Origin of the sequence: Chryseobacterium pennipullorum, from assembly GCF_003384725.1 — a bacterium.
GTDB classification, from domain to species: Bacteria; Bacteroidota; Bacteroidia; order Flavobacteriales; family Weeksellaceae; genus Chryseobacterium; species Chryseobacterium pennipullorum.
Genome location: NZ_QNVV01000017.1, coordinates 1 through 57671, shown reverse-complemented (window position 1 = coordinate 57671; position 57671 = coordinate 1). Strand labels below are relative to the sequence as shown.

Below are 57671 nucleotides of genomic sequence, written 5' to 3'. Positions count from 1 at the left end.
GATTTAAAAATTAATCATTTTCTATATTTTAATAAGTATTTTTTGTATAATTTACTCATGTCAAATAAATGGCAATGTTTGCATTCTGAAGCATGCCTGTAAACCAATATAAAAAGGACAATGCCGATCACTTATTTACCTCCGGACGGAGGCATGTTATATACAGAAACAGATATGTCTCAGTTTTTTCCTGAGCCGTTAAATGCAATGACTGCTGTATTTTTTTTAGCCTTAGCCATTTTTTGGACCATTAAAATGAAAGGTAATTTTAAAGAATACCCCTTTTTAACCTATTGCCTGGTTTTGTTATATATTGGTGCCATAGGGGGAACCATTTATCATTCATTCAGACAATGGCCGGTATTTATTATGATGGATTGGTTACCCATCATGCTGCTGTGCTTGTCTGCCGGATTTTATTTTATAGCGAAGAGCACCAAATGGTATTATGCTGTTGTAATGGTTCTCATCTATATACTGCTAATGTTTGCCTTGAGAAACTGGATTTTGATAGATAACCCCTCTCTTTTTATCAATCTAAACTATGCCGTTATGGCTTCATTTGTAGTTTTCTCAGTATTGAGTTATTTAATCTATACCCAATGGAAAGCTGGCAAATGGGTAGGCTTTGCTGTATTGTCGTTTATTTTTGCACTTACGTTCCGTATCGCTGACAAGTGGGAATGGTGGAGTGTCGGAACCCACTTTTTATGGCATACTTTCGGGGCAGTAGCCACATTTTGCATGTTTAATTATATCAATCTTACGCAGAATATAACTAGAAAAACATGAGAGCCTGTTTACATTTTATGTGTTAAGGTGGATACAGGTTTATTCACCTTTTGGTTCCTTTTAAAATCATCTGACCCTGATTTAATGAGTTTCCCACAGATGCAACAAATTTCACGGATTTTTGTAGAATTTTTCTCTCGCAGATTTTGCACATGACGTTGATTTTTTATAAAGCGGCTAAACCTTATAGGTTTTTAATTGCATACATTTTAAAACCTATAAGGTTTGATCTGAAAATTCCTAAAAGATCTCAGAATTCTTATGGATAAAAATTGGCTCACCAGCATAGATGTATAATGTTACAAGATATTTGGAAAGTTATTGGTTCGACTATGATCGTGACAGTTAGGAAGGCTATTATTCAGGAATCTCGTACGAAGATGATATTTGACCGTTTGTAAGTAAAAATAAAACTGTTGCTAATGTCATATCGAGGAAATGACGGTTTAAGGAATAATTCAAAGGTTCTCTTTTTATCGCAATAGCCTTTATATTTTTTTAATAATTTAGTAAAATCATAAAATGCTTTTTAGGTTAGCGTAAGACGTGAGTTTTAGCTTCCTAATCCGCCACTATTGCCACTACTTTGTCCTATAGTTAATATAGTCATTTTTCCAAATACGGAGAAAAAGTTAAATAGGAAATAGAAACAAACATATCAATTAACTGGAATAGAACTAAAATATAAAATAGTCTTAAAAAAACGATAAAATACTAAATAAACTAATGGACAAAATACAACTGTATGAATTTTTTTTTCAAAAAAGTAATTCCTATTATTTGGAGCAATTAAAATACTATGAACAAGGAAAAAAGTTTAGGTTTAGTTATTCAGCTTTAATATTTGGTATCTTATGGTTTCTATATCGAAAAATGTATCTGGAATTTTTTATTATTTTCTTTGTTTATTATTTGGAAACAATTTTTGAAAATTTAGTTCTAACAAAACTTATTGGAATTGAGCAAACAAAATTTGTGAATTTTTCGGTTACTATTGTTCTTTTAATACTTTTAGGAATTATTGGAAATAATTTATATATCAAAAAAGCGAAAAGAACTCTAAGAAATGCTGAACAAAAATATTCCGAAATCGAAAAACAAAAAGAATATATCATTAAAAAAGGGGGAACGAGCTATATTTATGTAACAATTTTACTTGCTTTACTTATTCTTGCAATATTCTTTAATTAAAAAAATCTGGTAACAAGAATTTTAGTCAGGCTGACTATGTTAAAAGAGAGATATGGCAGAGGAAAAAAGTAGGGAATTCATTTTTTATAAAGGGGCTAAACCTTATAGGTTTTTAATTGCATACATTTTAAAACCTATAAGGTTTGATCGGATAATTTCCAAAAGATCCCACAATTCTTATGGAAAAAAAAATCTGCTCAATCTGCAGCATCTGCGAGAATGATAGAAATGCTAGATTTTTAAGATTTCTTATACACAAAATATAGAAAGTAAATAACTTAAGTATTCAAAAAGCTTTTATCTCTTTTATGTTTTGTATCTCTTTTATATTTTAATAGAAAATTAAACAGCTTTTTTGTGAAATTAACAGTTTAATTCTTTTTCAGTTGAAAGAAAGATGATTTACTTATATTTGCCCTGCAAAGCAAATTCTAATGTTTAAAAAAGTAATTACTGTATTTACCCTTAGCTTTTATACAGGTTTTTGTTCGGCCCAGCAGGTTCGGCCTTCCAAGTCATCTGAAATTTATCGCGAACTCAAAACACTTAAGCAGCTGCCTAAAGTTTTATACCTTGCCGCTCATCCCGATGATGAAAATACGGGATTGCTTTCGTGGCTCATCAACGACCAGAATGTAGAAACAGGCTATTTGTCTTTAACCAGAGGCGATGGCGGTCAGAATTTATTAGGCACAGAGCAAGGTGCTGCATTGGGTTTAATCAGAACGCATGAGCTTTTAGAGGCAAGAAAGTTAGACGGCGCCCAACAGTTTTTTACCCGGGCAATTGATTTCGGGTTCTCTAAAAATACGACCGATACTTTTAAACAATGGGATGAAGAAAGCATTATCGCTGATGCGGTTTGGGTCATCCGCAAATTCCGTCCTGATGTGATCATTTGTCGTTTTCCTCCAACTGCTGCTGCAGGCCATGGACAACATGCCGCTTCAGCTGTGGTTGCAGAAAAAGCTTTTAAGCTGGCAGGTGATAAAACAGCTTTTCCAGATCAACTAAAATATGTTAATGTATGGCAGCCAAAACGCGTATTGTGGAATACTTTCCGCTTTGGTTCGGTCAATACGACAGCTGAAAATCAACTCAAAGTTACCGTTGGGCAATATGATGCGCAACTGGGAATGGGCTATGGTGAGCTGGCAGGGTTAAGCAGAAGTTTACATAAAAGCCAGGGCGCAGGAACACAGTCTGTAGCCGGGATCAGAACTGAATATTTTTCCCATGTGATCGGTGAACCTGCAAAAACAACACTTTTTGATGGAGTGGTTAAAACCTGGACTTCACAAGGAAACGCTGATATTGATCAATCCCTGGATACAATTATTTCTGCTTTCAATTTCAATAATCCGGACCATAGCTTACCTGCTTTACTTGCTTTGCGAAGAAAGATCATCGCACTAAAAGACGGAAACCTAAAAAGGGATAAACTTAAATCTCTTGATCATATCATCTTAAGCTGTGCCGGATTTATGGGCGAGGTGGTTACCAACCAGGCTGAAGCTGTTGCCGGGGATCATTACAATTTCAGGCTAAATTTGATTTCAAGAGCTGAAAACCCTGTTGTTTTAGAACATGTAAAATGGCTGGATCAGTCAGAAAGTTTAAACAAAAAGTTATCAAAAGATTCTTTAATTACCATAGAGCATAAAATTCATATTCCTGCTGATGCAGGACTCACAGAACCTTACTGGCTGGCAAAACCAGCCACGAACCTGGCAATTTTCTCTGTTCCCAATGATACTTTAATCGGTTTACCGGAAGCAGAATCCCCCCTGAATGTTTTACTTGGCTTAAAAATCGGCTCAGAAAATTTTGAGGTTCAGCTTCCTTTATCTTTCAAGAAATTAGACCCGGTGCGTGGTGATGTCGTAGAAGCCTTGCGCATTGTTCCTGCATTGGAACTGAAATTTGCACAGCCTCTCTATATGGTTAAAGAAAATGAAGATGTACATCTGAGCTTACATGTTAAGGTGAATGCTAACAAACCATACCGCAACGGGAGGTTAAACCTGATGTATAATGGAGAAAGGTTAGGCGGGACTGATATCAATTCGATCAATGGGAAAGATTTTACGGTTAATTACGTGATTCCAAAAACTAAACTTGCCACCATAAAATCATCCCGTTTGCCATTGGAAGCGAATGTTGTTGCAGATGGCGTTACTTACAATAAAAAACAAGTATTAATTCAGTATCCGCATTTGCCCACCTTGCAATATTTTGCACCTGCAACGGTAACCGTAATGAAAGGAGATATCCAGGCGAGGGTTAAAAAAGTTGGGTATATAGAAGGTGCGGGTGATTTCATTCCCGAGTTCCTGCGCATTGCAGGTATTCAGGTAGAGGTATTGAAGGACGAAGATTTTTACGGCAATGTAAATGAATCGGGTAGCCAAAACAAGTTATCGCAATATGACGCCATTGTATTGGGTGTTCGTGCCAATAACACAGAGAAAAAGCTAGGCCGCTGGATGCCTTTTTTATGGTCTTATGTAAAGTCTGGCGGGAATTTGGTGATGCAGTATAATACCAACCAGGATACAACCGTTGACCAATTGGGAATGTATAATTTCAGCATTGCCAACAAGCGGGTCACCGAAGAAAATGCTGCAGTTAAGTTTTTAAATCCAAATCATAAAGTACTGAACTTTCCGAATAAAATTACTGTAGATGATTTTAAAGGCTGGGTACAGGAGCGTGGCGCTTATTTCCCTGCTCAATGGGATGCCGCGTATGAACCGCTTTTTGAAATGCACGATACAGGTGAAGAACCGCTGCAGGGATCAACTTTATATGCCCAATACGGGAAGGGTAATTTTATGTATACCCCATTGGCATTTTTCAGACAGCTGCCTGCAGGAAATGTTGGGGCGGCACGTTTATTTTTAAACTTTTTATCTGCACAAAAAACTGATGAGTAAGAAACTTAAAAACTGGAATATCTGGTACCTGCTATTAGCCATTGCATTAGTAGGTCAGATCGTATTTTATTATTGGTTTACTAAATTCTGGGCATGAGTACTATAGATTGGACCGTTTTAATTGTTACCCTTGTTGCAGTGGTTGTTTACGGCGTATTCATCGGTCGTGGTCAAAAAAGCAACGCATCCTACCTGAAAGCAGATAACAAAATGCCCTGGTATATCGTACTTATCGGGATTATGGCTACGCAGGCAAGTGCCATTACATTTCTTTCAGCACCGGGTCAGGCTTATACAGACGGAATGCGTTTCGTTCAGTATTACTTTGGTTTGCCTTTGGCGATGATTGTGATCTGTATCACTTTCATCCCGATTTTTCAGCGCTTAAATGTGTATACCGCCTATGAATATTTAGAAAACCGTTTTGATAAAAAAACAAGGGTGCTCACTTCACTGCTTTTTCTTTTTTCCAGGGGCTTATCGACAGGAATCAGCATTTACGCTCCGAGTATCATCTTATCAAGCGTTTTAAACTGGAATATTTATCTAACTAATGTTTTGACAGGGGGCATTCTGTTGATTTATACTTATGTTGGCGGTGCAAAAGCAATCGCTCACACCCAAAAACTACAGTTTCTCATTATTCTGGGAACAATGGCTTTTGCAGGGTATCTGCTTATTCAGAATATGCCAAATGGAATTGGTTTTAACGATGCTCTTTATCTGGCAGGTAAATCCGGAAAACTTAATGTCATCACCACAGAATTCGACTGGAAAGATAAATACAATATCTGGAGCGGGCTGATTGGCGGTTTTTTTCTGGCCCTTTCTTATTTCGGTACAGACCAGAGTCAGGTCGGGAGGTATATTACAGCGAAAGACAATACCAATGCAAAAATGGGGTTGCTGCTGAACGGATTGGTTAAAATTCCGATGCAGTTTGCTATTCTCCTGATCGGTGCTTTGCTTTTCGCTTTCTTTTCCCTAAAACCGGCTCCGATTTACTTTAACGAACGATCTTATCAATCTTTAAAGGAAGCGCAACCTGCACAGGCCGCGGTTTTTGAAAAAGAGCATCAGGATTTACAGCTCAAATTTAACGCAGAATCAAAAGAAATTTTAAAATTAAAAAATACTCATTCTCCCAAACTTGATAAAACAATTCAGGATTTTAAAAATACACAAACCGAAGTTAAAGCACTTCATGGAAGGGTAGAGGAGGCAATCAATCAGTCAAACTATAATGCCGAGAAAACAGATACCAATTACATTTTCCTGTATTTCGTGAAAAATACGTTGCCTGTGGGGATGATCGGATTACTATTTGCCGTCATTTTTCTGGCCAGCTGGGGTTCAATTTCTGCAGCGCTGAATTCCCTTGCCGCCTGCTCATTAAAAGATGTTCACTTGATATTCAGTAAAGAAACTCCTGATGAGAAAACCGAATTGAAGTACAGCCGGCTGCATACTTTAGCCTGGGGTATTTTCTCAATCGGTGTAGCCATGTTTGCCACTCAAATGGGTTCCCTAATTGAAGCGGTTAATGTATTGGGTTCTCTTTTCTACGGTCCAATATTGGGGATTTTTCTTGTTGCATTTTACTATAAAAAGATCGATGGCAAGAATGTATTTATTGCTGCTATTTTATCAGAAATTACGGTTATTGCCGTTTATCAGCTCGATATCATTTCTTTTCTATGGCTTAACGTGATCGGGGCTGCTGCGGTCATTCTATTTTCTGCGATCGGCTTATTGTTTTATAAGCCAAAAGCAGTAAATTCGTAAACGAATAAACAAAAAACAATCAAATAAACAAAAATATTATGAAAACAATGATTAAATCTGTTACTGTAGTTATGGCTGCAATGATGATTTCAGTGAATGCCTTTGCACAAGAGGCTAAAAAACCTGCGAGTCCTCCGGCTACTGCTACAGGAAAAATTAAAGATGCAACCATTACAATTGCCTATAGCAGCCCATCTGTTAAAGGACGTACCATCTGGGGTGGTTTAGAAGCTTATGATAAAGTTTGGCGGGCAGGTGCCAATGAAGCAACTACTTTTGAAACGGATAAAAATATTACTGTTCAGGGGAAACCATTGCCCGCAGGTAAATACAGCTTTTTCTTAATCCCTAAAGCAAGCGGAACCTGGACTGCGATTTTTAACAAAGAACCAAAACAATGGGGTGCTTATAAATATGAAGAATCTAAAGATGCTCTACGTGTTGACGTTAAAACAAAAGCTTTACCAGCCACACAGGAAAATTTAGTGTACAAAATAAACAGTAATGGATTCACAATGGATTGGGATAAAATCTCAGTTCCTGTAGAGATAAAGTAAATCTAAATATCAGAAATTAGAATCCCGTTTAGTGCGGGATTTTTTTGTTTTGATACAACGAACAGTTAAGGGATTTATTTAAAATAAATTTTAATAGGACGAACAGAAGAATTACCCAGCGACAAATAAGGACGGACGCTATATGTTGATTGAATTTGATGTGTTTTTAAAATCAGCCTTTTATCAAAATAATACACTATTTAACATAATATAAATTATAGGATTTGTATTGTAGCATTTCAAGAAGGGTTCTAATCGTTGAGAATCCCATATTCTTTACCTTTTGCATGCAAATATTCTTTAACGGTTTCTAAGAACTCTTCTTTAATCATAAATCTATTCAGAACCTTCTATACTTTATTTTCCTCGATGAGTCCGTGTAGTTCTTCGTAAACATCTGTATCTTTCTTAAACAGTTGGAAAAACAATTTGTGAAAAAATATTGTCCGTACAGCAATTCATCGTCAAAAAAATAACGCACCAATTTTTTATGAAAACTTCTCGATGATCTGTTGTCTGCAAAATCTTGCCACATGACAGTTTTTATGATGACAAAACCGGCTACCTTTATCTTAACCAAAAAATAAAATAATATGAAACCAAAAATGATTTGGGCCAACTTAGCGGTAGCCGACCTTGAACGTACACAGAAATTTTATACAGAGCTGGGATTTAAGCCCAACAATCCGCACAGCTCCAACGAACTGGTAAGTTTTTTTGTAGGCGAAAAAGATTTTGTCATACATTTCTTTCTTAAAAATATCATTGAAAGGAATATGAAAAGCATACCATTCGGAGATTCTCAAAGTTCTAACGAAATAATCTTTACCCTTTCTGCAGAAAATAAAGAACAGGTAAACGAATGGTCTGAAGAGGTAAAAAATGCCGGCGGTACGATTGTTTCAGAACCTGAAAGTTTTGGAGAAAATTATTATGGTTTTGTGTTCGCAGATCCCGATGGACACAAGTTTAATGTATTTTTCATGTAGATTTGGAGAATATTTTTTCTATAATTATGGGTTCAACGGATACATATACCGAGACGTATTTTAGCCCATAAATCTCCTCTATTTTGAGTCAGATAGCATAGTTACTGAAATAATAATAGTACGGTTTTTCAGGGTGTTTTATCGCTTTCATTTTATTGATAATAACTTAGAATAAATGGGCAAATATGCAGGAAATTCCTACTTCAGGAAGCTTGTGAGGAAGATATTATTCTATTTTGGCCAATACATCTAAAAAATAAATGTTCCATCACTTGAAATTTTACAATAAAATCAAAAAATATAGGTTATTAATTAACTATTAAATCCTAATATTAAAGATTTCACACAGTATTTTCAAAATTAATATTCCCTTAATGTAATGTGGACTTCAAAGAAATAGATTTGCCTTGTAACGTTAATACAATCAATGGAAATATCAACAGTTCTGAAAACATTTGTAGCTTATCTCAAAAGACCCGCTCTCTATCCTGAACTGGGCAGAAAAATTATTAAAAATACGGTAAGCAGAAAAAGTCCTTTTAAAGGTAAAGCAAAAACAAATTCCTGGGCCGCATCAATTGCGGTGTCTCAAAAAGAAGCGGTTTCCAGACTTTTTTCTATAGATACGGACCATTTCCGGGAGACCTATGCTGACATCCTGGAAACAGCCCATGCAAAAGAAAAAGAATGCCCAATCACAATGGGTGGGCCTGGAGCACTGGAGCTTATTTATTATGCATGTGAATTTACCAAAGCACAAAACGTTATTGAAACAGGAGTAGCTTATGGATGGTCTTCTTTGGCAATATTGCTTTCACTTCAAAAAAGAAATGGGACCCTCTATAGCTCAGACATGCCTTATCTTGCCCAGGACGGTGATCAGTACGTAGGATATGTAGTTCCTGAAGACCTTAAAAAATATTGGAAGTTATTCCGTTTTGCAGACAGAGAATCTTTGCCTAAGATTTTTAAAGAAATTCCTTCTTTTGATGTTTTCCATTATGATTCCGACAAAAGTTACCACGGAAGAATGTGGGCTTATCATGAAATTTATAAAAGATTGAAACCCGGTGCAGTCTTTATTAGTGATGATATTGGTGACAATTCTGCTTATCAGGATTTCTGTGACCAAATAAATATTAAGACTTATGTGGTAGATTATAGTGGAAAATATATCGGTGTTTTTATAAAATAAATAATCTCACTGACTAAGCATATAATCATAAAGCTTTGTATTTAATCTCTCGCTGATTGAGCAGATCAAGCAGATCTTTTAATTTCCTATATCTGCGCAATCCGTATAATCTGCGAGAAAATCTTATCCATAGCCTTCATCAGGCAAGATCACTTGCTCTCCCCTGGCTTCCTAAGTAAGTTGTAATCATAAAGCTTTGTGTTTAATAAACAATCTCTCGCTGATTGAGCAAAATCAAGCAGATCTTTTAATTTCCTATATCTGCGCAATCCGCATAATCTGCGAGAAAATCTTATCCATAGCCTTCATCAGGCAAGATCACTTGCTCTCCCCTGGCTTCCTAAGTAAGTTGTGATCATAAAGCTTTGTATTTAATAAACAATCTCTCGCTGATTGAGCAAGATCAAGCAGATTCCTATTATCTCTGTAAAATTTTAAAAAATTACAAAAACACTTGCGTAGCTAAATAACTACACATATATTTGTAGTCAAATAACTACATAATGAATTTACGAAGAGATGTTTTTCAGGCAATAGCAGATCCTACAAGACGATCTATATTGATGTTGGTGGCGGCACAGTCGATGACGGCGGGAGCTATTGCTTCCAATTTCGATACGGCAAGGCCTACCGTTTCTAAGCATCTCCAGATTCTTACCGAATGCGAACTGCTAAGATCTGAGCAAAACGGCCGCGAGATAATCTATCACCTAAATCCCAATAAAATGAAAGAAATAGCCGATTTTATCGAACCGTTCCGCAAAATGTGGGATGAGAAATTCAATAGGCTGGAAAGCGTAATGAAAGCCTATCAGAATGCCGACAAAGATGTAAGATCATAGGTATCAAATACTATAACCCTAAAACCCTCAAACTCAAAATATGGAACTTAAAACAAAAATTCACGCTGAAGACGGCAAGCAGGAAATATTGATCACCAGAGAATTTGACCTTCCTGTAGAGCTCCTTTTCAAAGCATATACCGAAGCAGAACTTTTCGAACAATGGATGGGAACGAAAGTGACCAAATTTGAAAATAAGCAACATGGTGGTTACCGTTTTGAAACCACAAATCCCCAGGGGGATGTGGTATTCAGTGCCAATGGAACCATACATGATATTGTTCAGAATGAGAAAATTATAAGGACCTTCCAGATGGAAAACACTCCTTTTCCTGTTCAAATGGAGTTTTTAGAATTTGAAAAACTAACGGATGCCACCAGTAAGATCACCATTCAAACCATCTATAAATCTGTGGATTTCAGAGACCAGCACCTGAAAATGCCATTTGCCCAGGGAATGAATATGGCGCATAACCGACTCCAGGAAACGGTTCAAAAGTTGAAAAGTGAAAGTTGAAAGTGAAAATCTGCATAAACATGATCTTTTATTTGTTTCTCGCAGATTTAGCCGATGACGCAGATCGTTTTCTATTTAAAATAAATTTGCTTAATCCGCTAAATCTTCGAGAGTTAAAAAAAATAAAAGTCAAAATAATTACTTGAACTACAACTTCGAATCTTGTAATCTTCAATCTCTAAAACCCTCGAACCCCATAACCCAAAACACCATGAATTCAAAAGTTGATTTTTTCTTTGATAAAGCCGGATCATGGCAAAAAGAATTTGAAAAGTTAAGAGCCATTGCTCTAAGCACTGAGCTTGTAGAAGACCTAAAATGGGGGTGCCCCTGTTATACCTACCATGGGAAAAATATTTTCCTGATTCATGGATTTAAAGACTATTGTGCTCTCCTCTTTTTTAAAGGCGCTTTGATGAAAGATCCGGAACATATTTTAATCCAACAATCTGAAAATGTGCAGGCCGCACGACAGATCCGTTTTACTGACCTGGATCAGATCAATGATCTCGAAGAGGATATCAGAACATATATGTTTGAAGCTGTTGAAATTGAAGAATCGGGCGCTAAAGTAGAAATGAAAAAAACTAAAGAGTTTGAAATGGCTGAGGAGTTTCAGCGTCAACTGGACCAGGATCCGGCATTGAAACACGCTTTTGAAGCTTTAACTCCCGGAAGACAAAGAGCCTATCTCCTCCACTTTTCCTCTGCCAAACAATCCAAAACCCGCGAAGCCCGCATTGAAAAATGCATTCCTCAAATTATGGACGGAATAGGATTAAACGACTAACCTTTAAAAAAAAACAATCATGAATACACCACAACAATCAACAAAAAGAATAAAGATCATTTATTGGGTATTTACCCTATGGATGGCCCTCGGAATGATTTCTACGGCCATTGTTCAACTGATGAAAAATAAAGACGAACTGGCCAATTTCACCCATCTTGGCTACCCTGCCTATCTGATGACCATCATAGGCATATGGAAAATCCTGGGAGTCATCGTTATATTGATTCCAAAACGTCTGCTGTTGAAAGAATGGGCGTATGCAGGTTTCTTTTTTGTTATGTCAGGGGCAGTGATCTCCCATCTTATTGTCGGTGATCCCGCAGCAAGAACTTTCCCTGCGGTTCTGCTGTTGGTTTTAGTTATTATTTCCTGGTATTTCAGACCTTCTGAAAGAAAAATTTCTACAATCAGCCAATAATTAATAATTTTATACCTACACCCTCATTAAAAATTGGATATGAACAAAAAGAAACTGACCCCGGAACAAAACGAATCGCTTTTAAAAATATTAAAAACACGTTTTGAAAAAAATATGCATCGTCATAAAGACCTGAAATGGGAAAAAATCCAGAAAAAGCTGGAAGCCAGCCCGGAAAAGCTCTGGTCACTGAACGAAATGGAAGAAACAGAAGGCGAACCAGATGTTATTGATCATCATCCCAAAACAGACGAATACATTTTCGCTGACTGTTCGCCAGAGAGCCCAAAACGAAGAAGCCTCTGCTACGATTATCCTGCCTGGGAATCCCGTAAGGCCAATAAACCGGAAAGCAATGCCATAGATAAAGCCGCCGAAATGGGCATTGAACTCCTCACTGAAGAACAGTACCGCAAGCTTCAACAGCTTGGAAAATTTGATCAGAAAACATCAAGTTGGATCAAAACACCTCCTGAAATAAGAGAATTGGGCGGTGCAGTATTCTGTGACAGACGCTACAACACCGTTTTCTATTATCATAATGGCGCTGACTCCTATTACGCTGCAAGAGGATTTAGGGGAAGTTTAAGAGTTTGAGTGCATGAGCGTTAAAATAGGTCTGAGAAAAAATAAAATCTTTGTTTTTAAGAGCTATAAAGTACTTCCGATACGCAATGTAAAAAACTAAAATAACTTTAGTGCTGAAAAAGCTATGCCCTTTTTTAGAAAAAAATAATGTCTCAAATTCAATCTGTAGCCATATAGTTTTCTTCAGGCTAAATTATTTTCTTCTAAAAAACATATTTTCATAAAAAAAATCTTATTTGTCAACAATATCCTTTCATATATAAATAGTATTATTAATTTAGCATTATCGAAATTTGATTTTAACAATTAAGGATATGAAAAAATTAATCTTATTGAGTGCTGTCTCAGCTTTTTTAATCAATTGTAATAAGAAAACTGAAACTGCGGCTCCAGTAGTTACAGCGGATACCCTTGCTGTAGAAGAGCCGGTAATCGATACTCTGGGTCCTAAGTCTTTCTGTTATATAGGAGTAACAGGGAAAGACAGTGTTTTTGCCTCTATTGATGATAACCTGGGAACCATCACGGGAAAATTGTCATATAAAAACAGTGAAAAAGACAGCTCAACAGGAGATGTTACAGGTTTTAAATCCGGTGATACCCTGAAACTGACCTATGAATTTGCATCAGAAGGCAGAAAAAGTAAAAGGGATATTTATTTCCTTCAGAAAGACAATATGCTAACGGAAGGGATTGGTGATCATAAAGAAGAAGACGGACTGTCTAAGTATGCTGACGAGAAAAAAATCAGCTATAAGGACGGCCAGAAACTCAATACGGCAGATTGTAAAACTGTTTCCAAAGCGCTGAAATAAAACAGCATTAATGATAAATGAAACAGCCCAAATGGGCTGTTTTTTTTATGACAGTTCACGTTCTGTAATCTCGATAAAACGGTTGACTGCTTCATCATCAGTATTCCATGAAGTGATCAGGCGGATTGCCGAATACTCAGCATCTATTTTTTTCCAGACATAAAACTCAAAATACTCAGACAAAACATCAATAAGAGCATTGCTTATGATGGGAAATATCTGATTGGTATAGGTATCTGAAAGGAACTGTACTCCTCTTCCCTGCAATGCTTTTTTGATTTTCATCGCCTGCTGGTTGGCATGTCTGGCGAGGTCAAAATACAGTTGATCCTTCATCAGTTCCAGAAACTGTATCCCTAACAGCCTGCCCTTGGCCAGCAGAGCTCCTTTCTGCTTGATATTAAAAGCAAAATCTTCCTGAATATCTGTATTGTTGATAACAATAGCCTCCCCTATCAAAGCGCCGTTTTTCGTGCCTCCAAGGTAGAATATATCGGTAAATAATGCGATCTTTTCCAGAGAAAGATCACTGATCTCAGAAGTTAGTCCATGTCCCAATCTTGCCCCATCCATAAAAAGGTAAAGGCGGTTTTGCCTGCAAAAATCTGAAAGTTCTTCCAGTTCTTTAGCCTGGTATATCGTTCCCAACTCTGTAGAATTGGATATATACACAAGTTTGGGCATTACCTGATGGGGAACATTCTGATGGTTTTCCAGGATGGGAATAATATTGGAAGGCCTTAGCTTTCCGTCTGGAGTTTCTATGCTCAACACCTTATGGCCGGTAGCCTCAATTGCACCTGTTTCGTTGTTCAGGATGTGCCCTGTAGAAGCTGAAATGACACATTGATAAGGTTTTAAAACAGAAGAGATGACGATAAGATTGGCCTGTGTTCCTCCTGAAACAAAATAGATATCAGAATCTGCCTTCTGGATCTTTTCTTTAATGAGTTCCTTTGCCTGTAAAGAATAAATGTCTTCACCATAGCCCGTCTGCTGTTCTGAATTGGTTTGTAAAAGCGCCTGTAAAATATTCGGATGGCATCCTTCAGAATAATCGTTTTTGAATGAAAATTTCATAGAGTAAAATTAAAAAATAGAAACAAGATTACCCCTGAAAAATTAAAATATTTCTGGAACACGGGTTGCGCATTAAAAATATCCTCTACTTTAAAACATCGTTCGGTTGGCCCACCTGATAATCACCGTTAGGTTTCAAATAGATTCTGTATTTTTTCCTGCAGTTTTTTTCGGCCGGCTCAATATAATAAGCTTTGCCGTTTTCCAGATACGAACCGCTGAGTTTTCCTGAGGCAATCGTTAAGGTAATCAGTTTTGTGCCGTCTTCTGATTTACCTTTAAAACTGTATATTTTTGCTTTTCTGAGCGCATCACTGGTTTTGTCCACGGTGATATATTTTGTTTCTCTGCCGTTAATATCATACAAATTAAAAACAACTTCTTTTTTATCATTCATTTCCAGGCTATTTTCCCTGATGAATTTTTTAGGATTAAAATTGAAGATGTACTGCTGTGACTGTCCCTGCAATGCTTGACAGAAAAAAGCAAAAAAAAGAATTAATGAAATGTTTCTCATCGTGTAAAGTTTTTATAAAATTGCCTTTCTGATTTGTTAATAAAAAAAGGGCTATATAAATATAACCCTTTTCTCCATGATTTTTCTTTACTTATTTTTTGATCACTTTTGATTGATTGATTACTGTTTTGTTATTCAATAACTTCAGCATATACACTCCTGTTTTAAATCGGGAGAAATTGATCTCTGAATTATTCATAATATTAGAATCCATTAATCTTCCCGAAGCATCATATATTTCATAATGGGTAATTTTCTCATCGCTGTAAACACGCAGATAGTCTTTTACCGGATTTGGAACCAATCCGATCTGCTTTTTAGCTGTTTCAGTTACTGCCAAAGCTTCCGTAATGGTCAGATTCGTATTATTTCTGCTCAGCTGATGGCAGGTTTTATTCTGGATAAGCTCACTGATTGATTTATTGATCAGACTGCTCGCTGTTCCTGTAAATGAAATTCCGTGTATCGTATACGTTCCCACCGCCAAGGCGGTGAAATTGGCTGTTGTGCTTTCAGCAACAATCTTGTTACTTACCGTGTTCACTGCGATGTACGTATAGCTTAATCCCACTGGCGTATCAACGATATTATATAGTCTTCCCGGTCCGTCATTGCTTAGCGTTACACTTGATCCTACAGGGGTGTTGCTTAGATTTTTTGCAGTGACAAGATATTCTACTCCTTTTTCAAGATATACAGAAAGCGAACGGTAATAGCTGAATCCGGTTCCCGTTCCACTGTATATCGCATTGGAAGAAACAAAATTGGCCGTGTTGATCTGGCTTCCTTTAAATACGGTAATCGCGACACCGGAAGGTGAAGGATAGCTGAGCGTATAGGTTCCTGTCTCTGTCGCTTTCACTTTATAAGGAAGCAGGTTGGTACTGGCAGAAATCAGGTACGGAGCCGTGCTGGTCTGATTGTTTATATACAAAGGATTGGCCGTCATGTTGGCCGCATCAAAAGTAAGCACTTTCGAATTATACGTATCGCTTGAAGACGTTTGTGGCTGTAAATTAAGATTGGTCTGAGGACTTCCTTGTGCAGCGGTTACCGATTTCGGGTTTTCCACCATTACAGAAGGAAAAGCAGTACATGTAGAATTGATAATAAAATTGGTATTCGAAACGTCAAAAAACTCTGCATAATCATTGATTACTGCGCTCACTTTTATTCTGGCCTTATCCGTGTAGGCAAGGAAAGGAATCGTTACTGTTGTGGAACCATTGTTGGGAACCCCAGATGCAAGTACGTAAGGGAATGTATCACCACCATCTGTGGAAAGAAGAATATTGACTGTATTTTTAAGAACGTTGGTTTGATTCACATCCCAGGTCACATTCATATTGCTGTCGGTATTGACGCTGATCGCAGAGTTAGGATAAGTAACCGCCAAAGGCCCCTGATCCGTAACGGTTACCAAAACCTGATCAGAATCTGCTCCACCGGCTACAGCACTGTTATCTCTCACTGTAAACCTCATTTTCATTGTTCTTGCTACCAGAGGCAGTCCTTCTGCTGCATTGGTAGGCGGAGTATTCTGGTTTTCCAGGACAAACCTCATTTTCGGAAAATACCGTTCCGTAGTACTTGTGCTTTGCTCAGATCTGAATAGCGGTGCTGTTGTACTGTTCACTGCAGAATATCCTCCGGTTCCGTTGATTGTGCTTCCAAATGCACCCTTATCATTACTCGTGGCTACGTCTACCTGATCCCAGGTATAGGAAAGCTGTGTATCTTCTGCATCACTTCCTATACCTTTCAATTTAAAAGGCGTATTCTTAGGAATGCTGATAGCAGTATTCCCTGCATTGGCTACAGGCGGAGTATTCGCTACATCAACAGCATTGAAACAGGTTGAGTATAAGGTTAATGTATTCAGAATCTGGTCTATACTTTTGGCGTGGAAATAATTAAGCCCGTTATTTCCTGAATTGGTCTGGTCATTTGGAGTTGTACAGTTGTTTCCGTATGCCATAATCGTAGATCCTGCACCAGGTTCTACTGCAGAATCACCGTTCCAGCCTACGGTACAGAAGGTAGGACTTCCGGCAGACCCGCCTACCGCATTATAGGTATGCCATGCCCCAAACTGGTGCCCCATTTCATGAACAATCAGATTGGCTGTTAATGATTTAGGCATCGAAAGAGTCCACTGGCTCCAGGCTCTCGCTTTAAAAGAAGAGTTACATGGCTGAGGACCTGCCTGGCCCTGAGCGCTTCCCCCGGTACCCGGCATAATATTAAAGGTGTGGCCGATATCATAATCTGCATAGGGAAGAGTGCCGTTACTATTCATTGTATTAAATCCTGCCTGGGAGTTGGCAGCAGATGCAAAGGATGCGCTTACCGTAAAAGGATCAGTAGCTCCGTCTGTAAAAAGCAATGTTTTGTTGACTGTTTTATCAATAAGCTCAAACGAGATAGATAATTCAGATTCATAGATCTGATTGATAAGATTCATCATCGCTACCAGCTCAGCCAATGCGGCATCCTGGTTTCCGAAAGCTGTGGTAAACTCACCGGTCGTTGCAACAGCCATCCTGAAGGTTTTCATCTTATTTCCGTAAGGAAAACCGGTTACAGATTTCTGGACGTTCAGACCTTTACCGATAGCTTCCAGGCTTTTTCTGAACTCAGTTTCATCAGTTCCGCACTGGAAATTTTCTCCAAACATTTCAGAAGAATTATAAATCCGGTATTCTCCTGGTTTGGTTTTATAAGGTTCGATGATAAAATAGCCGGTTCCGGATTTTATAATGGCTGTGATTTTATCGCCTGCCAGCGTCAGCTTAAGTTTAGATTGGCGGTCTTTTGAATAGCCGTCAAAAGTGACAATGTCATTGAGACGGGTATGAAGAAGATTATTCTCAGATAGAATAAATTCCTGTCTGCTTCCGTCAATGAGAGGTAAAACAAGAGATTGATTTTCAATTTTTCCGGATTTTTTTCTCTTTCCGTCTATGTTTTTCCTGAAATGATCAACATCCAGTCTGAAAGTGGTTCCTGGAAGATGATCTGCGCGGAGATCATTCGTGTTAGAAATCTGTGCATTCATAAGAACAGAGGCACAAACTGATAGAAATGTAATTTTCAAATTCATTGTTTTTGTTTTTCTTAAAGATAACTAATAAATCAATATAAAAATTAACAATCCTTTGTAGAATAAATAAAATGATAATAAAATTCCATAAAATTGACAAATATCTATACTGTTATTGGAAATCTGATAAGAATACTGTAAGTGTAAAAGAGCGATAAGAGTGATGGATTTTGGTTTAAAGAATACATGTTTCAATAAAATTTGTTAGATTTGTACTGAAAATCATCTAACATTTTGAAAGCAACACTAACAGAAGAAAATTACCTGAAAGCTTTGTTTCATTTAGTTGACAATGAAGGAAAAGTGACGATTAATGAACTCAGCAAGTTTCTCAATGTAAAAATGCCGAGCGTCAATAATATGATGAAGAAATTTGCAGAAAAGAAATGGGTGGTCTATGAAACCTACAAACCTCTGCTGGTTACCGAAAGCGGAAGGCGCGAAGCTGCGCTGGTCGTTCGCAAACATAGACTTACCGAAATGTTTCTGGTAAAAAAAATGAATTTCGGATGGGAAAACGTTCATGAGATTGCTGAGCAGCTTGAGCATGTTCACTCGCAGATATTCTTTGATAAGATGGATGAGATCCTGGATTATCCCAAATTTGACCCGCATGGAGAACCTATTCCTGATAAAGACGGCAATATTATCGCCCAGAATCTTCATAAGCTAAGCAGCTGTGAGCCTGGTGAAAATGTTACTTTTGCCTCGGTCACCCTCTCTGATGATGCTTTTTTAAGCTATCTCAATGACCGGAAGCTTCTTCTTAATACCAAAGTAAAGGTAATGAAGATTGAAAACTTCGATAAGTCAATGACAATAGAAATTGATGGTACAACAGAGATTCTCAGTAAAAAAGCAACGGAGAAAATATTGGTTAAGAAATAAAAATGCCGGTGATTCAGTGGAGATCACCGTTTTTTTATCTTAAAGCTGGGGGCTAGGAAAATAGAAAAAAATATTTCGTTTCTCCCGACTTTTATACCTGATGCATGCATCTCGAATTTAGCATTTATAAGCTGAATGCAAATAAAAACCGTTAAAAAACGGTTAAACTGTTATCCATAAAATGTTTCACCCGTTAATTTTATTTACGTTTGCAAAACATTCTATAGACTTTGTCTTTTCCGACAAATACAACATTTAATTATTACTTTAAAATTATGAAAAAAAGCATTCCGTTTTTTATTGTTTCAATGCTGCTAAGTCCTTTTGCCAATGCTCAGGTGAGAGATTTTGTCATTGAGCCGCAGATTAAGCCCAATTTTTATATTTACAAAACTTTTGGCGTATTTGGCGGTAAAGAATACTCTACCAATGCGGTGTATCTGGTGACCAAAAAAGGAGTGGTATTGTTTGACGTTCCATGGCAGAAAACCCAATATCAGAGTCTTATGGATACGATCCAAAAACGTCATCACCTTCCAGTGATTGCCGTGTTTGCTACCCACTCACACGAAGACAGAGCCGGAGATTTAAGCTTTTATAATAACAAAGGAATTAAAACCTACGCCACTGAGAAAACCAATGAACTTTTAAAGAAAGAAGGAAAAGCTACTTCTACAGAGATTATAAAAACAGGCAAGCCTTATCGTATTGGTGGAGAAGAATTTGTAGTAGATTTCCTTGGAGAAGGCCATACGGCTGATAATGTAGTGGTATGGTTTCCAAAGTATAAAATACTGGACGGAGGATGCCTCGTAAAAAGTAAATCGGCAATTGATCTTGGGTATACCGGAGAAGCCAACGTTGCCCAATGGCCGCAAACGATGAATAAGCTGAAAACCAAATATGCAGAGGCCACACTTGTGATTCCCGGTCATGACGAATGGAAAGGTGGCGGACATGTAGAGCATACTTTGGACCTTTTAAGCAAAAATAAAAAATAAGATTGAAAGCTCTTCTGACTTTTATATTTATGATAAAAAATCCCGAATGTTACATTCGGGATTGCTTTTATTATAAGGGTATTTTAATCTAGAACACTCCAACCTCTCTTCGGGTTGCTGTTGTTGGAAACCTCCTGTTCATTAACAATGATGTTTTCTTTTCTCTGACCGATGTAATCAAGCTCACTCAGTTTGGCAAAAATAGTTTCTAAACTTCTCAGCATCTGCTGGATGTAAAGCAATGGTTCGCCACAGTTGTGATGGTCATAATTTGTTTCAGCCACTATTGACAACTGATTTAGTAAGGTATGCGGTGCAATCTCACTCCACTCAAGGCTATAATTAAGCATTTCTTCCAGTTCGGCAGGAACCAAAAGCTGTGTGGAATTGTATAAATGAAGGGCCAGTCTTGCAAAAGATTCAATTAAAAATACAGGGGGTTGCCATGGGGTAATATTTCTGAACTGGAAATACATATCTCCAAAAGTATTCACCATTGTGCTGCATAAGAACTTTACGTTTTGTGCCAGTGCCGTATTCTGATTTTTATGGGAAGCTTTCTGAATGATCTTAAACGCATACTGCTGCAGATTTCCGATCGATTTTGCAAAACTACTGTAATAATCTACTAAAGCCGGATGACTTTGTACAGAGGTACATGGTGGGATAAAATTGGAATCTACCTGTGCAATATTGGCCTTTAGATCTACTTTTCCAATGATCAGGTAGTTTCCTCCGGAATAGCTGCTGTTCAGTGATGTTACAGGAAGCAACTCAATATGGTGGTTCGGCTGTGCGCTGGGATGGCGGGGCGGGATTTCCTCCGGATCGATATCTCCAAACGGCACTTTATCAAACGGATTTACAGATATTAAAATATAATACTCTCCATCTGCTTGCTCTTCATTCATTGATTTTGCCAGCGATTTCACACTGATTCTTCTGTCTGTAAGTTCAATACGGTATCCGGCCATTGTCACGGCACTGCATCTCTTGATCACCAGCTGTACGTCATTGGTTGCTGTATTGTGAACATCAAAAATGGTACGGTCTGTAAATTCAGTAGAGATCGGCAAAAGCCCATAGTTATATGTGGTAATCCCAATTGAATTGGAATCTCTGATGGTATCAATTAAGAAATTATCCTGATCATTAAGGTGTCTCTGGGAAACTTTCATCCCGTCCACCCAATTGATTGCAAAGTGTTTAATAGGCTGTATCATGTGTACTACTTTTTAATTTTTTTGTGATTATAATTTTCTGGCAACTCCCTCTTCTTCATGCTGAATTACCCTCTTACAGATGACCACTTCATTTTCAGAAATTCGGTTCGTCGTAATATCCTGGTCGAAATCAATATATTTACGGAAGCTGAAAAACGATTTTTTGGTATAAAAGATCCAGTAATACGGTTCATTCACTTCATCCGAAAGGTGAATGACAGATCCCGGATTTTTGTGATTATAATCATCCACAACCCTGTAGAACCAGTCTCCAAATGTAACTCCAGTGGGAAGAGTTTTTGCTTTAATTCTGAACCGGTTGGCATCTTCCAGTTTTTTGCTCAGCTCCACATTCAGGACCATCAGGCGGTCAAAATCTGCGCCTTCAAAGTCAGGAAGCTTCTGTTCAGGAGAATATCTCCATGTCTTGTAAATATCAAAAGGAATGCTGATAAGCTGGATATAACAGTAATAAAATACCATCGGAACCAAAAAGATCAGCATGCTTGTCGCCGCCATTACGGAATATCCTGCACCTTTGCTCATCCAGTTGAAAAGTAACGTAAACAGGTATCCTCCCAACGCCATACAGGTCAAAGAAAGTATCGATTCAAACAGAATATTCATGGCCAGAGAGTCAATATGCTTTTTGAAATATTTATGCATTAAATTGACGTGGATAATCCCGAAAATAAGGTAAAAAACTGATGCAATAAGGTACCAGTATGGATTAAAAAGATTTCCGGCAAACCCAAAAACTCCAGGAAGAGCCAGACATAAACTGCACAGAAGGACATAGATAATAATGACTTTAATTTTTATCGCAGGTTTATTTCTCCTGATTATACCCAGTATAACCATCATAATAATTGCGATTAAAGGCATTAAGATATACCTTAAAAAAATACCTTTTACTGAAGAAATTTCCATTTGTTTCTTTTCGAATTTATACTTTGTTGGTAATTGTAAATATAATAAAATAATTTAGAGGAATGTAGAGTAACCGAGGCGGCTGGCATTTCTTTCATCATCCTCCAGGCTGAAAGAGTACTCTACCTTTTCCGTAACAAAATTTTCTTCTATGTCTACCGTCACCGGAAGAAAATAGTCGTACAATGCCTGAAGCACATTCCTGAAAGGACTTCCCGGGATGTATCGCTTCATATCTCCATACGGAATAGGACCGATATTCACCACCCAGTTCCGCTGTCCGTCCATATGTCTTCCACTGGGAATATAGGTAACTCCCAACCGGGAATTTCCCAACAGCATAGAATCATCGTTTTCCTCAAGTCCATCGATGATATTGGGAGAGAAAGTGACCTCTACAGGTACCTGCAGAAAAGCGGTCATGCATCTTTCAAACCATTTTTTATTTCCTCTGATTTGGTGAAAAAACGGTAAAATATGCATAAAAATATAGGCATTCTGCTGATCAAGCATTTTTATCAGTGGCCAAAGCTCACTCACAGTGTCCAGTAGTGCATCCGTGTTGCTTGTGATATCAAATTCAGACTCTTTGAGAAGAGCACTGATTTCAGTGAAAAATACTTCCAGCTCAAAAGGGCGGAAAAACTTCCGGGCATCATCCTCTACCCTCTTCTGCTTCCTGATTTCCCTTACTACCGTATCTACATTTTTTCTGGATGCTCCAAGAGACGGTGGATGAAACAGCCCTTCCGGGAGATAATCATAAATACCTTCCCTGTAACTTTCTATGGTAAATACTTCTTCGTCAAATCCCAGGTAACTGCTTGATATGCTTTTGATATCCTTCAGATAAGCACGATCGTTCACCCCTACCCGTTCAATGAAGATATTACTTACCGCGCGGTGGTATTTCAATAGATTGACAGCCACAGCTTCAGCCTTAAAGTCTGTCTGCAGCTTATTGTAATGCATGTCTACAATATTATTCTCATACATAGTGTTTCCTCTGATTATGACTTGTAAAGATAATATATCTCATAGGGTAGAAAAAATATTTTACCCACAATTTGATCCTAAAAATACTAATTTATTGATATTAAAAGGAAAAACATTTCTTAAATTCCGTAAAAATACGGTAAGATACAGGCTTAATTACTCGTGAAAACATAAAATTCACACTTCAGAATCAAACAGTTAAACTCCCTCCACGGAATTCTCAATTTATCATTCTCACCTGCGTCAAAATGCGCACAGCTGAATATTTTCCATCCCCATATTAAATATTATTAACGTCATTCATCGAATAAATCCATGATAAGTAATGCTTGTTCGGAAAGCAGGCCGTATCTTTGCAGACTGAAAATTATTAATTAAAATGAAAAGTATTTATTCTAAAATTCTGATTTTAGCATTCATTTCCTCTTCACTTTATTCTTATGCATGGGGATTGACGGGGCATAGAGTTATTGCAGAAATTGCAGAGAACCACCTTTCCCGAAAAGCAAGAAGGGAGATAAAGAAAATGATGGGGCATGAACGTCTTGCGTACTGGGCCAACTGGCCGGATTTTATCAAATCTGATACAACCGGAGTCTGGAAGCAGGCCTCCTCATGGCATTATGTAAATATTGATCCACAAGCCGATTTCAAGACTTTTGGACAAAATCTGAAAATGCAGGCAGGACCAAGCTTATATACGCAAGTAAATACCCTGTCCAGCCAGATTAAAGATAAAAACACTTCCGAAAAAGACAGAAAAATTGCATTGATTTTTCTTGTTCATATCATGGGCGACCTTGCCCAGCCGTTGCATGTAGGCAGAGCGGAAGATCTTGGCGGGAACAAAATCAACGTTACTTATTTCGGGGATAAAACCAATTTACATTCTGTATGGGACGGTAAACTGGTAGATTCTCAAAAATACAGCTATACGGAATATGCCAGCCTTCTGGATATCAAATCTAAGGAAGAAGTAGCACAAATCCAGTCTGGAACGTTGGAAGACTGGCTGTATGACTCTCACAAAATTGCCAATACCATCTATGCGCAGACTCCTGACGGTTCGAGACTTTCATACGACTATCAGTATAAGTTCAATGCCACCATGGAAAGACAGCTTCTTTATGGAGGTCTGAGACTGGCAAAGGTTTTGAATGAGCTTTTTTAGATAAAAGTTGCAGTTTGCAGATACAGAATTGGTATTCATCATAAAACGGGACTTCGGTTTCGTTTTTTTTTGCTCAAAACTTTTTGGATAAATTCATGTTCATCATATTTTGAAATATAACATACAGGAATAAACACTATAATTATCACTTCTACCCTTATAATGCTGCGTTTTATAAAAAAGATTGCAGCACGTGTAACCTTTCTATGTTTCCAAACGTATATTATATAGTAACTCTTTTTTTGAGGATAAAAATAAATGAGACAATTAAAAATCACTAAGCAGGTTACCAACAGGGAAACTGCTTCATTAGACAAGTATTTGCAGGAAATTGGTAAAGTGGAACTGATCACTGCGGACGAAGAAGTAGAATTGGCGCAAAGAATACGTGCTGGCGACAGAGCAGCACTTGAGAAATTAATCAAAGCCAACCTTCGTTTCGTAGTTTCTGTATCCAAGCAGTACCAAAATCAAGGCCTTTCCTTACCCGATTTGATTAATGAAGGTAACCTAGGACTGATGAAAGCGGCAAAAAGGTATGATGAAACTAGAGGTTTCAAATTTATCTCTTATGCAGTATGGTGGATCCGTCAATCAATTTTACAGGCATTGGCTGAGCAGTCAAGAATTGTAAGACTACCATTGAATAAAATTGGTTCCATTAATAAAATCAATAAAGCATACGCTCACCTTGAACAGGAAAATGAAAGACCACCTTCTCCAGAAGAATTGGCTGAAGTTCTTGACATGAGCGAGGAGGATATTAAAGAATCTATGAAAAACTCCGGAAGACACCTGTCCATGGATGCACCTTTGGTAGAAGGTGAAGATTCTAACCTTTATGATGTATTGCGTTCCGGAGAATCTCCAAGTCCAGATAAGGATCTGATGCTTGAATCTCTTCAGATTGAGATCGAAAGAGCATTGAATACTTTGACTCCAAGAGAGGCTGACCTGGTAAGATTATACTTCGGACTGAACGGAAAACACCCAATGACTTTAGAAGAAATTGGTGAGACTTTCGATCTTACAAGAGAGAGAGTTCGTCAGATCAAAGAAAAAGCAATTAAGAGACTAAAACACAATACCAGAAGCAAGATCCTAAAATCTTATTTAGGTAAATAATTTTAGCGCAAACAATTTTTATAGGCGGAGTCTGTTTTCAGGTTCCGCTTTTTTTAGGGTAATACAAGAAGAGTATATATAGAAAAAAATAACATTGATCAACTGAAGGGAGATGATCTTCGAATTTACCACATAAGCATAAAAAAAATTACACAAATGTTTGAGGATCTTTTCGGTGTTTTTTAATCGGCTTTCAACCCAATAAGAACGATGAAAAATAGTTGTATATTCTTTAATCGACCTAGGAATCAGGAGCGTTAAAAAAATTGATCTTGAATCCGTTAAAAAATTTCCAGTGTCTGAGCATGGCCACCCTATTGAGTCGAAGAACCAATGTAGTATCCATGCGAGTTTGGAAATTTTAGGAGGCAAGGTCAATTTTTAGCGGATGATTCCAGTCTTGAATTTTTGTATACTTTTGCTTCAAGGCAAAAGTATAAATAAAAAAAATACTCAGTTTCTACCCACAACTTTTGTACTTGAACCGAGATGATCTTCGAATTTACCACATAAGCATAAAAAAAATTACACAAATGTTTGAGGATCTTTTCGGAGATTTTCTTTAATCGACTTACAGTCAGAACTATGAAAATAAGTTTTGGCTAAAGCCAATGGAGCATCTGTATTTTATGTGAACGGGCTGAAAGCCCGTCCCTATTGATATAGAGAATATCTGTTCATTTATAGTTGTAATGATGTAGACCTCGGAAGTTGGGTTCTGTGCTGTGTGAAACGCCTTTTCGAGCGAAAAACAGGTAGGTTATATAAAAAAACTTAGCAAACCTCGTGTTAAATATGAGGAAAAACGGACATTCAAAAATAGGCAATCAACTATTTTCAATCTGTAACAGTTTTCAGAATTTGCTCAACTAATTAAAATCATATCCTGCCCTCTATTGGGATAAAAATGAAATAGTTAATTTTAGCTGGAAGAATTAAAAAATAATATCTCTTATGAATTATACTACGAAATGGCTTACGGATAAAACACGTGTTGAAGAACTCGTAGATTTTTTTATCGCTCATAAAACAGATTCCTACATCTCTCATAGTGAAATCATGTACGGAAGAGCATTGGATTCCCAACATTGGAATCCTGATCTCAGAGCCGTATTTACGGAGCAGCTTATGAATGATTACGATTATGACAGTACTTCTAAAATTAATATTCAGATTGCAGAAAATGAACATGGAGACATCGTGGGCATGCTCGTTCTTAATGTGATCACCAGCCCCTTTAAAAAATATGCTGTTTTAGAAGATATGCTGCTGGATGCCTCTGTGTGGGGTCAGTCCCTTGGAAGTAAGCTGCTGGAAGGAGTTATACAGGAATCCAAAAACTGGAAGATAAGTTTTATCATGCTGGAAAGTGGCGTCAACAACCATGGGGCACATCATTTTTTCGGTAAATACGGTTTTGAAAAGGTATCCGAAAGTTATATGTTGACTTTATGAAAAAATAATTGAGCCTTTCTCCTATGTTGCAATATCAAATGTAGGAGATCGCCTCAACAGTATCATACAAAAAAAACTGACATGAATACCATTTCAATCATTGGAGCCGGAATTGGAGGACTTACCTTAGGTAATGTTCTTAAGCAGCACAATTATGACTTTACCATTTATGAATCTGCAAGTGAGCTAAAGCCTATGGGAGCCGGCATTATGATGGCTGTGAACGCCATGCAGGTATTTGACCGGCTGGGCCTGAAGGAAGAGATTGAAAATGCAGGAAACAAAATTCACAAGATAACGATCGTTAATGAATCCTTAAAACCGATTTCCAAGACTGAGATCCTTGACCTCGAACATCAATATAACGCCTGTAATGTTGCCATTCACCGGGCGGAGCTCCAAAAAATTCTCGCATCTCATCTACATCCTGAATCGATCCTCCTTGATCATTCTTTACAAAAAATAGAAAAGAAAGGGAACCTTATTTTAGATTTTGAGAACGGACTTCAAAAAGAAAGCGACATTGTCTTTGGCGCAGATGGCATCAAATCCAATATCCGGACCCAGATCCTGAAAACAGGCACAATCAGAAGCACAGGACAGAAATGCTGGCGCGGCCTGGTAGACTTTGACCTGCCTGAACACTATCATTCGGAGGCCCTTGAAATGTGGGGGAAAGGAAAACGTTTCGGCTTTGTAAAGATCTCGGAACAAAGAGTCTATTGGTATGCCTGCATCAATGAGAAAAGTTTTGACACCCATTCTGATCTTACAGCTATTTTTTCTGATTTTAATCCTTTAATCTTAAGAATTATTGAGGCAACTACAAAAGAAAATATCATCTGCAATGAAATTACCGACCTCACTCCTATTCCCAAATGGTATGCGGAAAACGTATGCCTGATTGGAGATGCAGCTCATGCTACAACTCCCAACATGGGACAGGGAGCATGCCAGGCGATCGAAGATGCCTATGTTATTGGCAGGCTGCTGGAAAAGAACAGTGATTTTAACACTGTTTTTGAAGACTTTCAAAGGATCAGAAGAAAAAAGGTGGATTACATCGTGAGTACCAGCCGGACTATTGGAAAGATATCTCAATGGGAATCTGGAAACAGCCTGCGCAATTTTCTGATGGGCTTAATTCCGGAAAGCATGAATCAAAAAATGGCCCGAAAGATTATAGAACTTGACCTGTAATCACTTTTGTATGATACATTTTAAATAATTAACTTTTACACCAATAATCCCAAAACTAAACATATGAAAAAAATCTTTTATGTATTACTTTTAATCATAGGCTTCCAGGCTGCTCAAGCACAGGAAGTTCCGCTACTGGACCGAAGTCTTTTCTTTGGCAACCCCGAAATTTCCGGTGGAAAGCTGAGTCCCGATGGGAAATGGATCTCATTTTTGAAAGAATATGAGGGAATTATGAACATCTGGGTAAAGAGGACCGATGAGCCTTTTGAAAAAGCCCGCCCATTAACAGACAGCAAGCGACCGCTTAATGGATATTTCTGGGCCGAAGACGGAAAATACATTCTGTATGTAAAGGATAAAAACGGAGATGAAAACATGAATATTTTTGCTGTAGATCCTATAGCCAAAGCAGCAAAAGGAGTTCCGGAATCTAGAAACCTGACGCCTCTTAATGAGATTACTGCGCAGATCTATATGGTCAGCAAAAAAGACCCTGATCTTTTAATGATTGGACTTAACAACCGTGATAAAGCATGGCACGATCTGTATTCACTGAAGATTTCTACCGGAGCACTGAAGAAAATTTTCGAAAATACAGACCGGATCACTACCTATAACTTCGACTGGGACGAAAAGCTGAGGGTACTTGCCAAAACAGACAGCAAAGGGACCACACAATTTCTATACAAAGATGGTGACAAGCTCACACCGATCTATGAAACAATGGTAACGGAAGAGGCCTATATACCAAGCTGGAACGAAGATAATTCCAAGTTTTATCTGGTCACCAATAAAGGCGACCTGGATAAGTCTACCCTATTTCTGATGGATCCTAAAACAAAGCAAACAACCAAAGTAGAAAGTGATCCGAAAGGTAAGGTGGATTTCGGAAGACTATTGGTGGACAGAAATACAAGAAAGATTATTTCTACCTCCTATACCGGAGACAAAACTGAAAACTATTGGAAAGACAAAACCTGGGAGTCCAATTACAAATTTCTACAGAGTAAATTTCCGGGAAGAGAAGTTGATTTTTCAAGTTCAACCAACGATTATTCCAAATTCCTGATTTCAGTTTGGGGCGATAAATATGCCTCGGAAGCCTATTTTTTTGATGCCAAAACCAAAGAACTGATCTTCCAATATACTCCAAGAGCCGAGTTAAAAAAAGTTGAAAAGTACCTTGCAGCAATGACCCCCATTACCTACAAAAGCAGTGATGGGCTGGAGATTCCTGCCTACCTTACTTTACCGGTAGGATCAGCTGGAAAGAACGTTCCGGTAGTAGTGCTGGTTCATGGTGGCCCAAAGGGTCCCAGAGATATGTGGGGATATAATTCTACAGTTCAGTTTCTGGCCAACCGGGGTTATGCTGTGCTTCAGCCCAACTTCAGAGCAAGTGGCGGATATGGTAAAAAGTTCCAGAACGGAGGTGACCTTCAATGGGGTAAGCTGATGCAGGACGATATCACCTGGGGCGTAAAATATCTGATTGATCAGGGAGTGGCAGATAAAAATAAGGTAGTCATTATGGGCGGAAGCTATGGCGGATATGCAACGCTGGCAGGAATGGCATTCACACCGGACCTGTATGCCGCAGGAGTAGATATTGTAGGACCTAGTAACCTCTTTACTTTGTTGGATTCCGTTCCTCCTTACTGGGAATCTATTCGCGCTTACCTCTACGGTATGGTAGGAGATCCTAAGACTGAAGAAGGCAAAAAGCTAATGCATGAGGCCAGTCCTTTATTCAGCGTTGACAAGATTAACAAACCGCTGCTCATTATTCAGGGAGCGAATGACCCAAGGGTAAAACAAGCTGAAGCGGATCAGATTGTAATCGCACTTCGCAATAAAGGCAAAAAAGTAAATTATATCCTTGCTGACGACGAGGGCCATGGATTCCGTAAGCCGGTCAATAGTATGGCCATGTATGCTGAAACGGAGAAATTCCTTGCAGAAGTAATCGGTGGCAGATACCAGAAAGAGATGCCGGAAAACGTTGCCAAACGTTTGAAAGAAATGACGGTTGACATCAAAACGGTGACTTATCAACCGTCGGAAAAAGTAAAAACGAAGGAAGTCTCTCCATAAGATTCCCAAAATATTCACAAAACCATCTTATACCCATAAGGTGGTTTTTTCGTTTGAAGTTATCAGTTGATAAGCTGATGATTATTTTTAAAGAGTCTCCCGAAAACAATAAAGACTGCCCCTCTGAGACAGTCTTTATTCATTACAAATTTATCTTTTAATACGTTAAAGTAACACCGGCACCCCAGCCCATTTCATTATCATAATTTCCGGAAAGAGATAACCATTTTTGTACAATATATCTTACTCCTGTTGAGAATTCACCATCGGAATTCACACTAAAGTTTCCTCTCAGTCTCCGGGAAAGCGGAATATCTTCCCTGCTCAGTTCCAGGAGTACTTTTCCATTCTGGTCCACACTGGCATCAGCTGTAATCAGCATTGGCAGTACATATTGCATTCCCAGTATGAATGCATACCTGCTTTTTGATGCTTTCTGCTGACCGAACCAGGTCTTTTTACCGTGAAAATCCATTCCCATATCTTCCGTCATCTGCCTTTCCATGATCTCGTGGTTCTTCTGCACCCTGAATCCAGCATACGGCAATGCCCATTGGAATTTTCCTAGAAACCGTCCCACCTTTACACTTCCATCAAAATGGTCAAAGTTCCAGTTGGAGTGAAATTCATTCAGGTTAGCCCATCTTGGTCCGAACATCGTCATTGTTTCAGCATGGATTTTATTGCTGGCTACCTCCAGCATCGCCATAGAGCTTACCATTTTGTTGTCCTTCAGAAAGTTTTTCCAGGCCAGTTTTCGGTTGGGCAGCTGAGGGTTCGGTTTTGAATTTTCATAGCTGAATATCCTTCCCATTCCAGCCATCATGTGATACAGAATATGACAATGGAAGAACCAGTCTCCATCCTGATTGGCCGCAAATTCAATAGTAACGGTTTCCATAGGCATAATATCCACAACATTTTTCAGTGGGGAATATTCTCCTTTAGAATTGATCAGCCTGAAATCATGGCCATGAAGGTGCATCGGGTGACGCATCATGGAATTGTTATACATCTTTATTCTGAGGACCTCTCCCTTTTTCACCAGGATCTTATCTGTTTCCGTAACAGTTTTATTATCCAGGGTCCATAGGTAATGATTCATATTCCCTTCCAGGGTAAATTTCATCTCACGGATGCTGTCCGTCGGAAGAATCGTTTTTTCAGGAGATTTTAGAATATTGTATGACAGTCTTTTGATGGTCTTTTCTTCTTTCATGTCCATTCCTGCATGTTGGGTATGATCTTCCTTTGTATCCTTTTCTTTCGTTTTCACGCCCATCATTTCGTTCATATGCTTCATGGTCATTTTCCTCTGGCTTTCAGGCAATTCGGGATACATGACTTCATTCATATCCATCATCTGATTTCCCATCGTCATATTCATCGGTTTCATATTTCCACTCATTTCCATCATGCCATTCATCATTTTCATCCCCTCAAAGAGCATCAGTCTTGGTAATTCAGGAGCAGGCACCTTTTCACCGGAACCCAGCCATAAGGAGGCATGTCCGATCCTGTCTTCTGAAGTAGCCCGGAACTCAAAACTTTTATTTTCGGGGATGGTTACTTCAATGTCATAGGTTTCAGAAACCCCTACGATAAGACGGTCTACTTCCACTGGCACCACATCATTTCCGTCATTTCCCACTACTTTTATTTTCCCACCTCCATAGTTCAGCCAGAAATAGGTAGATGATCCCCCATTGGCAACCCGTAACCTTATCTTATCACCAGCTTTTACATTCGTATAGGCTGAGCTGGGAAGTCCGTTAATCAGGAATTTGTCGTAATATACATCGCTTACGTCCATTGCTTCCATTCTTTTCCATTCATTCAGGGCTTTGGTCCCGAAATTTCCCGATCGTATCGCTTCCCAATAGCTTTGAACTGCATTCTTTTTAATAGCATACCAATCCGTATTGGCCATGTGAAGCCTTCTCGCTATCTGCATGGGATCTTCGTCGCTCCAATCACCCAATAATACCGGGATTTCAGCATTGTATTCTGCTGTTGGCTCCCCATCTCTTTTTTTGAATACAAGAATTCCATTCATCCCTATCTGCTCCTGAAGCGCTTCGTGGGAATGATACCAGTACGTCCCATTCTGAGACACCCTGAACTTATAAAGGTGTGTTTCTCCCGGTTTTACAGGTTGGGTAGTAAGGTACGGAACACCATCGTGTTCGTTAGGAAGAATCACCCCATGCCAGTGTAAACCGGTATTTTCCTTCAGCATATTATGCAGGTAAATTTCGGCAGTATCCCCTTCTGTAAAATATAAAGTAGGAGCCTGGAGTTTACCATTGATGGCAAGGGCTCGTCTGTTTTTGCCGGTAAAATTAACGATCGTATCTTTTACGTATAAATCATATCGAACGGTTTTACCTCCAAATGTTATTTTTCCGTTTTCGGAATTCCTTTGTAAAGTATTTTTTTCTGCGATCGGTTTCTCAGCGACCGTTTGCTGATGACCTTCTTTAGCAATCAGATCCATGCCACATTTGGGGCATTTTCCCGGCTTCCCAGAAGTCACTTCAGGATGCATCGGGCAGGTATAAACAGGCTGAGACTCAGTTTTTGAAGGCCTAAGCCCGGTCTTGTCCTTTATGCTCATCCCTTGTTTGACCCTATTTACCTTTTCGGTCTTCCTGGCTTTTGTGACAGCGGTCTTTTTTTCGGTTTTGATTGTTTTTATTTTCGTTTCTGCCGGTACCGGCTTAGCTTTTGTTTCTGTTTTGGGGACAGGTTTTACCTGTGGCTTTGCAACTGCTTTAGGTTGTAGGACAACGGTTTTCTTTACCAGTGTCATCTTGCATTTCGGGCAGTCTCCCGGTTTGGAGGATACCACTTCCGGATGCATGGGACAGGTATAAGAGGTTTTTGTAGTCTGAGCAAAAGTAAAAACAGAGAACAAAAGCAACAGAAACATTATCAGTTTTTTCATAATATTTCGAACTTTTTACAAGCTTCATGTCTTAAAGTAAATATAAAACAAAGACATGCAACTCATTAATTTATAGAACACTCTGCTGATTACTTAATCTCAGACTTTATACTTCCACATGAAAGCATAGACTTTCCATAATAAGGATTCATAATCTGCTTTTCATCACTCAGCCAGCTGCCATTTGCCATCGGGCAGTATTGTACATACACCGGTTTCTCAGAAAGTTTGAATTCTTTAGTAAGAGCGATCATATTATCTGAAAGGTTGAAAAAAGTTTCTCTTTGGCTGGCAACGGTTCTTGCCTCAGAAATGGCAGAAGCATCTTTTCTCAGAATATTAAGATTGCCTTCGGAAACCAATTTATAATCGATGGTAGAGGCTGTTTTAATGAATTCTGTAGCTGCTTTTGAAGTGGTATCGGCATCATCTGAAGCTAAAGCTGATTTGATGGCGATATAGTTTTTGTACAGTTTGGTGATCTGAGCATCCTTTTTCGACTGTGCTGAAAGTGAAATCAAAGAGAATAGAGATAAGGCTGCTGTAAGGATATACTTTTTCATTGTTTTATATTTTAGAATTAATTTTTTAGTAAAGAATAAGTTGAATGCACATGTAAATGCGCAAGGACATGTCGTCTGCGACGGTATCATGACTGTACCGGAAACGATTGAATCTTTCTAAATTCTAAAATTACAATGATTGATGTAGATGGGTACCGGTTTGTATTCCGGTGGTGCATTGATCTGAATCTGGGTAAACTTTGAAGCAGAAAATGACCGGTCTGCATAGGCAAAATAATAGGCTACCGGAGCCTCTGAAATCTGGTTTAAGAAATCCACAGTAAGCAGATCAGATTTTTGAGAATGGTCTACTTTTACTACTTTAATCTCTGTTTTGCAGCATCCTTTCTTTTCTTTCACACCACATTTACCACAGATACCGTCAATTTGATGACTCTCTGAAACAAATTCCTGCATACAGTAATGCACACTAAATGCTGCCCCGGAAGAAAATCCGAAATAGAAAATAGAGAACAGTATGGCAAGAAACTTTTTCATTGATAGGACAAAGGTAAAAATATCCCTGAAACTCCTGTTATAAAATTCGGACGGGTTGTTATAAAATTCAGGTAAATAAAAAACTTCCGGAAAGAACCGGAAGTTGATTTTATGATGCTCTACCCTTGCAGTAGATAATGGTCTGAATTTTAAACTATGGCTAATACCTGAAGACTTTAAATGGTTCTCAACAAGTTAAATTTCCCATAACTTATAATCTGAACTCCAATTTCACATTAAAGAAACGTCCCGTAAGGCGTACCGGAACCGGGTACATATAATTGGTATTGTAATCGGTGATCCACTGATTGGCAACGGTATTATTGATATTAAAGGCATTGAAAACCTGAACCCCTAAGGTAAGCTCCTGGAAGTTCCCCCAGAAACCGGATCTTTTATTTTTATCCTTCGGATCAATAAAGACTTTTGAAAGCCCGATATCTACCCTTTTGTAAGATGGAAGTGTTTTCTGGTAATTATATGCTGAATTGAAATCCGGCTGTCCGTTGCTGTCAAACATAACCGGAGCTCCTGTCGGCAGCCCCATAGCGTATACTAATGTAAGGTTTACCCTCATTGAAGGAAACTGTGGCATATAATCCTGATAGAACATCGCAAACCTGAAACGCTGATCGGTAGGCCTTGGGATATCTCCTTTACCGGCAATATTTTCATACACTCTGGCATAACTTGCAGATAGCCAAGAGTCTACTCCAGGAACAAATTCTCCAAAAAGTCTTGTGTCAATACCATAGGCGTATCCTTTGGCGTTGTTTTCACCCGAATAACGGATCCTTACATTATCCATGTAATAAGGAATCAGATTATCCATTTTTTTATAGTAAAGTTCCGTAGTCAGCTTAAAAGGCCTGTCATACATAAAGAATTCATAATCGTTGGCCAGGATCAGCTGCATGGAACGCTGTGACTTGATGTCTGAGTTGAAACTTCCATCCAGGTCTTTAATCTCTTTATAAAAAGGAGCCTGATAATAAATACCTCCCGAAAGTTTAAACAACATATCACTATCCCAATCCGGCTTGATCGCAAACTGGAATCTCGGGGAGAAAATGGTTTCTTTATTAAAGCTCCAGTTGGCCACACGCACCCCCGCATTCACAAAGACTTTACTGGCTCCCCAGTAGAATTTCTGAGAATACTGGGCATAAGCAGAAAGCCTGGAAGGTTCGATATTGTTATTCCCTGCGATATAATAAGACAGCTTGAGATTTCCTGTACCTCCGGTTCTCGGATCCACTTCCGGTCTTGGAAGGCTGTATCCAGCAGAGTCAATCAGCTTCCATTCATTGGTAAAGTCCTTCAGGTTCTCTTTTTCGTATTTGAAACCCACTTCAATATCGGTATTCACATTAGGGGAAAATTTTGCCCTGAATTGGGTACCGTAGGTTCTTACAAACAAGTCGTTTCTTGCATGTTCTATCTGACCACCCAGATCATAAGAAGCTACAGGTTCCTGTGTTTTGGGATCAAATGTCTGCAATTCATACTGCGACTGTATAGAATAATATTCTTTTTCTCTGTTCTGATAGGCAAAGGCATCCAGGGTAAGCTTCCATTGGTCTGTAGGCTTATAATTCATGGAAAATGTACCCATCATATTTTTATATTGGTCGTTTTCTTTACCTGCGTACCCGATATTCACGGTAATAGGCTGCTGAAGACTTCCAAAGGTGACGCTTTTCTGCTTCGGAACCATCTCGTAATCATTCTTAGAATAATATCCGATGAAAGACATCGAGAACTTATCGTTCAGGTGATAATTAAGATAAGACTGGAAATCCCAGTAGGTAGGGTTAAAATCCGTATCCTCCTTTAATGTATTAAGGACCAGATTGGTATTTCTGTATCTTCCCGAAAATAAAGCTGTAAATTTTTTATTTTTTGAGGCCAGTCCTGTAGTGAGCCTGCCACCAATGAGGCTTGCTTCTCCTGAAACTTCAAACTTTTCAGGTTCACGGTAATAGATATTAAGGGCCGAAGACATTTTATCACCATATCTGGGTTCAAAACCTCCGGCAGAAAAATTCACCGTGGATACCATATCAGGATTGATGATACTCATCCCTTCCTGTTGTGAATTCCGGATCAGGAAAGGTCTGTAGATTTCAATATCATTGATGTAGATCAGGTTTTCATCATAGTTTCCACCACGTACCATATATTGGGAAGAGAGCTCGGTGTTGGAGTTTACAGACGGAAGCGTTTTGATCAGTCCTTCAATTCCTCCACTGATGGAAGCCACTGCTTTGGCTTCTTTTGCAGAAATTTTTACATTGGTAAGGTCATTCGTTCTTCCTGTTACTTTTTTCTGGAATACAACTTCCTCAATATCGGTTACTTTAGTCGTTGCGGTATCTTTTTTTCTATTTTGAGAGAAAATCAGTACAGGGACGATAAGACTTAGCGGTAAAACTAGTTTTTTCAAAAGAAATGTTTTAGAATTTCTAAAATTAATGTTTTTTTAACAATTACAAAATCGATTCTCTAATTCTTGTCAATTTTTGTAACAAATCTTCTAATAAATCCAGTCTCAACATATTTGCGCCATCAGATAATGCCGTTTCTGGTGTAGGGTGTGTTTCTATGAATATTCCGTCTGCCCCTACAGCAATTCCTGCTTTCGCAACGGTTTCAATAAGGTCCGGTCTCCCTCCGGTTACCCCTGAACTCTGGTTAGGCTGCTGCAGGGAATGGGTCACATCCAGAATGACAGGGGCGTACTCTCTCATGGTCGGAATCCCTCTGTAATCTACAATAAGGTCTGTATATCCAAAAGAGTTTCCTCTCTCGATAATGGCCACTTTCTGGTTATCGGAATCTGTAATTTTCTGAACCGCAAACTTCATCGCCTCCGGAGAAAGGAACTGCCCTTTTTTAAGGGTTACACATTTTCCGGTCTGGGCCGCTGCTACCAAAAGATCGGTCTGACGTACCAGGAATGCAGGAATCTGTAAAACATCCACATATTGGGCAGCCAATGCGGCATGCTCATTTTCATGAATATCCGTCGTGGTTGGAATGTTGAACGTCTCTCCCACTTTCTTTAGGATTTCAAGAGATTTCTCTTCACCAATGGTAGTAAAAGAATCTACACGGCTTCTGTTGGCCTTTTTGAAACTCCCTTTGAAAATATAAGGAATGCTGTACTTGTCTGTAATGTTAATTACCTTTTCAGCTATTCTCAGTGCCATATCTTCTCCTTCTATAATACAAGGACCGGCAATAAGGAAAAAGTTCTTTGAATCTTTGTGCTGAATATTATCTAAATACTGAATCATTTTTGTTGTCTTTTTAAAAAGTTCAGTAAAAATACTTATAAAGTTCCACACTTGGAAATTATTTGAAAAGAGACTGCTGAAAGAGGAAGCATTAAAGCTCTAAAGTGGGCTTAAAGGTCCTGCCGACAGGAAGTTTTTTTCCATTAACCTGGATGATGCTGGCAGACTTCACTTCAATTTTGGATCGGGAAACAATATAGGATTTATGAATCCTGACGAACATTTTCGGATTCAGGTTTTCTTCCATTTTGCTTATTGGCATTTTAAAGGTAAGGGTTTCCATCTTTGTATGAATATTGATGTACTCTCTTAAGCTTTCAATATAAAAAATGTCCTGTAAAATAATTTTAATCTGCTTTTTACCACTGCTGATAAAAATATAATCCCTCTCAGCCACTTCCAGCAGAGCTTCTTCTGCTTCTATCAGGTGTTTGAATTTACCTACTGCCGTCTGAAAACGGTCGTAAGGAATAGGCTTCATCAAATAATCGGCAATATCAAGTTCGTAGCCTTCCACTGCATACTGATGATAAGCCGTAGTGACAATCACAAAAGGCGGATTTTTTATTTTCCTTAAAAAATCAAATCCTTTCACGACGGGAAGATGCAGATCGAGAAACATCAGATCCACATCATGAATACTCAGGAGGCTGCTGGCATAGACGGCATCAGCACATTTTCCCACCAGATGCAGTTCAGGATCTTTGGAAACAAAATTTTCAAGGATTTCTGCGGCAATAGGTTCGTCTTCTACAATAATGCAGTTATAATTTTTAGAGATTGTGTTTGTCATGGAAATCAATGGTTAGTTTTACGGTGTAACGGTCACTATGGTCTTCAACGGTAAGGGTATGACCGGTATAAAGCAGTTCCAGCTGGCGGCGGATGTTTTTCAGCCCTATTCTGGTGGAATGCTTATCTGCTTTTGTCTCTTTTGAGTTTTCGATACAGTAGGTTAAAATACCATTTTTCAGCTCAATCCTGATATGGATAAAAGCGTCGCCTAAACTTTCAGAAACACCATGTTTGAAGGCATTTTCAACAAACTGGATCAGTATAAGAGGTGAAATTTCCTGTGAAGGATTATCTATCTCTTCAGTACAGGTAACGGTAAGATGGCAGTGGCGGATCTTCTGGATCTGAATAAAATCCTTAATATTCTCAATATCTTTGGATAAGGAAATTTTTTTCTCTGCCGCTTCATAGATATTATATCGCATGACTTTAGAAAGCTGCAGGATAATATCCGGAGTTTCATCAGCTTTCTTCAGCGCCATTCCATAGATATTGTTAAGTGTATTGAAAAGAAAATGCGGATTAATCTGGGCTTTCAGCATCGTCAGTTCCTGATCAAGCTTCTCGGATTTCAACTGAGAAATCTGAGCTTTCAACAGGTTTTTCTGTCGGGTAATCTCTACCCCAAAAACCAGCCCGACCATAAAGATCAGGTCCATAAAAGAATTAAATGCCACCAAACCATTGATATATCCCGATGGCTGTTTACCGTCCAAAGTTTCCGTCACGCCGTAGATATAGGGATAGATGATATAATGGGTAAAAAAGCGATGCCCGAAAACCGCAGCCACAACAATGATGACATACAGAAAGTATTTGAAAAGGTTTTTAATACGGCTCCTTTCGTACACATACAATAATGCATAAGCCAACGGAATTTTTACCAAAAAATACCCCAGCTCCAGAATAAGAGTATTCTGAAGTCTTACCTGCCAGCTGAAATCCGGAAACTGATATCTGGACCAGTAGAAATCCAGATAAGCTTCCAGAATATAGTATAATATCCAGAAAAGCAGATGAATCTGCAGCTTAGATTTTCTATGAGGTTTCAAATGAATCATGATTTAAAGTAACAAAGTACTATTGTTCAATCAAATATAGAAATATAAAATCTACAAAATACATCTATGAGTCTATAAACGACAGGCTTTTGAATCATTGTCAGATTGTCAAACGCGAAATCATCCTTATTACAATGATTTAGATTGTTTTCTCCAATGAATATCAGGAAATACAAGATTGATAAAACAGAAAATCAGAAGAAAATTAAACTCAACGCCATTTGTTCCACCTCCTACGACAAACCAACCGTTCTGGCTATGAACAAAATAAATTCCACCCAAAAAAATCAATATATTGACGACCGCTACAGGTTGTATATGCCGGTTGAGCAAAAGTAATGGCACCGACAGCAGATGAGCCAGCTTTACTGCCCACGCCAAATACAATCCCATCGGACTGAATCCTATACTGTCCAGGTAAACACGCCCGAAATTATTAACATCTCCACTGAAGATGGAAACCACACTGTGCATCAGTAAAACAACGGCCAATGCAAAACGGAGAAAGAAATTTGTTTTCATAAAGTAAAGTTATACCGTAGAAAACAGATGTTTTTCGTACAGTATATCAATGACGTTGAAATGTATATCAAAACAAAATAGTTTTACCATTTGTACGGCTGTAAGTTTTCGTAGTTCTTATACAAAAACGATCGCTAAAGCGTTTCACTCAGCAGAAAAAAACCTTGCTGAACGAAGTGCCATTGCAAGCGAAAATCATACACAACACCAATAACTTTGCGAACGCTGCGTTAAAAAAACAGGTTCAAGCTTTACAGCTCTTGTAAAAGAGCAGAGCACTGAAGGCAAAGGCATTGATATTTTGGCGATACCTGCCGGAGTCTATTTTATTCAATCTGAAATCCGGGGAGCTGAAGTCTTACAGCCGAAAGACTATTATATTAAGTGAAAATAAATTATTCACCACGCAATGAGGCGCTAAGTTTTCGTAGTTCTTATACAAAAAACGATCGCTAAAGCGTTTCACTCAGCAGAAAAAAACCTTGCTGAACGAAGTGCCATTGCAAGCGAAAATCATACACAACACCAATAACTTTGCGAACGCTGCGTTAAAAAAACAGGTTCAAGCTTTACAGCTCTTGTAAAAAAGTAAACTAATATTTTAAAGCAAATAATAAAAACAAAGATAGTTGCCGAAATAAACCGACAACTATCTTATAAATGATTAATAACTTTTCCTATTAATCTGTAACGCTTATTTAGGACTGGCCATGGTTTTACTTCTGAGTAAAGGTTTTCTTTAAAAACACTTCTAGATCTTTGCCATGAAGGTTTTTGGCAATAATAGTTCCCTCACCGTCTACAATGACATTAAAAGGAAGCTCATCGATCTCATACGATTTTGCTACCGGGCTTTTCCAAAATTTCAAGTCGCTGACCTGGGGCCAGCTTATCGAAAATCTGTCGATTGCTTTCTGCCAGCTTTCTTTACTTTTATCCAGAGAAACACCCAAAATTTCAAATTGATTATTTTCCACCTGATCAGAATAGGTGTCATACAATGTTTTCAGTGCAGGCTGTTCTTCTACACATGGAGCACACCAGGTCGCCCAAAAATCAATCAGGACCACCTTTCCTTTAAGACTTGACAGAGAAAAGGACGATCCATCTGCTTTGGACAGGGTAATTTCAGGAGCTTTTTTTCCTGTTTCTATTTTGTTCTGTGAGAATAGATATCCCGAAAACACAATAAAAAAGAATAAGGTAAAATGGTTCTTCATACTAATCATTGGTGGGGTAATCTTTATCCAGCCAGTCGGTTTTGATGTTTTTAGGGAGGTTAAGAAGCTTTGCCTTGGTAAAGCCCATTTCCATCAGCAATGCGAAAGCCGGATGAATGTTGGGACATTTTACAAACGGGCAGCAACCGCAGTAGATTACCACTTCCTTATCCTGGGGTATATCTTTTAGATAATTTCTTAATTTTTCAAGATTTTCAGGCTCATGAGTCGGCCCTATGTCTACAGAACCTTTTACAATAGCCTCAGGCCCTACCGAAATAATCACCAGGTCTTTTACCTTATTCTGCACAATTCTTGAAGCCAGCAGTGCGGGATCCATCAGCTGGCTGTCTTTCCATGGATCTTGTTTTTGCTGGGCCTGGCTGAAAAAGGAGCAGACAAGGCAAAGCATAATAAACAAATACTTCATTTTTCTATTTTTAACAAAGATAAAAATGTTTTGCTAAGGAAAGAAAGCCAGTATGGTCGGAAATCTACTTCCCTTTTGCATATTTTTTGGGAGTGATGTGGATTACATTAGAAGCCCCAGGCTCTATCGTAAAATGCGTCCCCGCTCCTCTCTCCTGTTCACGACCACGAACAGCAGATCCGGTGGTCAAAGTCAGTTTCCCCTGAAAGACAGGGTGTGGCGGCAGAAGGGAAATCTCAATCTCCTCTTCTTCAAGCTGAATAATAATGGTGTCAGCCTCAATAAGGTGGCGTGTGCCGTCACTGTCTATGGAAAATGCTTTGTATTTTTTGGATTCTTTCATAGTATAGTCTTACATAATTTTCGATCATGGCAAAGATAAAGAATAGCACTTTTATGTGGGTAATTATTCAATTTTAAAATGAAACTGCGATATATTTTAAAACGTTTTATTCATTAAGATACAAATATTTTATACATTTATGTAAAGTAATATTCAATAAAAATACCGTTGAAAAATGGAGGAAAAATTCCAGCCTGATGCTATTATCATAGGAACCGGACTGGCAGGACTTACTGCTGCAATGGAAATGACCAATACCGGAAAAAAAGTACTTTTACTGGATCAGGAAACTGAGCAAAATATAGGTGGCCAGGCGTTCTGGTCATTCGGAGGTCTCTTTCTCATCAATTCGCCCCAGCAGCGAAGAATGGGAATTAAAGATTCTTATGAGCTGGCGCTCCAGGACTGGAAAGGAACAGCGGGTTTTGACCGAAAAGAAGATTACTGGCCCCGCCAATGGGCAGAAGCCTACCTGAAATTCGCGGCAGGTGAAAAATACAAATACATTTCCAGCCTGGGAATCAAGCTGATGTTTATGGTAGGATGGGCAGAACGTGGAGACGGATCAGCAACCGGTCACGGAAATTCCGTACCCCGCTTTCACGTAAGCTGGGGAACTGGCACGGGAGTAATCAAGCCCTTTGTAGATAAAGCATACCAAGCCAGAGATAAAGGACTGCTCCGGATGAAATTCAGACATCGGGTAACAGAATTAAAAGTTGAAAATGGCAGAGCAACCGGTGTGAAAGGCGATATTCTGGAAGAAGATGATCAGGAAAGAGGTGTCGCCACCAACAGGAATATTATTGCCCACTTTGACTATAATGCTCCCCACATACTGATCGCTTCCGGAGGCATAGGTGCCAATCATGAACTGGTCCGGAAAAACTGGCCTGAAAGATTGGGAAAGGCCCCTGAGCATATGGTTTGCGGAGTACCTGCCTATGTGGATGGGAAGATGATAGGCATTGCAGAAAATGCCGGTGCCGATATTATCAACCCCGACAGGATGTGGCATTATACGGAAGGTCTTCAAAACTGGAATCCCATCTGGCCAGATCATGGAATCAGAATATTACCGGGTCCTTCTTCCTTATGGTTTGATGCCCGGGGAAACCGGCTTCCGGCACCTTTTTTACCTGGATTTGACACCTTGGGAACTTTAAAATACATCCAGGATACAGGGTTTTCATATTCATGGTTTATCCTTACTCAAAAAATTATTAAAAAGGAATTTGCCCTTTCCGGCTCTGAGCAGAATCCGGATATTACCAACAGGGATTACGCTCTTTTTCTGAAAAGAATTTTCGGAAGGAAGGCACCGGGACCTGTGGAAGCCTTTAAGGAACATGGGAAAGATTTTATTGTTTCTGACAATCTGGAAGACCTCGTGAATCGGATGAATAAGCTGTCCGGGGACCATCTTCTGAAATATGAAAAAATAAAATCCCAGATTGAAGCCCGGGACCGGGAACTGGATCATCAATTTTCTAAGGATACCCAGGTCAATTATATAAGGAATACCCGGAACTATCTGGGTGACAAGCTCGGACGTGTGGCCTCTCCACATAAGATATTAGCCCCTGAAAACGGCCCGCTCATTGCTGTGCGTCTCAATATCCTAACCCGAAAAACGCTGGGTGGTATAAAAACCAATCTGAACGGGCAGGTTCTCCGCGAAGATGACAGCATCATTGAAGGACTGTATGCTGCGGGTGAGGCTGCTGGATTTGGAGGGGGCGGTATGCATGGCTACCGTGCTTTGGAAGGAACATTTCTGGGTGGATGTATTTTCTCGGGAATGAAAGCCGGAAAATATATAGCCGGAATACAATAACAACATTTGAATTGACAATCTATCTATAATGAGCAGGTATTTTAATGATAAAGTAGTTTGGATTACCGGGGCATCGTCAGGAATCGGAGAAGCGCTGGTAAAAGAACTTGCTGCAAAAAGCAATGCGAAAATCATTCTGTCGTCCAGAAAGGAAGAAGAACTGCACCGGGTCGCCGAAAGATCCGGTCTTCAACCTGACCGGTATGCTATACTTCCGCTGGATCTGCTGCATTATAAGGACATGCCGGAGAAGGCTTCCCAAGCCATCGGAAAGTTTGGAAAAGTGGATATCCTGATTAATAATGCAGGGCTTTCACAACGTTCTTTGGCCATAGATACAGATATCGAGGTTGATAAACGCTTAATGGATGTAGATTACATCGGAACCGTAGCCCTGACAAAAGCTGTAGTCCCTTATATGATGGACAATGGTGGCGGTCAGATTGCCGTTGTCTCTAGCCTTATGGGAATTTTCGGTGCCCCTATGAGGAGCGGGTATGCAGGAGCAAAACATGCACTTCATGGCTTTTTTGATGCATTACGGGCAGAGCTATACGATGATAAAATTCTGGTTACCATCATCTGTCCAGGGTTTATACAGACCAATATATCCATTAATGCTGTTACCGGAGACGGTTCACAGCAGGGAACCATGGATGATGCCACCGGAAAAGGAATGCCCGTTGATATTTTTGCCGGAAAAATGCTTGATGCCATTGAAAAAAAGAAAAACCAGAAAGCCATAGGTGGTAAAGAAGTGATGGGAATCTATCTTAAAAGATTCTTTCCGGCTTTGCTGGCAAGGGTCGTACGCAAAGCAAAAGTAGTGTAAGAATTCGTGCATAATTGCAGGAAGATCGTATTTTCTTAATCTAAACTTTTGCCTTGAAGCAAAAGTTCAAGACTGGAATCATACGCTAAAAATTGACCTTGCCCCAACTTTTGAGCCCTATCCTTAAAAACCTCTCTCTTTAGATCTAAAAACTCTTAATCAGCCCTATTCCCACCGCATTGTTCTGATAAAACGGCATCACCATCGTTGAAGAAAGCTGGGGTTTATTCTTATGTTTTCCGCGGAGTAAAGCATCAATTTTCGGAAACAGCCAATACGCCAGTTCTGTGGAAAGGATTCCAAAACCTGTTCCTGCTACTACATCTCCAAGCCAGTGCTTATCATTCAGCATCCGGTATACTCCGGTAAAAACCGCAAAAGGATATCCGGAGAGACTCAGCCAAAAATTGGTATCCTTGTATTCCCGGAACATAAATTGAGCATTTGAAAATGCAGTCGCCGCGTGCCCGGAAGGAAAGGACATGGTATTGGATCCATCGGGTCTCTCCTCTTTTATGAGGTATTTTAATGGCAATGTAAAAGTAGCGGCAATCAGTTGAGAAGAAGCATAGATAATCGTCCGGTCACGTAAATTATGTTTCCCTTTTACGCCTGCGAGGTTCAGCCCATACACGATAAGTCCCGGAGCATATTGAGTGTAGTCATCAAATTTGATCCGGGTGGGTTGGTGTTCATTAATTTCCTTTTTGGTATCCACATTAAGTTCCCGTAGTCCTTTTGTGGTTAATCCCGCTATTCCGTAACCAATGAATGCGGCAGGTATAATGAGGCTTTTATAATTCAGCCTATTTTTTTGAATGCCTGTGATAAGGCTGTCTTGTTTGGGCTCCTCTATTCTTACCGTATCATTCTTTACCGCAGCTTTCCCCAGCATCGTCATAAAAATACCGGAGTAAATAAATATTTTTTTCATCTTGTACTGTATACTTCCATATATTCTCGTACAAAAATGCAAACCGATTTAGAATAAATTCTGAATTGTTATAAATCTTCCCTTTTTCGCTAAAAAGTAATAGTAAAAATATGGCGATTATTTTCGAATCTGTAGCTGATACCCCACTGATGAAATTTGCAGATTTCCTGAATAATAGATAATCCAAGACCGTTTCCGCTGTAGTCATCTGAAAGTTTTGAAAATCTTTTAAACATCAAATCCGTGTTGAGTTCCCCTGTTCCCGGATTGGAAATTTCGAAAAAAGATTCTTTCAGGCTCAAGGCAACAATCCCCTCGGAAGAGCTGTGACGGATTGCATTGGTGATCAGGTTATGGATGAGTATTTCTGTGAGATTACTGTTTCCACGAACCTGAATATCATTTGAAATGTGTTTCTCGATAGAAATATTTTTCTGGTCAAAATGCTCCTGAAAAAGCGCAATGCTTTGAAGAAGAAGAACATCAAACCTGAGGACCTCAGAATTATCGAACTGGCTGTTGTCTATTTTAGCCAGCAGAAGGAGATTTTTATTGATTCTCGAGCTTCTGGTAATGGCTCTATTCATTTCTTCTGCAATCCGATACTGGTTTTCTGTAAGGTGCTCATCCTGGAGCAGAAGATCCAGCTTGTTCTTCATGATGGCAAGTGGAGTCTGGAGTTCATGAGATGCATTTTCAGTAAATTCTTTCTGGGATTTATAGACGGAAACATTCCGTTCTATCAGTTTTTGAAGCGATTCATTAAGCTCTTCAAACTCTTTTGTATCAGACGATGGAAACTGAATGGTAGTCTGGCTGTTGAGATTAAAGTGCTTCAGCTGGTCCAATGTATTTCTGAAAGGCTTCCACACCGAAACGGATAACCTCCTGTTTAGATACAGCAGTCCCAGCACAATAAGTATAAAGAAAAATGCTGTAATCAGGGCAATCACAATGATGGTTTCATGAGCTTCTTCAATATTGGTCTCCACAGTAAAAAGATAAGGGCGGTCCTGAATGTATACAACCTTTTTGAGACATCTGTACCGCTCCACTTTATGACCTGATAAAAACGAAGTATACATTTCATTGGTGTAGACAACATCCCTTTTCGCAGAATCAGCGGAGATCTTTTCAATACTGGTTTCAGGCTGGATATGATTCCACAGGCGAATGCTTTTTTCGAGTTCCTCTTCTGAAAGTTTTAAATGGTTAAATTCATATGCCGTCTTTTCTATAATGATATGGTTATGCTCATCCAGTTCACTTTTCCATATGGTATCTACCACAAAATAATACACAGGGATACTTATCATCAGTACAACAAGTACATAGATAAGAAAAGGTTTCGTAGTTTTGGTTAATAGAGGCTTCAACTATATAGAGTTAATGGATGTTCTACAGTCTTATTTCTCCCACTTATATCCCGTGGCATATACGGTCTTCAGATACTGTCCGCAACCGGCATCATACATTTTTTTCTTTAGGTTTTTCACATGGGCATAGACAAAATCATGATTATCAAGCATATCAGCAAGATCACCGGAGAGATGTTCCGCCAATGTGCTTTTGGAAATTACTTTATTTTTGTTTCCGATAAAATAGATCAGAAGGTCAAACTCTTTTTTAGTTAATGCAACTATATTTTCATTAACCCTAACCGTTTTAGCCAGCAGATCAATCCTGATTTCATTCTGTTCTATGACATTACAGCTGCCAAAATGCTTTCTGCGGATAATGGAATACACCCTTGCCATAAGTTCGGAAAGATGAAAAGGCTTGGTGAGATAATCATCAGCCCCCAATCTTAGTCCCTCAATCTTATCATCTAGAGCATCTTTAGCAGAAATTATAATAACACCGTCCTGTTTCTGCTGTCGTTTCAGTTCCTGAAGAATGCACAGACCATTTCCATCCGGAAGCATGAGGTCCAGCACAATACAGTCATACTGGAACAGATTTATTTTTTCCATAGCTTCACTGAACCTGCCGGCAGATTCGCAGAGATAATTTTCCTCTGAAAGGTATTCAGAGATGCTTCTTGCCAGTACTGGTTCATCCTCAACAATTAAGATTTTCATACGCTAATGATATAACAGAAATGTAATACGCTTTGAATTATACAGGGGAAATATACAACAAAAACATTGCCTATCTTTGGTCGGGAACTTGAGCTTTCTCATAAATCAGGCCTTCCCTTTTCAGCTCGTTCCAAAATTCTGAAGGAATCTCTGTTTGCAGAGCTCTCATATTATCTTTTACCTGCTCGGGTTTTCCGGCTCCAGGAATAATGGAAGCAAATTCATCAGCTGCCAATACAAAATGAAGCGCTGCAGCAATAATATCTGCCTCATATTTTCGGGCAATCTCAGAAATCCGGTCACGTTTTTCAGCCATTCCTTTTGGAATGACATCTTTGTAATTGTACCGGGCTCTTCCTGCGATAAACCCTGAATTATATCCCGCTCCGGAAACCAGTTTTACGCCGGCCTTTTTTACGGCAGGAAGAAGTCTGTCCACCGCATCTTCATGTTCAAGGATAGAATATTGGGTTGCAGAAAGACAGATGTCGGGGTCTGCAGATGCTATACAATCGATAATAGGTTCTATTTTGTTCACGCCCATTCCCCAAGCTTTAATCATCCCCTGATCACGCATTTCGGAAAGCACTTTGAAGGCTCCTTTCCTTGCCTGTTCCAGGAAATAGGGATAGCGGTCACCTACCTGGTCTTCCGAGAGATCATGGATATATACAATATCAATATGATCAAGCCCCGTGCGCTGCAGGCTGTCCTCAATCGATTTTTTTATGGCATCAGCGGTGTAATCGTGGCGGAAATCATAGTTAAGAGGCTTTTTCCACATCGTGGGAGGTACTTCAGACTCAGGAACTTCGGTGAAAAGCCTTCCAACCTTTGTAGAAAAAACAAAATCATCTCTGTCTTTATCTTTCAGAAAATGTCCGAAGCGTCTTTCACTTTTGGTAAGCCCGTACCATGGAGAGGTATCAAAATACCGGATTCCCGTATCCCAGGCGGTGTTTAGTATTTCATACGCCTGCTCATCCGTTATATTTTCAAAAGCAGTTCCTATGGCGACTCCTCCTAATCCCAATAGATGTTTTTCTGTTAAAATGTCGGTATTCATATTATATATTTTAGGGTGTTTGTTGTGTACAGCTCCTGCAAACATCATGCAGACAATGAATAAAAAAAATAAAGAATGATCTCTCATTGCTGTATTTCCTCCATTTCAGACCATTATCTTATCGTATGTTAAATATTTACCTTTCAGCCTCTTTGGTCCTGTTATTGAATGAAAAACAGTACACCACTCAATGTACATACTATGAAAAAGCATATCGTAATCGTAGGAGGAGGATTTGCCGGTATCAATCTTATCAAATCTCTCAGGAACGACAAAAGATTTAAAATAACGCTGGTAGATAAAAATAATTATCACTTTTTTCCTCCATTAATTTATCAGGTGGCTACTTCATTTATTGAAGCCTCCAACATCAGCTATCCTTTCAGAAAACTTTTTGCTGACAACAAAAATGTCAAGTTTCATATGGGGAGCCTGATCAGAATATTCCCCGAAAAGAATATGATAGAAACCGATACCGGAAATCTGAGTTATGATTACCTTGTTCTGGGTTTGGGCACGGAATCTAATTTTTTCGGAATGGAAAATGTACGAAAATGTGCTCTTCCGATGAAAAATATAGAAGAAGCCCTCTACCTGAGAAATTATATGCTCCTCACCCAGGAAGAAGCGGCACGGAACAAAGACATTCAAAAAGCTGAAAAACTACAGAATATTGTCATCGCAGGTGGAGGGCCAACAGGAGTGGAACTGGCAGGAATGATCGCAGAAATGGGAAAATATATTGCTAAAAAAGAGTATCCTGAAATCAAGCTGAATCTTTCCAGCATTTATCTGATTGATGCGCTTCCTACTTTGCTCTCACCCATGAGCAAGCTTGCACAGGAAACCGCGTACGAGAAATTGAAAGAACTTGGTGTAAAGATCCTGCTCAATATATCTGTAAAAGATTATGTGGATGGAAAAGTGATCCTCAGCGACGGCAATTTTATAGAGACAGAAACCCTGATCTGGACATCCGGAGTGATCGGCAGGGAAATCAAGGGGCTTCCGGAAAAAAGTATAGGAAAAGGAAGACGCTTACTGGTTAATGCCTATCACAAAGTGGAAGAAACAGAGAATATCTACGCATTGGGAGACATCAGCCTTATGCTTTCGGAAGAAAAGTATCCAAACGGGCATCCACAGCTGGCACAGGTTGCCATCCAGCAAGGTAAAAACCTGGGTGCAAATTTTAAGCGGATCGAAGACGGTAAAGTACTTCACACCTTCGAATACAATGATAAAGGAAGTATGGCCATCATTTCCAAATTCAATGCAGTGGTAGACCTTCCCAAACATTCTTTCAGGGGGTTCCTCGCCTGGCTCACATGGCTTTTCATCCACATTATTCCTCTGGTAGCGTTTGGAAGTAAAGTGAGACTGGCGCTGGAATGGTTCCGTTTATTTATTACCAACAACCCTTCTATCCGGCTGATCCTCTTTCCTAAAAGAAATACAGGAGATACCGCAACATAAATAAGAAAATAAAAAGCATTATATCAAACCTCACATAAATTTATTCATATGAAAAATAGTAGAAAACCTCCTTTTTTTGGAGAAACAGTAGTGATTACAGGAGCATCCAGTGGCATCGGTAAAGCGACGGCAGAAGCCTTTGCAGAGCAGGGAGCAGATTTGGTTCTGGCAGCCCGTAATGAAGAAGCGCTGAATGAAACAGCTGCAATATGCAGAACCATGGGAGTATCAGTACTTGCTGTTCCTACAGATGTTTCTGTTGCAGAAGAGGTTAACCGACTGGTAGATCAGGCAATTGAATTCAGTGGTAAGATCGATTACTGGGTAAACAATGCAGGGGTCCTCGCTTTTGGTAAATTCGAAGAGATTCCGTCAGATGTTACGGATCAAATTGTCAAAACCAATCTATTAGGATATATGCATGCCGCCCATGCCGTACTGCCTGTTTTCAAACGTCAAAAAAGAGGGGTGCTTCTCAACAATATATCTATTGGAGGATGGATGCCTGCACCTTATGGAACAGCATATACCGCATCCAAATATGGCATCAGGGGCATGGTGGAAACCCTGCAGGGAGAAGTGTCGGATTTTCCTGACATCCATATCTGTGCGCTTTATCCTGGTTTTCAGAAATCTTCAGGAATCGAGCATGCAGCCAACTATTCCGGTATAAAGCTTACCACTCCACCCCCTGCATTTGATCCCCGCAAGCTGGCAGCATCTATTGTAAAAACAGCGAAAAACCCTGTAAATGCTTCTTATCCAGATTGGTCGGCGATAGTATTTAAAAATTTATATGAGTTATTTCCGGGAACGGTCCGTCATATTTCCTCAGCAGGGATGAGAATGGTCATGAAAAAAGCGAATAAAGATTCACCTTCTTCAGGAAATATTATGAAACCCTCTCATGGGAATACGGGAATTGACGGGAAAACACTGCTTTCTGTGACTTCAAAAAAAATGGTTTGGGCAGGCGCCTGTTTTCTGGGGCTGTTAACAGCAGGTATTTTGCTGTCAGGAAGTTCTAAAAAAATAAAATAAATTTTAATCCTGTTTTTAATCTGCCGAATCATTGCCTTTGTGAAATCCTTTGATAATGTTGGGTTGCGTTTTCCGTGTTTCATGAATTACAAATGTTTCACAGGCATTCTGTATCACTTCGGGTAAAATACTGAGGCTGTTTTTACGCCAGATCACGTGTGTAATAGGCCAGTTGCATTCTGTGTTGTACGCGTTATGCCCTTTCATTTTTTGGCTCGTGAGGGTGAAATCGTTGCTCCAATAGGCATGTCCCAGTCTGAAATTATTGTAATAATCATCCATGTTATCAAACAGAGCATGGATATATTCTGATGATTGAAGAATATTGTTCCAGGCAGCCTGTTCTGAAATAATGTCCGCCATAAATGAGGTGCGGGAAAGCTCTATCACCCGGTTCAGATCAAACCCCCAGAGCAGTTGAGGCGGTTTTTTTCCTTTTGCGAGCCAGCAGCGACGTACATCATTTTCGGAAAGCTGCGTAAGCTCTGCTAAACGGGCAATCATTTTTTGCCGGTTATGAGCTTCCAGTAATGTCTGATCAGCAGCAAAAAGCTGGCTGTGCATACCGTTAAAAAGCTGGTCGATCACTTCATGATAGGATTGCTCAGAAAGCACTCCCCAACTCTGATCGTTACCCTGCAGTCGTTCTTCTTTGGTGGTAACTAAAAAGGTTTTATAATGCTCTGGCCTTGCTCCTCTGATCTCGCATGGCCAGTATTCGAGGGTTTCTATCCACTCACCATATTGGAATCCATCAGGTGCATCCAGCTGCAAGGCTTCCCGCTTCTCCTGGGGTAGCCAATGAGCACCATAGAGTCTGTAATATTTCTTTTGCTCAGCTATTCTTCTTTGGGCTACTTTCCTGATAAAAAAAACGGCTGTTAAAGCACCAAAGACTAAAGAAAGCACAATACCTGCATAATACATCCAATTCTCAATCCTGTTGATTTCTTTAAGTCTGCTGAATACAGCATACATCATAACTACAGGGATCAACACGAGGACAAAACAGGCCCACCCCAATGCAGTCCTATTGTCATCCTGTGGATTGTATCTTGGAAGTCTGTCTTTTTCACCCGGATGGTTCTGAATAAACTCTTTCATCGATCCTGAATTCTGCATGATTTTTCTTCAGTTATTTTAAATTTTTAACGGGTAAGAAAATAAGTTTGTGTATAGGTCGTATTTCCTTCAGTAGCCGTATTTTTAAATGTCAGCTTGTGATCAGTCAGTTCAATAATTTTCTGTTCATTTTCCCACAATATCAGGATATTGTTGGCTTTTACTTCATAGGAAAATTCCTCTTCGCCTTCAGCGTTGGTTTTTCCCTTTCCATTAGCATAAAATTCGAAATATACATTTTGCGGGTCATTGTTGATGATCACAGGAGGTTGATCACCCACCCTGGTTTCTTCAATAAATTCCACAAGATTCCACCGGCCCAGTATTTTTTGCTGCATGACCTGTGTGGTTTGGTCTTCTTCATCAGCTGAACTGCTTTTTTGGCAGCCAACCGTTAATATCAAGCTTATAAGTAACAATACGAGTATTGCTAAAAATTTATATGTTTTCATATGGTTTTTTTTTGTAACGATTTACAGGTTGTGTAGGGTATAAGACCGGATTACCGGCTGAAGTTATACGTTTGTTTTCTGGTACGCGTGGGGCTCACCTTTACAGATTCAAAAACCAGTTTATTCGCTGTTAATTCTTTTATAAAGTAGGGCTCTGTACTTATTTTTAGGGTATCTTCGTTTTCAATACGGTAAGATTCCGACTGTTCTTCATTACCATCCATAGAATAGTAGACATTTCCATCGTTGCGAAAATCAAAATAATTGCCTTCCGGACCGTATTCAGTACTTGTTTCCACAGGAGCCGAGGGTCTGATTACCTCCGTTACTATAGAAACCAATTTCCATTTTCCCAAAATTCTTTCCTGTGCAGGTTTATCTGAGTAATCATCCCTTGTACATTCTGTTATGCTCAGGAAGAGTACTGAAACGAGGAGTATAAAAATTGTTCTTTTCATCATTATATTATTAAAGGTTGTTAAATGGCACAAATAATCTTCAATTTTACCAGATCCGGCATATGATTGCAACATTTTTTCAATCATCGCTCTTTCTTCTATCACTTTTTTACCGGTTTAGAAAACTTATTGAAGGAAGGCGAATTTCCTCTCAAAAAAGCTACCGATCAGAGGTACCGGTTTCATTACCTGATTGAGTGCATTAATAATTCCCATAACCAATAAGATCAGCGGGATGAGCGACAGTAATGAAAAAAGGAGAGATAATGCCGGAACCACAGACATTAATACACCAACAATGATGGAAACAATGATACTGAATATCATGACACCAAGGCTTTGCTCCAGATGATAGCTGACAAATGAGTCTTTTTCGTGCCGGTCTCTATACGAAAAATAGGAGATCAACCATCCTATAAAAGTAATGTAAGAGACCATTGCTGTTGTTCTGTTGTTCATACAATAAAAATTAGGGTGTTACTATTTCTGTTACAAAGTTGCTGGCTGAACCTTTATTTTCCAATTACAGAGCATCTACAAAGTATCTACAATACCACAAAAATATGCTATAATGTATCTACAGCAGCTTGTATATCTGTATATCATTATAAACCGGCTTGGAAGATAGAATGAGTTCAGTGAACAAATTGTACTTTTGTTTTGATCGACTCTATGTCATTTATATTTTAATTTATACTGTTACCATGATGAAGTATCCTATAAAGCTGATAATGATCTTAGTGTTTTTCGCCGGACTTCATAATGCCCGCTCACAGTCTATTATTGAAGATTCGCTGAGAAACCTCCTTCGTCGCCCAGGGCTGAGTCCTGAAAAGAAAGCGATGACGCTTTCACATCTTGGTCGTAATATCTATGAAACGGATATGCCGTCCGCTTTGAAAGTCACACACGAAGCACTACAGCTAAGCCATAATATTTCTGATGGCCAGTACAGCGCTTTCGCTTTTGCTACCCTTACCTATCTTAATGTACAACAGGACAGCCTCGTACGAGCCCAGAAAAATATAGACAGTGCTTTGATATATACCGCAAAATCCACAAATAAAGTAGTTAACGGCTATGTTTGGCTGAGGAAGGGATGGCTGGAATATATTGTGAATAATACATCGAAGTCTACAGCCAGCTTGTTTAAAGCACTTCAAATATTGGAAGGCCAAAAAGCATATGCATATGAGAGTCTGGTATATCACTATCTGGCAAGTATCTATGCCGATCTTAAAGATCAGAAAAATTTAAAGAAATACACGCAGCTAAGCCTGAAGTCGGCTCGCCAATCCCGCGAACCGGATATCATCTGTAATGCTTACCTGGCCACCACGTCTTCGTTTCTACAGGAATTTAGAAAAGGGCCTTCCCAAAAAAAACTGCTGGATTCTGCGATATTCTATAACCAGCAGGTACTGCAGCTTTCCCAAACACAGCCCGGGAGAATTGTAAATCATATCACTATAGCAGCGGCAGCTTTAAATCTTGCCAATATATATTGGGAATTCTATCCTAAAGAGTATAAAAAAACCGCCGAAAAATATATCAACTTTGCTTTGGCAATAGGGAGGAAAACAAGACATGAAGAGGTTATTGCCAACTGCTATGGCATCTTAAGCGAATATGCTATGGCTGAAGGAAATTATACCGAGGCAGAAAGATTATTCCTGTCGGGCTTTGCGGAAGTAGAGAATAGTGCAGGCAGCAGTATGACCGTGAAAGCTTCTATGATGAAAGGACTGGCTACCGTCGCCGAGAAAGGTGGTAACGGGGAAAAAGCATTGAAGTATTATAAACAGTATATGCAATACGAGCGGGAAGCATATGATGCGGCAAAACTTTCTGTAGCCCAAAGCCTCGAAGCGCAATATGAAGCAGAAAAGAAGGAGAAAGAACTGGAAGTGCTAAAGGAAAGAGCAACTTTTAACAGAAAGCTTAATTTCATTTATGCCGGTCTGATTATAGCGGGTGTACTGGCTCTTATCTTTCTTTTCCGTTCTTATCATTTCCGGTTAAAATCCTCTATTCAGCAGCAGAAATTGAAAACAGAAGAGACGGCCCGCCTGAAGGCAGAACAGGAACTGCTGCAGGAAAGACAAGACAGGCTACAAAAAGAAGTGCTGGCCGGCAACCTGCAGGTTGAACAAAAGAATGAGCTTTTGCAGACGATGCGCGATCAGTTGGCAACTCAACCTGAAAGCGGGACACTCAAAAGCCAGATGGAACGAATTTTAAAGGAAGACCTGCGGATGGACGGAGATTTTGAGCAGGCAAAGACAATCCTGGCAAATATCCATCCCGAATTTTTCAGCAGGCTGCAGCAACAGGCCAATAATAAGCTGACCCGCCTGGACCTTAAACATTGCTCCTATATATTAATGGGCTTCTCCAATAAAGAAATTGCAAGTCGTTTGGGAGTAGATCCTAAAAGTATCCTAATGGCAAGATACCGGATAAAACAAAAGCTGAACCTGGATAAAGAAGAAAGTCTCGATCTTCTGATCCAAAACCTGAGTTAATTTTTTTCGATACTTTCTGTAGCAATACAGTAGCAATACGATGGAATAGGTTAGCGAAGTAGGTTCCAATTGCCATAATTTCCGGTAAGAATGTATTATTCTCTTTGTACAGATAAAGAAAAGACTGACCTCTTGATATATACTCATACATTTCAAATATAAAACGCTCTTTTTTAGATCAAAATTTGTAATTTTGTTGATACATTTTAGAACAATTCTCATTGTAGAATCATTTTAGAGTTTGAGTGATCAAAAAGAAAAAATTATATAACGTTATTATGGGGCAGCTCAGCTTGTTTAACTCAAAAGAATATTATCAGTTTCCTGAGGAACTCCTGGAATATACAGAGCATTTTCTATCCCCGGAGGAAGCTTCAGAACTGGAAGAACTTCTGATGAACACAGCTCCGTGGAAACAGAGGACTCAGAAAATGTATGATAAAATGGTCCTTACACCACGGCTTACAGCCTGGTATGGAGATGAGAACAAAACTTATCAATTGGGGGGCAGCCGCTTCGATGTGAATGCCTGGCTTCCTGAATTGTTGGTTCTGAAACAGCGTATTGAAAAGGCAACCGGGCATCGTTTCAATTCTGTTCTATTAAATTTATACCGCGACGGGAATGATTCTGTAGCCTGGCACCGGGATAAAGAAAGTGAACTGGGCAACCGGCCTGTAATTGCTTCTGTAAGTCTGGGGCAGGTCCGTAATTTTGATTTCAGAAATGTCGCTGATCATCAGAGCAAGCACAGCCTTCCTCTCGGACATGGCTCATTATTGATCATGAAAGGTGACCTTCAGGTACACTGGGAGCATCGGATTGCCAAATCTCCACTGTCCATGAAGCCCCGGATCAATATGACTTTCCGGACAGTGAAATAGTCATTAAAATACATCAATTGCTGTTCGTTCGGGCATCAATATTCTAGGATTGGACTTGAGTCTGTTCACCTGTAATAAAAAAATAACAGCAGATGGCACAGATTTTCACAGATGTTTGGGTATATTTTTCAGAGTTTTTTTCTAATCGACTTACAGTCAGAACAATCGAAAATAATTGTAAGTATTCTTTAATCGACCTAGGAATCAGGAGCGTTAAAAAAATTGATCTTGAATCCGTTAAAAAATTTCCAGTGTCTGAGCATGGCCACCCTATTGAGTCGAAGAACTAATGTAGAATCCATGCGAGTTTGGAAATTTTAGGAGGCAAGGTCAATTTTTAGAGAATGATTCCAGTCTTGAATTTTTGTATACTTTTGCTTCAAGGCAAAAGTATAAATAGAAAAATATCCTTTTCTCCCCACAACTTTTGTACTTGATCCTTCCAAACCCTATGGATTCGACAGTTGTGCTTCGGTTCCATAGTAGATCAGGCGCAAAAGTTGGGGCCTGCAAAATACTATTCAGATGGTACACCAATCACTGTTTGACTCCGTAGAAATGACGGATAAGTGAAAAATTAACCATAGATGTTTGAGTATATTTTTCAGAGTTTTTTTTCTAATCGGCTTTCAGCCAGATACGAACTATGAAAATATTTGCATTATTCGTCAACAGTATTCATAAAAAAACCGCCCTGAAGAGGACGGTATACTTTTAAAAAATGTTTTGCTTACTTAATCTTAGCAAGTAGAACCACATTCAAGCAATTTGATATGGATTACACCGTTTACTACACATTGTGTCTGGCATAATGCATTTCCAACAACAGTACCTACACCTCCAAGTGCACCACCGATGGTAGAACCTACACCACCAACTACTCCGCCTACTACTCCACCAACACCACCGATTACCCCACCGATAACGCCGCCTAATCCACCGATTAATCCGCCGATTGGATCAAGTAATCCTTCTCCTGAAATAGATTTCAATTCATTTCTGTCTAATTTTTTTAAATTTTTCATAACTATAATTTTTATATGATTAATACATCACGAATTTATGAATAATTATAATATGT

Annotated in this window: 52 protein-coding genes; 26 read left to right on the top strand and 26 right to left on the bottom strand. The window is 39.1% G+C overall.

Going from position 1 to position 57671, the window contains the following annotated elements; translation table 11 throughout:
- The first annotated feature begins 120 nt into the window (after nt 1–120).
- The 13 genes from DRF67_RS16565 to DRF67_RS16505 all read left to right on the top strand — a co-directional run bounded on the left by DRF67_RS16565 (nt 121) and on the right by DRF67_RS16505 (nt 13418).
- Nucleotides 121–792, top strand: coding sequence for a hypothetical protein (locus DRF67_RS16565; RefSeq protein ID WP_115929414.1), 672 nt, complete (start codon nt 121–123; stop codon nt 790–792).
- A gap of 726 nt (nt 793–1518) precedes the next feature.
- A complete protein-coding gene (locus tag DRF67_RS16560) occupies nt 1519–1983 on the top strand; it encodes a DUF2628 domain-containing protein (protein ID WP_115929413.1) in 465 nt (154 codons plus the stop codon).
- Between the two features lie 434 nt (nt 1984–2417).
- Nucleotides 2418–4919, top strand: a complete 2502-nt coding sequence (locus DRF67_RS16555) for a PIG-L family deacetylase (RefSeq protein WP_115929412.1) — start codon at nt 2418–2420, stop codon at nt 4917–4919.
- A 93-nt stretch (nt 4920–5012) separates the two neighbouring features.
- Nucleotides 5013–6704 carry a sodium:solute symporter gene (locus DRF67_RS16550; protein ID WP_115929411.1) on the top strand — a complete coding sequence of 564 codons (1692 nt, stop codon included), beginning with the start codon at nt 5013–5015 and terminating at the stop codon, nt 6702–6704.
- A 38-nt stretch (nt 6705–6742) separates the two neighbouring features.
- Nucleotides 6743–7261, top strand: a complete 519-nt coding sequence (locus DRF67_RS16545) for a DUF2911 domain-containing protein (protein ID WP_115929410.1) — start codon at nt 6743–6745, stop codon at nt 7259–7261.
- Between the two features lie 593 nt (nt 7262–7854).
- Nucleotides 7855–8250: a VOC family protein gene (locus DRF67_RS16540; RefSeq protein ID WP_115929409.1), complete on the top strand. Its 396-nt coding sequence runs from the start codon at nt 7855–7857 to the stop codon at nt 8248–8250.
- A 427-nt stretch (nt 8251–8677) separates the two neighbouring features.
- A complete protein-coding gene (locus DRF67_RS16535) occupies nt 8678–9445 on the top strand; it encodes an O-methyltransferase (RefSeq protein ID WP_115929408.1) in 768 nt (255 codons plus the stop codon).
- Nucleotides 9446–9948: 503 nt separating this feature from the next.
- The gene (locus tag DRF67_RS16530) at nt 9949–10287 is read left to right on the top strand and encodes an ArsR/SmtB family transcription factor (RefSeq protein ID WP_115929407.1); all 339 of its coding nucleotides are present in this window, start codon (nt 9949–9951) and stop codon (nt 10285–10287) included.
- Nucleotides 10288–10327: 40 nt separating this feature from the next.
- On the top strand, nt 10328–10804 hold the full coding sequence (locus tag DRF67_RS16525; RefSeq protein WP_115929406.1) for an SRPBCC family protein: 477 nt from the start codon (nt 10328–10330) through the stop codon (nt 10802–10804).
- Between the two features lie 211 nt (nt 10805–11015).
- On the top strand, nt 11016–11594 hold the full coding sequence (locus tag DRF67_RS16520) for a YdeI/OmpD-associated family protein (RefSeq protein ID WP_115929405.1): 579 nt from the start codon (nt 11016–11018) through the stop codon (nt 11592–11594).
- Nucleotides 11595–11613: 19 nt separating this feature from the next.
- Entirely contained in the window at nt 11614–12015 is a 402-nt protein-coding gene (locus DRF67_RS16515) for a DoxX family protein (RefSeq protein ID WP_115929404.1), read from the top strand.
- A gap of 39 nt (nt 12016–12054) precedes the next feature.
- A complete protein-coding gene (locus tag DRF67_RS16510; protein ID WP_115929403.1) occupies nt 12055–12612 on the top strand; it encodes a DUF4256 domain-containing protein in 558 nt (185 codons plus the stop codon).
- A gap of 305 nt (nt 12613–12917) precedes the next feature.
- On the top strand, nt 12918–13418 hold the full coding sequence (locus DRF67_RS16505; RefSeq protein ID WP_115929402.1) for a hypothetical protein: 501 nt from the start codon (nt 12918–12920) through the stop codon (nt 13416–13418).
- A gap of 45 nt (nt 13419–13463) precedes the next feature.
- Here DRF67_RS16505 and DRF67_RS16500 read toward each other — a convergent pair whose 3' ends face one another.
- The 3 genes from DRF67_RS16500 to DRF67_RS16490 all read right to left on the bottom strand — a co-directional run bounded on the left by DRF67_RS16500 (nt 13464) and on the right by DRF67_RS16490 (nt 18118).
- Nucleotides 13464–14498: a threonine aldolase family protein gene (locus DRF67_RS16500; RefSeq protein ID WP_115929401.1), complete on the bottom strand. Its 1035-nt coding sequence runs from the start codon at nt 14496–14498 to the stop codon at nt 13464–13466.
- Nucleotides 14499–14583: 85 nt separating this feature from the next.
- Nucleotides 14584–15015: a hypothetical protein gene (locus tag DRF67_RS16495; protein WP_115929400.1), complete on the bottom strand. Its 432-nt coding sequence runs from the start codon at nt 15013–15015 to the stop codon at nt 14584–14586.
- A 91-nt stretch (nt 15016–15106) separates the two neighbouring features.
- Nucleotides 15107–18118: a zinc-dependent metalloprotease gene (locus tag DRF67_RS16490; RefSeq protein ID WP_115929399.1), complete on the bottom strand. Its 3012-nt coding sequence runs from the start codon at nt 18116–18118 to the stop codon at nt 15107–15109.
- A 234-nt stretch (nt 18119–18352) separates the two neighbouring features.
- Between DRF67_RS16490 and DRF67_RS16485 the strand changes: the two genes are divergently transcribed.
- Both DRF67_RS16485 and blaIND read left to right on the top strand, forming a co-directional pair.
- Nucleotides 18353–19006, top strand: a complete 654-nt coding sequence (locus DRF67_RS16485) for a metal-dependent transcriptional regulator (RefSeq protein ID WP_115929398.1) — start codon at nt 18353–18355, stop codon at nt 19004–19006.
- 275 nt (nt 19007–19281) lie between these two features.
- Nucleotides 19282–20007 carry an IND family subclass B1 metallo-beta-lactamase gene (gene blaIND, locus DRF67_RS16480; protein ID WP_115929460.1) on the top strand — a complete coding sequence of 242 codons (726 nt, stop codon included), beginning with the start codon at nt 19282–19284 and terminating at the stop codon, nt 20005–20007.
- 83 nt (nt 20008–20090) lie between these two features.
- Here blaIND and DRF67_RS16475 read toward each other — a convergent pair whose 3' ends face one another.
- Genes DRF67_RS16475 through DRF67_RS16465 form a run of 3 tightly spaced genes read right to left on the bottom strand, consistent with a single transcriptional unit; the run spans nt 20091 to nt 23156 of the window.
- Complete coding sequence (locus DRF67_RS16475) at nt 20091–21230, bottom strand: hypothetical protein (RefSeq protein ID WP_115929397.1); 1140 nt, start codon at nt 21228–21230, stop codon at nt 20091–20093.
- 27 nt (nt 21231–21257) lie between these two features.
- Nucleotides 21258–22160 (bottom strand): TssN family type VI secretion system protein, encoded by a 903-nt coding sequence (locus tag DRF67_RS16470; RefSeq protein ID WP_115929396.1) that lies wholly within the window; start codon nt 22158–22160, stop codon nt 21258–21260.
- Nucleotides 22161–22214: 54 nt separating this feature from the next.
- Nucleotides 22215–23156, bottom strand: a complete 942-nt coding sequence (locus tag DRF67_RS16465) for a type VI secretion system baseplate subunit TssG (protein ID WP_115929395.1) — start codon at nt 23154–23156, stop codon at nt 22215–22217.
- A 379-nt stretch (nt 23157–23535) separates the two neighbouring features.
- Here DRF67_RS16465 and DRF67_RS16460 point away from each other — a divergent pair, with 379 nt between their 5' ends.
- The 5 genes from DRF67_RS16460 (at nt 23536) to DRF67_RS16440 (ending at nt 30204) form a co-directional block, all read left to right on the top strand.
- Nucleotides 23536–24327, top strand: a complete 792-nt coding sequence (locus tag DRF67_RS16460) for a S1/P1 nuclease (RefSeq protein ID WP_115929394.1) — start codon at nt 23536–23538, stop codon at nt 24325–24327.
- A 258-nt stretch (nt 24328–24585) separates the two neighbouring features.
- Complete coding sequence (locus tag DRF67_RS16455) at nt 24586–25452, top strand: sigma-70 family RNA polymerase sigma factor (protein ID WP_002979276.1); 867 nt, start codon at nt 24586–24588, stop codon at nt 25450–25452.
- Between the two features lie 954 nt (nt 25453–26406).
- The gene (locus tag DRF67_RS16450; RefSeq protein ID WP_115929393.1) at nt 26407–26907 is read left to right on the top strand and encodes a GNAT family N-acetyltransferase; all 501 of its coding nucleotides are present in this window, start codon (nt 26407–26409) and stop codon (nt 26905–26907) included.
- A gap of 81 nt (nt 26908–26988) precedes the next feature.
- Nucleotides 26989–28107 carry an FAD-dependent monooxygenase gene (locus DRF67_RS16445; protein WP_115929392.1) on the top strand — a complete coding sequence of 373 codons (1119 nt, stop codon included), beginning with the start codon at nt 26989–26991 and terminating at the stop codon, nt 28105–28107.
- A 63-nt stretch (nt 28108–28170) separates the two neighbouring features.
- Entirely contained in the window at nt 28171–30204 is a 2034-nt protein-coding gene (locus tag DRF67_RS16440) for a S9 family peptidase (RefSeq protein ID WP_115929391.1), read from the top strand.
- Between the two features lie 157 nt (nt 30205–30361).
- Here the strand turns inward: DRF67_RS16440 and DRF67_RS16435 are convergent, their stop codons facing one another.
- The 11 genes from DRF67_RS16435 to DRF67_RS16385 all read right to left on the bottom strand — a co-directional run bounded on the left by DRF67_RS16435 (nt 30362) and on the right by DRF67_RS16385 (nt 41882).
- Entirely contained in the window at nt 30362–33136 is a 2775-nt protein-coding gene (locus DRF67_RS16435) for a multicopper oxidase domain-containing protein (protein ID WP_115929459.1), read from the bottom strand.
- Nucleotides 33137–33240: 104 nt separating this feature from the next.
- A complete protein-coding gene (locus DRF67_RS16430) occupies nt 33241–33714 on the bottom strand; it encodes a DUF3347 domain-containing protein (RefSeq protein WP_115929390.1) in 474 nt (157 codons plus the stop codon).
- Between the two features lie 117 nt (nt 33715–33831).
- Nucleotides 33832–34212 (bottom strand): HYC_CC_PP family protein, encoded by a 381-nt coding sequence (locus DRF67_RS16425; RefSeq protein WP_228435836.1) that lies wholly within the window; start codon nt 34210–34212, stop codon nt 33832–33834.
- A 211-nt stretch (nt 34213–34423) separates the two neighbouring features.
- Entirely contained in the window at nt 34424–36658 is a 2235-nt protein-coding gene (locus DRF67_RS16420) for a TonB-dependent receptor plug domain-containing protein (protein ID WP_115929389.1), read from the bottom strand.
- 43 nt (nt 36659–36701) lie between these two features.
- On the bottom strand, nt 36702–37511 hold the full coding sequence (gene kdsA, locus DRF67_RS16415; protein ID WP_115929388.1) for a 3-deoxy-8-phosphooctulonate synthase: 810 nt from the start codon (nt 37509–37511) through the stop codon (nt 36702–36704).
- 91 nt (nt 37512–37602) lie between these two features.
- A complete protein-coding gene (locus DRF67_RS16410) occupies nt 37603–38304 on the bottom strand; it encodes a LytR/AlgR family response regulator transcription factor (RefSeq protein ID WP_115929387.1) in 702 nt (233 codons plus the stop codon).
- Nucleotides 38285–39367, bottom strand: coding sequence for a sensor histidine kinase (locus DRF67_RS16405; RefSeq protein WP_228435835.1), 1083 nt, complete (start codon nt 39365–39367; stop codon nt 38285–38287). The genes DRF67_RS16410 and DRF67_RS16405 overlap by 20 nt, the downstream gene beginning before the upstream one ends.
- Nucleotides 39368–39496: 129 nt before the next feature.
- Nucleotides 39497–39889 (bottom strand): DoxX family protein, encoded by a 393-nt coding sequence (locus tag DRF67_RS16400; protein WP_115929386.1) that lies wholly within the window; start codon nt 39887–39889, stop codon nt 39497–39499.
- Nucleotides 39890–40605: 716 nt separating this feature from the next.
- Entirely contained in the window at nt 40606–41109 is a 504-nt protein-coding gene (locus DRF67_RS16395) for a TlpA family protein disulfide reductase (protein ID WP_228435834.1), read from the bottom strand.
- A 1-nt stretch (nt 41110) separates the two neighbouring features.
- The gene (locus DRF67_RS16390) at nt 41111–41539 is read right to left on the bottom strand and encodes a rhodanese-like domain-containing protein (RefSeq protein WP_115929384.1); all 429 of its coding nucleotides are present in this window, start codon (nt 41537–41539) and stop codon (nt 41111–41113) included.
- Between the two features lie 64 nt (nt 41540–41603).
- Nucleotides 41604–41882, bottom strand: coding sequence for a hypothetical protein (locus DRF67_RS16385; protein ID WP_115929383.1), 279 nt, complete (start codon nt 41880–41882; stop codon nt 41604–41606).
- 175 nt (nt 41883–42057) lie between these two features.
- Here DRF67_RS16385 and DRF67_RS16380 point away from each other — a divergent pair, with 175 nt between their 5' ends.
- Together DRF67_RS16380 and DRF67_RS16375 are read left to right on the top strand one after the other, a co-directional pair.
- A complete protein-coding gene (locus DRF67_RS16380; protein WP_115929382.1) occupies nt 42058–43719 on the top strand; it encodes an FAD-binding dehydrogenase in 1662 nt (553 codons plus the stop codon).
- 28 nt (nt 43720–43747) lie between these two features.
- Entirely contained in the window at nt 43748–44551 is an 804-nt protein-coding gene (locus tag DRF67_RS16375; protein ID WP_115929381.1) for an SDR family oxidoreductase, read from the top strand.
- A 145-nt stretch (nt 44552–44696) separates the two neighbouring features.
- On the opposite strand, the gene DRF67_RS16370 is transcribed toward DRF67_RS16375, so the two are convergent.
- From DRF67_RS16370 to DRF67_RS16355, 4 genes are all read right to left on the bottom strand, one after another.
- A complete protein-coding gene (locus DRF67_RS16370; RefSeq protein WP_115929380.1) occupies nt 44697–45485 on the bottom strand; it encodes a phosphatase PAP2 family protein in 789 nt (262 codons plus the stop codon).
- Nucleotides 45486–45574: 89 nt separating this feature from the next.
- Entirely contained in the window at nt 45575–46861 is a 1287-nt protein-coding gene (locus DRF67_RS16365) for a sensor histidine kinase (protein ID WP_115929379.1), read from the bottom strand.
- Between the two features lie 30 nt (nt 46862–46891).
- Complete coding sequence (locus tag DRF67_RS16360) at nt 46892–47566, bottom strand: response regulator transcription factor (protein WP_115929378.1); 675 nt, start codon at nt 47564–47566, stop codon at nt 46892–46894.
- A 70-nt stretch (nt 47567–47636) separates the two neighbouring features.
- On the bottom strand, nt 47637–48632 hold the full coding sequence (locus DRF67_RS16355) for an aldo/keto reductase (protein WP_185142123.1): 996 nt from the start codon (nt 48630–48632) through the stop codon (nt 47637–47639).
- Between the two features lie 201 nt (nt 48633–48833).
- Here DRF67_RS16355 and DRF67_RS16350 point away from each other — a divergent pair, with 201 nt between their 5' ends.
- On the top strand, nt 48834–50108 hold the full coding sequence (locus DRF67_RS16350) for an NAD(P)/FAD-dependent oxidoreductase (protein WP_115929456.1): 1275 nt from the start codon (nt 48834–48836) through the stop codon (nt 50106–50108).
- 48 nt (nt 50109–50156) lie between these two features.
- A complete protein-coding gene (locus tag DRF67_RS16345) occupies nt 50157–51149 on the top strand; it encodes an SDR family oxidoreductase (protein ID WP_115929376.1) in 993 nt (330 codons plus the stop codon).
- Between the two features lie 15 nt (nt 51150–51164).
- On the opposite strand, the gene DRF67_RS16340 is transcribed toward DRF67_RS16345, so the two are convergent.
- The 4 genes from DRF67_RS16340 to DRF67_RS16325 all read right to left on the bottom strand — a co-directional run bounded on the left by DRF67_RS16340 (nt 51165) and on the right by DRF67_RS16325 (nt 53640).
- Nucleotides 51165–52271, bottom strand: a complete 1107-nt coding sequence (locus DRF67_RS16340; RefSeq protein ID WP_115929375.1) for a DUF1266 domain-containing protein — start codon at nt 52269–52271, stop codon at nt 51165–51167.
- Between the two features lie 26 nt (nt 52272–52297).
- Nucleotides 52298–52723 carry a lipocalin family protein gene (locus tag DRF67_RS16335; RefSeq protein ID WP_115929374.1) on the bottom strand — a complete coding sequence of 142 codons (426 nt, stop codon included), beginning with the start codon at nt 52721–52723 and terminating at the stop codon, nt 52298–52300.
- A gap of 50 nt (nt 52724–52773) precedes the next feature.
- The gene (locus tag DRF67_RS16330; protein ID WP_165851818.1) at nt 52774–53181 is read right to left on the bottom strand and encodes a lipocalin-like domain-containing protein; all 408 of its coding nucleotides are present in this window, start codon (nt 53179–53181) and stop codon (nt 52774–52776) included.
- 126 nt (nt 53182–53307) lie between these two features.
- Complete coding sequence (locus DRF67_RS16325; protein WP_115929372.1) at nt 53308–53640, bottom strand: DUF4870 domain-containing protein; 333 nt, start codon at nt 53638–53640, stop codon at nt 53308–53310.
- Between the two features lie 272 nt (nt 53641–53912).
- Here DRF67_RS16325 and DRF67_RS16320 point away from each other — a divergent pair, with 272 nt between their 5' ends.
- Nucleotides 53913–55706, top strand: coding sequence for a helix-turn-helix transcriptional regulator (locus DRF67_RS16320; RefSeq protein WP_165851817.1), 1794 nt, complete (start codon nt 53913–53915; stop codon nt 55704–55706).
- A gap of 278 nt (nt 55707–55984) precedes the next feature.
- The gene (locus DRF67_RS16315) at nt 55985–56590 is read left to right on the top strand and encodes an alpha-ketoglutarate-dependent dioxygenase AlkB family protein (protein WP_115929370.1); all 606 of its coding nucleotides are present in this window, start codon (nt 55985–55987) and stop codon (nt 56588–56590) included.
- A gap of 740 nt (nt 56591–57330) precedes the next feature.
- Here the strand turns inward: DRF67_RS16315 and DRF67_RS21605 are convergent.
- Nucleotides 57331–57615: a bacteriocin-like protein gene (locus DRF67_RS21605; protein ID WP_449384854.1), complete on the bottom strand. Its 285-nt coding sequence runs from the start codon at nt 57613–57615 to the stop codon at nt 57331–57333.
- Nucleotides 57616–57671: the final 56 nt, after the last annotated feature.

Coding starts and splice junctions, on each gene's coding strand:
- DRF67_RS16565 (WP_115929414.1), top strand. CDS start 121: ATGCCGATCACTTATTTACCTCCGGACGGAGGCATGTTATATACAGAA.
- DRF67_RS16560 (WP_115929413.1), top strand. CDS start 1,519: ATGGACAAAATACAACTGTATGAATTTTTTTTTCAAAAAAGTAATTCC.
- DRF67_RS16555 (WP_115929412.1), top strand. CDS start 2,418: ATGTTTAAAAAAGTAATTACTGTATTTACCCTTAGCTTTTATACAGGT.
- DRF67_RS16550 (WP_115929411.1), top strand. CDS start 5,013: ATGAGTACTATAGATTGGACCGTTTTAATTGTTACCCTTGTTGCAGTG.
- DRF67_RS16545 (WP_115929410.1), top strand. CDS start 6,743: ATGAAAACAATGATTAAATCTGTTACTGTAGTTATGGCTGCAATGATG.
- DRF67_RS16540 (WP_115929409.1), top strand. CDS start 7,855: ATGAAACCAAAAATGATTTGGGCCAACTTAGCGGTAGCCGACCTTGAA.
- DRF67_RS16535 (WP_115929408.1), top strand. CDS start 8,678: ATGGAAATATCAACAGTTCTGAAAACATTTGTAGCTTATCTCAAAAGA.
- DRF67_RS16530 (WP_115929407.1), top strand. CDS start 9,949: ATGAATTTACGAAGAGATGTTTTTCAGGCAATAGCAGATCCTACAAGA.
- DRF67_RS16525 (WP_115929406.1), top strand. CDS start 10,328: ATGGAACTTAAAACAAAAATTCACGCTGAAGACGGCAAGCAGGAAATA.
- DRF67_RS16520 (WP_115929405.1), top strand. CDS start 11,016: ATGAATTCAAAAGTTGATTTTTTCTTTGATAAAGCCGGATCATGGCAA.
- DRF67_RS16515 (WP_115929404.1), top strand. CDS start 11,614: ATGAATACACCACAACAATCAACAAAAAGAATAAAGATCATTTATTGG.
- DRF67_RS16510 (WP_115929403.1), top strand. CDS start 12,055: ATGAACAAAAAGAAACTGACCCCGGAACAAAACGAATCGCTTTTAAAA.
- DRF67_RS16505 (WP_115929402.1), top strand. CDS start 12,918: ATGAAAAAATTAATCTTATTGAGTGCTGTCTCAGCTTTTTTAATCAAT.
- DRF67_RS16500 (WP_115929401.1), bottom strand. CDS start 14,498: ATGAAATTTTCATTCAAAAACGATTATTCTGAAGGATGCCATCCGAAT.
- DRF67_RS16495 (WP_115929400.1), bottom strand. CDS start 15,015: ATGAGAAACATTTCATTAATTCTTTTTTTTGCTTTTTTCTGTCAAGCA.
- DRF67_RS16490 (WP_115929399.1), bottom strand. CDS start 18,118: ATGAATTTGAAAATTACATTTCTATCAGTTTGTGCCTCTGTTCTTATG.
- blaIND (WP_115929460.1), top strand. CDS start 19,282: ATGAAAAAAAGCATTCCGTTTTTTATTGTTTCAATGCTGCTAAGTCCT.
- DRF67_RS16475 (WP_115929397.1), bottom strand. CDS start 21,230: ATGATACAGCCTATTAAACACTTTGCAATCAATTGGGTGGACGGGATG.
- DRF67_RS16470 (WP_115929396.1), bottom strand. CDS start 22,160: ATGGAAATTTCTTCAGTAAAAGGTATTTTTTTAAGGTATATCTTAATG.
- DRF67_RS16465 (WP_115929395.1), bottom strand. CDS start 23,156: ATGTATGAGAATAATATTGTAGACATGCATTACAATAAGCTGCAGACA.
- DRF67_RS16460 (WP_115929394.1), top strand. CDS start 23,536: ATGAAAAGTATTTATTCTAAAATTCTGATTTTAGCATTCATTTCCTCT.
- DRF67_RS16455 (WP_002979276.1), top strand. CDS start 24,586: ATGAGACAATTAAAAATCACTAAGCAGGTTACCAACAGGGAAACTGCT.
- DRF67_RS16450 (WP_115929393.1), top strand. CDS start 26,407: ATGAATTATACTACGAAATGGCTTACGGATAAAACACGTGTTGAAGAA.
- DRF67_RS16445 (WP_115929392.1), top strand. CDS start 26,989: ATGAATACCATTTCAATCATTGGAGCCGGAATTGGAGGACTTACCTTA.
- DRF67_RS16440 (WP_115929391.1), top strand. CDS start 28,171: ATGAAAAAAATCTTTTATGTATTACTTTTAATCATAGGCTTCCAGGCT.
- DRF67_RS16435 (WP_115929459.1), bottom strand. CDS start 33,136: ATGTTTCTGTTGCTTTTGTTCTCTGTTTTTACTTTTGCTCAGACTACA.
- DRF67_RS16430 (WP_115929390.1), bottom strand. CDS start 33,714: ATGAAAAAGTATATCCTTACAGCAGCCTTATCTCTATTCTCTTTGATT.
- DRF67_RS16425 (WP_228435836.1), bottom strand. CDS start 34,212: ATGAAAAAGTTTCTTGCCATACTGTTCTCTATTTTCTATTTCGGATTT.
- kdsA (WP_115929388.1), bottom strand. CDS start 37,511: ATGATTCAGTATTTAGATAATATTCAGCACAAAGATTCAAAGAACTTT.
- DRF67_RS16410 (WP_115929387.1), bottom strand. CDS start 38,304: ATGACAAACACAATCTCTAAAAATTATAACTGCATTATTGTAGAAGAC.
- DRF67_RS16405 (WP_228435835.1), bottom strand. CDS start 39,367: ATGATTCATTTGAAACCTCATAGAAAATCTAAGCTGCAGATTCATCTG.
- DRF67_RS16400 (WP_115929386.1), bottom strand. CDS start 39,889: ATGAAAACAAATTTCTTTCTCCGTTTTGCATTGGCCGTTGTTTTACTG.
- DRF67_RS16395 (WP_228435834.1), bottom strand. CDS start 41,109: ATGAAGAACCATTTTACCTTATTCTTTTTTATTGTGTTTTCGGGATAT.
- DRF67_RS16390 (WP_115929384.1), bottom strand. CDS start 41,539: ATGAAGTATTTGTTTATTATGCTTTGCCTTGTCTGCTCCTTTTTCAGC.
- DRF67_RS16385 (WP_115929383.1), bottom strand. CDS start 41,882: ATGAAAGAATCCAAAAAATACAAAGCATTTTCCATAGACAGTGACGGC.
- DRF67_RS16380 (WP_115929382.1), top strand. CDS start 42,058: ATGGAGGAAAAATTCCAGCCTGATGCTATTATCATAGGAACCGGACTG.
- DRF67_RS16375 (WP_115929381.1), top strand. CDS start 43,748: ATGAGCAGGTATTTTAATGATAAAGTAGTTTGGATTACCGGGGCATCG.
- DRF67_RS16370 (WP_115929380.1), bottom strand. CDS start 45,485: ATGAAAAAAATATTTATTTACTCCGGTATTTTTATGACGATGCTGGGG.
- DRF67_RS16360 (WP_115929378.1), bottom strand. CDS start 47,566: ATGAAAATCTTAATTGTTGAGGATGAACCAGTACTGGCAAGAAGCATC.
- DRF67_RS16355 (WP_185142123.1), bottom strand. CDS start 48,632: ATGAATACCGACATTTTAACAGAAAAACATCTATTGGGATTAGGAGGA.
- DRF67_RS16350 (WP_115929456.1), top strand. CDS start 48,834: ATGAAAAAGCATATCGTAATCGTAGGAGGAGGATTTGCCGGTATCAAT.
- DRF67_RS16345 (WP_115929376.1), top strand. CDS start 50,157: ATGAAAAATAGTAGAAAACCTCCTTTTTTTGGAGAAACAGTAGTGATT.
- DRF67_RS16340 (WP_115929375.1), bottom strand. CDS start 52,271: ATGCAGAATTCAGGATCGATGAAAGAGTTTATTCAGAACCATCCGGGT.
- DRF67_RS16335 (WP_115929374.1), bottom strand. CDS start 52,723: ATGAAAACATATAAATTTTTAGCAATACTCGTATTGTTACTTATAAGC.
- DRF67_RS16330 (WP_165851818.1), bottom strand. CDS start 53,181: ATGAAAAGAACAATTTTTATACTCCTCGTTTCAGTACTCTTCCTGAGC.
- DRF67_RS16325 (WP_115929372.1), bottom strand. CDS start 53,640: ATGAACAACAGAACAACAGCAATGGTCTCTTACATTACTTTTATAGGA.
- DRF67_RS16320 (WP_165851817.1), top strand. CDS start 53,913: ATGATCTTAGTGTTTTTCGCCGGACTTCATAATGCCCGCTCACAGTCT.
- DRF67_RS16315 (WP_115929370.1), top strand. CDS start 55,985: ATGGGGCAGCTCAGCTTGTTTAACTCAAAAGAATATTATCAGTTTCCT.
- DRF67_RS21605 (WP_449384854.1), bottom strand. CDS start 57,615: ATGAAAAATTTAAAAAAATTAGACAGAAATGAATTGAAATCTATTTCA.